Annotated in this window: 55 protein-coding genes; 24 read left to right on the forward strand and 31 right to left on the reverse strand. The window is 56.8% G+C overall.

Annotated features, from left to right (window positions below):
- Window positions 1-21 precede the first annotated feature (21 nt).
- From mdh to C8N30_RS11985, 10 genes are all read left to right on the forward strand, one after another.
- Window positions 22-984: a malate dehydrogenase gene (gene mdh / locus C8N30_RS11935; protein WP_025061203.1), complete on the forward strand. Its 963-nt coding sequence runs from the start codon at window positions 22-24 to the stop codon at window positions 982-984.
- A 238-nt stretch (window positions 985-1,222) separates the two neighbouring features.
- Window positions 1,223-1,606: a succinate dehydrogenase, cytochrome b556 subunit gene (gene sdhC, locus C8N30_RS11940; RefSeq protein WP_025061204.1), complete on the forward strand. Its 384-nt coding sequence runs from the start codon at window positions 1,223-1,225 to the stop codon at window positions 1,604-1,606.
- Window positions 1,607-1,616: 10 nt separating this feature from the next.
- The gene (gene sdhD, locus C8N30_RS11945) at window positions 1,617-1,988 is read left to right on the forward strand and encodes a succinate dehydrogenase, hydrophobic membrane anchor protein (protein ID WP_025061205.1); all 372 of its coding nucleotides are present in this window, start codon (window positions 1,617-1,619) and stop codon (window positions 1,986-1,988) included.
- Window positions 1,989-2,172: 184 nt separating this feature from the next.
- Window positions 2,173-3,978: a succinate dehydrogenase flavoprotein subunit gene (sdhA, locus tag C8N30_RS11950; RefSeq protein ID WP_025061206.1), complete on the forward strand. Its 1,806-nt coding sequence runs from the start codon at window positions 2,173-2,175 to the stop codon at window positions 3,976-3,978.
- 2 nt (window positions 3,979-3,980) lie between these two features.
- Window positions 3,981-4,877 (forward strand): hypothetical protein, encoded by an 897-nt coding sequence (locus C8N30_RS11955; RefSeq protein WP_025061207.1) that lies wholly within the window; start codon window positions 3,981-3,983, stop codon window positions 4,875-4,877.
- A complete protein-coding gene (locus C8N30_RS11960) occupies window positions 4,874-5,197 on the forward strand; it encodes a hypothetical protein (RefSeq protein WP_025061208.1) in 324 nt (107 codons plus the stop codon). Before C8N30_RS11955 ends, C8N30_RS11960 begins: the two co-directional genes overlap by 4 nt.
- Window positions 5,198-5,243: 46 nt before the next feature.
- Complete coding sequence (locus C8N30_RS11965) at window positions 5,244-6,023, forward strand: succinate dehydrogenase iron-sulfur subunit (protein WP_025061209.1); 780 nt, start codon at window positions 5,244-5,246, stop codon at window positions 6,021-6,023.
- A gap of 9 nt (window positions 6,024-6,032) precedes the next feature.
- Complete coding sequence (locus C8N30_RS11970; protein WP_025061210.1) at window positions 6,033-6,809, forward strand: DUF1963 domain-containing protein; 777 nt, start codon at window positions 6,033-6,035, stop codon at window positions 6,807-6,809.
- Between the two features lie 281 nt (window positions 6,810-7,090).
- On the forward strand, window positions 7,091-8,734 hold the full coding sequence (locus C8N30_RS11980) for an FAD-binding dehydrogenase (RefSeq protein WP_025061212.1): 1,644 nt from the start codon (window positions 7,091-7,093) through the stop codon (window positions 8,732-8,734).
- Complete coding sequence (locus C8N30_RS11985; RefSeq protein WP_025061213.1) at window positions 8,731-9,573, forward strand: urea carboxylase-associated family protein; 843 nt, start codon at window positions 8,731-8,733, stop codon at window positions 9,571-9,573. Before C8N30_RS11980 ends, C8N30_RS11985 begins: the two co-directional genes overlap by 4 nt.
- A gap of 42 nt (window positions 9,574-9,615) precedes the next feature.
- On the opposite strand, the gene deoD is transcribed toward C8N30_RS11985, so the two are convergent.
- Window positions 9,616-10,335 carry a purine-nucleoside phosphorylase gene (gene deoD / locus C8N30_RS11990; RefSeq protein ID WP_025061214.1) on the reverse strand — a complete coding sequence of 240 codons (720 nt, stop codon included), beginning with the start codon at window positions 10,333-10,335 and terminating at the stop codon, window positions 9,616-9,618.
- Between the two features lie 138 nt (window positions 10,336-10,473).
- Here deoD and C8N30_RS11995 point away from each other — a divergent pair, with 138 nt between their 5' ends.
- Window positions 10,474-10,827, forward strand: coding sequence for a hypothetical protein (locus tag C8N30_RS11995; protein ID WP_147419691.1), 354 nt, complete (start codon window positions 10,474-10,476; stop codon window positions 10,825-10,827).
- A gap of 57 nt (window positions 10,828-10,884) precedes the next feature.
- Here C8N30_RS11995 and C8N30_RS12000 read toward each other — a convergent pair whose 3' ends face one another.
- A complete protein-coding gene (locus C8N30_RS12000; protein WP_025061216.1) occupies window positions 10,885-11,226 on the reverse strand; it encodes an H-NS histone family protein in 342 nt (113 codons plus the stop codon).
- Between the two features lie 81 nt (window positions 11,227-11,307).
- Window positions 11,308-13,278, reverse strand: a complete 1,971-nt coding sequence (locus tag C8N30_RS12005) for a protein meaA (RefSeq protein WP_025061217.1) — start codon at window positions 13,276-13,278, stop codon at window positions 11,308-11,310.
- Window positions 13,279-13,550: 272 nt separating this feature from the next.
- Here C8N30_RS12005 and C8N30_RS12010 point away from each other — a divergent pair, with 272 nt between their 5' ends.
- The 6 genes from C8N30_RS12010 to C8N30_RS12040 all read left to right on the forward strand — a co-directional run bounded on the left by C8N30_RS12010 (window position 13,551) and on the right by C8N30_RS12040 (window position 20,475).
- Entirely contained in the window at window positions 13,551-14,960 is a 1,410-nt protein-coding gene (locus tag C8N30_RS12010) for a 1-acyl-sn-glycerol-3-phosphate acyltransferase (protein ID WP_025061218.1), read from the forward strand.
- 111 nt (window positions 14,961-15,071) lie between these two features.
- A complete protein-coding gene (gene ccrA / locus C8N30_RS12015; protein WP_025061219.1) occupies window positions 15,072-16,352 on the forward strand; it encodes a crotonyl-CoA carboxylase/reductase in 1,281 nt (426 codons plus the stop codon).
- 370 nt (window positions 16,353-16,722) lie between these two features.
- Window positions 16,723-17,445 (forward strand): helix-turn-helix transcriptional regulator, encoded by a 723-nt coding sequence (locus tag C8N30_RS12025; protein ID WP_037967781.1) that lies wholly within the window; start codon window positions 16,723-16,725, stop codon window positions 17,443-17,445.
- Between the two features lie 118 nt (window positions 17,446-17,563).
- Window positions 17,564-18,199 carry an acyl-homoserine-lactone synthase gene (locus C8N30_RS12030; protein WP_025061222.1) on the forward strand — a complete coding sequence of 212 codons (636 nt, stop codon included), beginning with the start codon at window positions 17,564-17,566 and terminating at the stop codon, window positions 18,197-18,199.
- Between the two features lie 42 nt (window positions 18,200-18,241).
- A complete protein-coding gene (locus C8N30_RS12035) occupies window positions 18,242-19,780 on the forward strand; it encodes an ATP-dependent DNA helicase (RefSeq protein WP_025061223.1) in 1,539 nt (512 codons plus the stop codon).
- The gene (locus C8N30_RS12040) at window positions 19,777-20,475 is read left to right on the forward strand and encodes an SDR family oxidoreductase (protein ID WP_025061224.1); all 699 of its coding nucleotides are present in this window, start codon (window positions 19,777-19,779) and stop codon (window positions 20,473-20,475) included. The genes C8N30_RS12035 and C8N30_RS12040 overlap by 4 nt, the downstream gene beginning before the upstream one ends.
- 21 nt (window positions 20,476-20,496) lie before the next feature.
- On the opposite strand, the gene C8N30_RS12045 is transcribed toward C8N30_RS12040, so the two are convergent.
- The 12 genes from C8N30_RS12045 to C8N30_RS12100 form a co-directional block, all read right to left on the reverse strand.
- Window positions 20,497-21,258: a TIGR02186 family protein gene (locus C8N30_RS12045; RefSeq protein ID WP_037967783.1), complete on the reverse strand. Its 762-nt coding sequence runs from the start codon at window positions 21,256-21,258 to the stop codon at window positions 20,497-20,499.
- Window positions 21,258-22,169, reverse strand: coding sequence for a sulfite exporter TauE/SafE family protein (locus C8N30_RS12050; protein ID WP_025061226.1), 912 nt, complete (start codon window positions 22,167-22,169; stop codon window positions 21,258-21,260). Before C8N30_RS12050 ends, C8N30_RS12045 begins: the two co-directional genes overlap by 1 nt.
- A gap of 75 nt (window positions 22,170-22,244) precedes the next feature.
- Window positions 22,245-23,216 carry an ABC transporter permease gene (locus tag C8N30_RS12055; protein WP_025061227.1) on the reverse strand — a complete coding sequence of 324 codons (972 nt, stop codon included), beginning with the start codon at window positions 23,214-23,216 and terminating at the stop codon, window positions 22,245-22,247.
- Between the two features lie 3 nt (window positions 23,217-23,219).
- The gene (locus C8N30_RS12060; protein ID WP_025061228.1) at window positions 23,220-24,341 is read right to left on the reverse strand and encodes an ABC transporter permease; all 1,122 of its coding nucleotides are present in this window, start codon (window positions 24,339-24,341) and stop codon (window positions 23,220-23,222) included.
- Window positions 24,342-25,940, reverse strand: a complete 1,599-nt coding sequence (locus C8N30_RS12065; RefSeq protein ID WP_025061229.1) for an ABC transporter ATP-binding protein — start codon at window positions 25,938-25,940, stop codon at window positions 24,342-24,344. It lies immediately after the preceding gene.
- A gap of 109 nt (window positions 25,941-26,049) precedes the next feature.
- Window positions 26,050-27,045 (reverse strand): BMP family lipoprotein, encoded by a 996-nt coding sequence (locus C8N30_RS12070; protein WP_025061230.1) that lies wholly within the window; start codon window positions 27,043-27,045, stop codon window positions 26,050-26,052.
- 146 nt (window positions 27,046-27,191) lie between these two features.
- Window positions 27,192-27,608 (reverse strand): GNAT family N-acetyltransferase, encoded by a 417-nt coding sequence (locus C8N30_RS12075; RefSeq protein WP_025061231.1) that lies wholly within the window; start codon window positions 27,606-27,608, stop codon window positions 27,192-27,194.
- Window positions 27,605-28,210, reverse strand: coding sequence for a tRNA (adenosine(37)-N6)-threonylcarbamoyltransferase complex dimerization subunit type 1 TsaB (gene tsaB / locus C8N30_RS12080; protein ID WP_025061232.1), 606 nt, complete (start codon window positions 28,208-28,210; stop codon window positions 27,605-27,607). The genes C8N30_RS12075 and tsaB overlap by 4 nt, the downstream gene beginning before the upstream one ends.
- A gap of 9 nt (window positions 28,211-28,219) precedes the next feature.
- On the reverse strand, window positions 28,220-28,780 hold the full coding sequence (locus C8N30_RS12085; RefSeq protein WP_025061233.1) for a NifU family protein: 561 nt from the start codon (window positions 28,778-28,780) through the stop codon (window positions 28,220-28,222).
- Window positions 28,781-28,883: 103 nt separating this feature from the next.
- Window positions 28,884-29,339 (reverse strand): universal stress protein, encoded by a 456-nt coding sequence (locus C8N30_RS12090; protein ID WP_025061234.1) that lies wholly within the window; start codon window positions 29,337-29,339, stop codon window positions 28,884-28,886.
- 149 nt (window positions 29,340-29,488) lie between these two features.
- Window positions 29,489-30,367 carry a branched-chain amino acid aminotransferase gene (locus tag C8N30_RS12095; RefSeq protein WP_025061235.1) on the reverse strand — a complete coding sequence of 293 codons (879 nt, stop codon included), beginning with the start codon at window positions 30,365-30,367 and terminating at the stop codon, window positions 29,489-29,491.
- A 29-nt stretch (window positions 30,368-30,396) separates the two neighbouring features.
- Window positions 30,397-30,627, reverse strand: a complete 231-nt coding sequence (locus tag C8N30_RS12100) for a hypothetical protein (protein WP_025061236.1) — start codon at window positions 30,625-30,627, stop codon at window positions 30,397-30,399.
- A gap of 179 nt (window positions 30,628-30,806) precedes the next feature.
- Here C8N30_RS12100 and C8N30_RS12105 point away from each other — a divergent pair, with 179 nt between their 5' ends.
- Together C8N30_RS12105 and C8N30_RS12110 are read left to right on the forward strand one after the other, a co-directional pair.
- Entirely contained in the window at window positions 30,807-31,526 is a 720-nt protein-coding gene (locus tag C8N30_RS12105; RefSeq protein ID WP_025061237.1) for a M48 family metallopeptidase, read from the forward strand.
- A 174-nt stretch (window positions 31,527-31,700) separates the two neighbouring features.
- Window positions 31,701-32,060 (forward strand): YigZ family protein, encoded by a 360-nt coding sequence (locus tag C8N30_RS12110; RefSeq protein ID WP_198021466.1) that lies wholly within the window; start codon window positions 31,701-31,703, stop codon window positions 32,058-32,060.
- Window positions 32,061-32,086: 26 nt separating this feature from the next.
- On the opposite strand, the gene C8N30_RS12115 is transcribed toward C8N30_RS12110, so the two are convergent.
- The 6 genes from C8N30_RS12115 to C8N30_RS12140 all read right to left on the reverse strand — a co-directional run bounded on the left by C8N30_RS12115 (window position 32,087) and on the right by C8N30_RS12140 (window position 36,903).
- On the reverse strand, window positions 32,087-32,473 hold the full coding sequence (locus tag C8N30_RS12115; protein WP_025061239.1) for a thiol-disulfide oxidoreductase DCC family protein: 387 nt from the start codon (window positions 32,471-32,473) through the stop codon (window positions 32,087-32,089).
- A 37-nt stretch (window positions 32,474-32,510) separates the two neighbouring features.
- A complete protein-coding gene (locus tag C8N30_RS12120; RefSeq protein WP_232222780.1) occupies window positions 32,511-32,867 on the reverse strand; it encodes a hypothetical protein in 357 nt (118 codons plus the stop codon).
- A 284-nt stretch (window positions 32,868-33,151) separates the two neighbouring features.
- On the reverse strand, window positions 33,152-34,522 hold the full coding sequence (gene rimO, locus C8N30_RS12125) for a 30S ribosomal protein S12 methylthiotransferase RimO (protein WP_025061240.1): 1,371 nt from the start codon (window positions 34,520-34,522) through the stop codon (window positions 33,152-33,154).
- Window positions 34,523-34,886: 364 nt separating this feature from the next.
- Complete coding sequence (locus C8N30_RS12130; protein ID WP_025061241.1) at window positions 34,887-35,411, reverse strand: YHS domain-containing (seleno)protein; 525 nt, start codon at window positions 35,409-35,411, stop codon at window positions 34,887-34,889.
- Window positions 35,412-35,536: 125 nt separating this feature from the next.
- Window positions 35,537-36,322, reverse strand: coding sequence for an SseB family protein (locus C8N30_RS12135; protein WP_025061242.1), 786 nt, complete (start codon window positions 36,320-36,322; stop codon window positions 35,537-35,539).
- Window positions 36,319-36,903, reverse strand: coding sequence for a uracil-DNA glycosylase family protein (locus tag C8N30_RS12140; protein ID WP_025061243.1), 585 nt, complete (start codon window positions 36,901-36,903; stop codon window positions 36,319-36,321). The genes C8N30_RS12135 and C8N30_RS12140 overlap by 4 nt, the downstream gene beginning before the upstream one ends.
- Before the next feature lie 240 nt (window positions 36,904-37,143).
- Here C8N30_RS12140 and C8N30_RS12145 point away from each other — a divergent pair, with 240 nt between their 5' ends.
- Both C8N30_RS12145 and C8N30_RS12150 read left to right on the forward strand, forming a co-directional pair.
- Window positions 37,144-37,803 (forward strand): ABC transporter ATP-binding protein, encoded by a 660-nt coding sequence (locus C8N30_RS12145; RefSeq protein WP_025061244.1) that lies wholly within the window; start codon window positions 37,144-37,146, stop codon window positions 37,801-37,803.
- Complete coding sequence (locus C8N30_RS12150; protein ID WP_025061245.1) at window positions 37,781-39,568, forward strand: capsule biosynthesis protein; 1,788 nt, start codon at window positions 37,781-37,783, stop codon at window positions 39,566-39,568. Before C8N30_RS12145 ends, C8N30_RS12150 begins: the two co-directional genes overlap by 23 nt.
- Before the next feature lie 95 nt (window positions 39,569-39,663).
- Here the strand turns inward: C8N30_RS12150 and mdoH are convergent, their stop codons facing one another.
- From mdoH to C8N30_RS12190, 8 genes are all read right to left on the reverse strand, one after another.
- Complete coding sequence (mdoH, locus tag C8N30_RS12155; protein ID WP_322787450.1) at window positions 39,664-41,571, reverse strand: glucans biosynthesis glucosyltransferase MdoH; 1,908 nt, start codon at window positions 41,569-41,571, stop codon at window positions 39,664-39,666.
- Entirely contained in the window at window positions 41,544-43,070 is a 1,527-nt protein-coding gene (locus C8N30_RS12160; protein WP_025061247.1) for a glucan biosynthesis protein, read from the reverse strand. The genes mdoH and C8N30_RS12160 overlap by 28 nt, the downstream gene beginning before the upstream one ends.
- Window positions 43,070-44,314, reverse strand: a complete 1,245-nt coding sequence (locus C8N30_RS12165) for an OpgC family protein (RefSeq protein ID WP_025061248.1) — start codon at window positions 44,312-44,314, stop codon at window positions 43,070-43,072. The genes C8N30_RS12160 and C8N30_RS12165 overlap by 1 nt, the downstream gene beginning before the upstream one ends.
- A gap of 18 nt (window positions 44,315-44,332) precedes the next feature.
- A complete protein-coding gene (locus C8N30_RS12170) occupies window positions 44,333-45,682 on the reverse strand; it encodes a tetratricopeptide repeat protein (RefSeq protein ID WP_025061249.1) in 1,350 nt (449 codons plus the stop codon).
- A gap of 212 nt (window positions 45,683-45,894) precedes the next feature.
- A complete protein-coding gene (locus tag C8N30_RS12175; RefSeq protein WP_025061250.1) occupies window positions 45,895-47,115 on the reverse strand; it encodes a CaiB/BaiF CoA transferase family protein in 1,221 nt (406 codons plus the stop codon).
- A complete protein-coding gene (locus C8N30_RS12180) occupies window positions 47,102-48,727 on the reverse strand; it encodes a thiamine pyrophosphate-binding protein (protein WP_025061251.1) in 1,626 nt (541 codons plus the stop codon). The genes C8N30_RS12175 and C8N30_RS12180 overlap by 14 nt, the downstream gene beginning before the upstream one ends.
- Before the next feature lie 161 nt (window positions 48,728-48,888).
- On the reverse strand, window positions 48,889-49,485 hold the full coding sequence (locus C8N30_RS12185; protein ID WP_025061252.1) for a GcrA family cell cycle regulator: 597 nt from the start codon (window positions 49,483-49,485) through the stop codon (window positions 48,889-48,891).
- 96 nt (window positions 49,486-49,581) lie between these two features.
- Window positions 49,582-50,490: a DMT family transporter gene (locus C8N30_RS12190; protein WP_025061253.1), complete on the reverse strand. Its 909-nt coding sequence runs from the start codon at window positions 50,488-50,490 to the stop codon at window positions 49,582-49,584.
- 272 nt (window positions 50,491-50,762) lie between these two features.
- Here C8N30_RS12190 and C8N30_RS12195 point away from each other — a divergent pair, with 272 nt between their 5' ends.
- Window positions 50,763-51,938 carry an aspartate aminotransferase family protein gene (locus C8N30_RS12195; RefSeq protein WP_025061254.1) on the forward strand — a complete coding sequence of 392 codons (1,176 nt, stop codon included), beginning with the start codon at window positions 50,763-50,765 and terminating at the stop codon, window positions 51,936-51,938.
- Window positions 51,939-52,011: 73 nt separating this feature from the next.
- On the forward strand, window positions 52,012-52,917 hold the full coding sequence (gene argF / locus C8N30_RS12200) for an ornithine carbamoyltransferase (RefSeq protein ID WP_025061255.1): 906 nt from the start codon (window positions 52,012-52,014) through the stop codon (window positions 52,915-52,917).
- 77 nt (window positions 52,918-52,994) lie between these two features.
- Here the strand turns inward: argF and C8N30_RS12205 are convergent, their stop codons facing one another.
- Window positions 52,995-53,453 (reverse strand): NUDIX hydrolase, encoded by a 459-nt coding sequence (locus C8N30_RS12205; RefSeq protein ID WP_025061256.1) that lies wholly within the window; start codon window positions 53,451-53,453, stop codon window positions 52,995-52,997.
- A gap of 302 nt (window positions 53,454-53,755) precedes the next feature.
- Here C8N30_RS12205 and C8N30_RS12210 point away from each other — a divergent pair, with 302 nt between their 5' ends.
- The gene (locus C8N30_RS12210; protein ID WP_037967786.1) at window positions 53,756-54,082 is read left to right on the forward strand and encodes an NAD(P)-binding domain-containing protein; all 327 of its coding nucleotides are present in this window, start codon (window positions 53,756-53,758) and stop codon (window positions 54,080-54,082) included.
- A 234-nt stretch (window positions 54,083-54,316) separates the two neighbouring features.
- Here C8N30_RS12210 and hrpB read toward each other — a convergent pair whose 3' ends face one another.
- Window positions 54,317-56,740 carry an ATP-dependent helicase HrpB gene (hrpB, locus tag C8N30_RS12215; protein ID WP_025061259.1) on the reverse strand — a complete coding sequence of 808 codons (2,424 nt, stop codon included), beginning with the start codon at window positions 56,738-56,740 and terminating at the stop codon, window positions 54,317-54,319.
- Window positions 56,741-56,788: the final 48 nt, after the last annotated feature.

Below are 56,788 nucleotides of genomic sequence, written 5' to 3' on the forward strand. Positions count from 1 at the left end.
AACCTCATGGAGTACAGCACAATGGCAAGAGCCAAGATTGCACTGATCGGCGCGGGTAACATCGGTGGCACACTTGCCCACCTCGCCGCTGTTAAAGAACTGGGTGACGTAGTGATGTTCGACATCGCGGACGGTCTGCCACAAGGCAAAGCCCTTGATATTGCCGAATCCGGCCCCTCGGCAGGGTTCGACGCTGCCATGTCCGGTACGTCAGACTATGCAGATATCGCAGGCGCGGACGTCTGCATCGTCACCGCAGGTGTTGCGCGAAAGCCAGGCATGAGCCGTGATGATCTTCTGGGAATCAACCTCAAAGTTATGAAATCCGTAGGCGAGGGTATTGCCAAGCATGCGCCGGATGCATTCGTTATCTGTATCACAAACCCGCTCGATGCGATGGTTTGGGCGCTGCGCGAATTTTCTGGTCTGCCACACGAGAAAGTCTGCGGCATGGCAGGTGTGCTCGATTCGGCGCGCTTCCGTCATTTCCTTGCCGAAGAATTTCAGGTTTCCATGCGCGACGTAACTGCATTCGTGCTTGGTGGTCATGGTGACACGATGGTACCGCTTGTGCGTTATTCCACTGTTGCAGGCATCCCTTTGCCCGACATGGTGAAGATGGGTTGGACCACGCAGGAAAAGCTGGATGCTATCGTACAGCGTACACGTGATGGCGGCGCCGAGATCGTTGGCCTTCTCAAAACCGGCTCTGCGTTTTATGCGCCTGCAACATCCGCGATCGAGATGGCCGAGGCCTATCTGAAAGATCAAAAACGTGTTCTGCCCTGCGCCGCATATGTCGATGGCGCTTATGGCCTGAACGGTTTTTACGTAGGCGTGCCTACGGTAATCGGCGCCGGCGGCGTTGAGAAGGTGATCGAGATTTCGATGAGCAAGGAAGAGCAGGCGATGTTCGACAGCTCGGTTTCAGCGGTTAAGGGCTTGGTTGAGGCTTGCAAAGGCATCGACAACTCGCTGACCTAAACGGTCCGGTCAGTCCGGTTCAAAGGCGTGCCTCTTCGGGCGCGCCTTTTTTTGGGGGATTCTGTACTTGGGCTTGATGGCTGTGATCACAGCTGAGAGCGTGTGATCACAAAATTACCAAGCTACGATAGTTTTACTGGAAATTTGCCGAAACACGGCCGTGAATCCCAGTATGCCCCCGTGACAGTGCCGAAAAATACGTTAGTAGTATTGGCAAGTAGCCACAAAGGAGCCTGATATGGCCGATGTGAACCGGGGCAACCGCCCCTTGTCGCCACACCTTTCGATATACCGCCCGCAGTTGACGTCGATGACTTCTATTCTCACGCGGATCACGGGCAACGCGATGTTGATCTCTGCCTTGCTGATCGTCTGGTGGTTTCTTGCCGCTGCGAGCGGTCCTGACGCCTTTGCGACTGCAAACGGGTTTTTGACCAGTTGGTTCGGTGATCTGGTGATGTTTTTCTCTGTGCTGGGGTTGTGGTATCACACGCTGGCCGGTGTACGGCATCTGATCTGGGATAATGCAGTGATGATGGATATTCCAACAGCGGAAAAGTTGGGCTGGGCCTGCATCGGTGGGTCGGTTTTGCTGACGCTGATCACTGTTATCGCGCTTTGAGGAGAGAAATATGGCTTATTTGACTGACCGCAAACGCGCGATGGGGCTTGGTTCTGCCAAGAGCGGCTCGGCGCATCATTGGTCGATGACCATCAGCTCGGTCGCGTTGCTGATCCTGTTGCCGCTGTTTGTGTTTACATTCGGCGCTGCCTTGGGCGGCACATACGAGGAAATCCTCGCCTATTATGCGCGGCCTTTCCCCGCGATTGTGGCGGCGCTTACGGTTCTCGTCACATTCAAGCATTTCAACGATGGTGTGCGCACCTTGCTTGAGGATTATGTGCACGGACTGGCACAAAAAATATCCATCGTCGTTATGACTTGCGTGAGCTACGGCGCTGCCGCAGTTGGCATATTCGCGATTGCGCGTTTGGCCCTTTAGGGCTGCGACAAATGGCGTTGCGGATTGACCTGTCAGAGGCCGCGAGCCATGCTAAGTCTCGATAAAACGCGGGTCGCTCCGCGATAGGGATTACCAGTGGATTTGGCGCATAGTGCGCCGCAGATATAGACAGGGTCGAACGCTGCATGGCGGATGTGACCCCAAGCTTTGAAGAGGGCGCGATATGGCTGCTTATGAGTATGAGACCCATGAATACGACGTTGTTGTAGTAGGAGCGGGAGGCGCGGGCCTTCGCGCAACGCTGGGTATGGCGGAGCAGGGGCTGAAAACGGCCTGTATCTCGAAAGTGTTCCCGACACGCTCGCACACTGTGGCCGCGCAGGGCGGTATCGCTGCATCGCTGAGCAACATGGGGCCAGATAGCTGGCAGTGGCATATGTATGACACGGTCAAGGGGTCGGATTGGCTCGGTGATACGGACGCGATGGAGTATCTGGCGCGCGAAGCACCGAAGGCCGTTTACGAACTGGAGCATTACGGTGTGCCGTTCTCGCGCACCGAAGAGGGAAAGATTTATCAGCGCCCATTCGGGGGTCACACAACCGAATTCGGTGAGGGCCCGCCAGTGCAGCGGACCTGTGCTGCGGCCGACCGGACCGGTCACGCAATATTGCACACGCTCTATGGTCAGAGCCTCAAGCACAACGCGGAATTCTATATCGAATATTTCGCTATTGATTTGGTGATGTCGGATGACGGTGTATGCCAAGGCGTCCTTTGCTGGAAGCTCGATGATGGTACGATGCACCTGTTTTCGGCCAAGATGGTCGTTCTGGCTACGGGCGGTTATGGCCGTGCTTATTTCTCTGCAACTTCCGCGCACACCTGTACCGGTGATGGCGGCGGTATGACGGCGCGGGCTGGTTTGCCGCTTCAGGATATGGAATTCGTGCAGTTCCATCCCACCGGCATTTATGGCGCGGGCTGTTTGATAACCGAAGGCGCACGCGGAGAGGGTGGATATCTCACCAACTCCGAGGGCGAGCGCTTCATGGAGCGCTACGCGCCCACCTACAAAGACCTCGCATCACGTGATGTTGTTTCGCGCTGTATGACGATGGAGATCCGCGAAGGCCGCGGCGTGGGTGAGAAGGGGGATCACATCCACCTGCACCTCAACCACCTTCCGCCGGAAACGCTTGATCTGCGTCTTCCCGGTATCTCTGAATCTGCGCGAATTTTTGCGGGCGTCGATCTGACAAAAGAGCCGATCCCGGTTCTGCCGACTGTCCACTACAACATGGGTGGCATTCCAACCAATTATTGGGGCGAGGTGCTGGCGCCGACTAAAGACAAGCCTGACAATATCTCCCCCGGCCTGATGGCTGTGGGCGAAGCGGGCTGTGCGTCTGTGCACGGGGCGAACCGCCTTGGTTCCAATTCTTTGATTGACCTTGTGGTGTTTGGCCGCGCTGCTGCGATCCGGGCAGCACAGATTGTGGATCCAAAAACACCGGTACCAACGCCGAGCAAACGCTCCATCGAAGCTGCCTTCTCTCGCTTTGACGGGTTGCGCTATGCCAAAGGCCATGTCCCCACAGCCGAGCTGCGCCTTGAAATGCAGCAGACTATGCAGGCCGATGCCGCGGTATTCCGTACGGACAAGACCCTCGCAGAGGGTGAGGAAAAGATGAAAAGTGTCGCGGGTAAGTTGTCGGACATCAAGGTCACCGATACTTCGATGGTATGGAACTCCGATCTGATGGAAACTCTGGAGCTCACGAACCTGATGCCAAATGCGGTGGCCACCATTACCGCGGCGGCAGCGCGTAAAGAAAGTCGTGGCGCCCACGCCCATGAGGATTATCCAAACCGTGACGATGAGAACTGGCGCAAGCACAGCTTGATCTGGTTCAAGGGTAACGAGGCAAGCCTTGGTTTCCGTGGTGTACATCTGAAGCCGCTGACCAGCCACAACGAGGGCGGTATCGACCTCAAGAAAATCGCACCCAAAGCGCGGGTATACTAAGCATGAACGTGGCGGCGCAGACACAGGCATCGTGGCCGCAGGCGGGTTTTTCCCCCGTCTGTGCGCTACAGGTGTTTGGTATGCGCCGCTCGGGCAACCACGCGATAATCGATTGGCTGATGCGTAATTCCCCCGACGGGGCGACCGGTGGCGTTTTCTATAACAACTGCAAGTTTGGCAAAAATCCCGAGCGTGCTTTTGGCTCGCTTGATGTGTATGATGCCAATCGTGAGGTTACACCTCACAAGGATATAACGGATAAGGCGCGCATCATGCAGGCCGGTTCTGCGCCCATGGTGATCGTATCCTACGAGGATCGTATGCCTGAGCCACAAGGGCAGGCTCAAAAAGCCAGTGACGGTTTCAAAAATACCGACTTTTCATATCAGGTGATCATCTACCGCAGCTTTCTGAATTGGTCTGCAAGCCTGCTGGCCAAGCTCAAGAAAAATGCCGGTTACGGAATGACCGACCGCATGCGCATTATGATGCTGGCCCTGAACGGTTATATTGAGGGCCTGGACAAGGTAGCGAGCAAGCGGGAAGTCCGCGCAATCTGCTATGATGAGTGGATGACCTCCGAATGCTACCGGAGCGAAACACTTGCCAGCCTTGGGCTGCCGGTGCGCGATCTGGATCGTGGAAATGTCCGCCGTTACGGGGGTGGTTCCTCGTTTCAAGGCAAGGGCGTGTCAGCGGACAACCTTGGCTCTACTTCACGAGATGCGGAGATGGCAGAAGACCCCGAATACCAGCTTTTGCTATGGACGGCGGCCCATGACCTTCAATTCATGGAGCGGCTGATCCCGCATTTCGAAGCGGATGCCGAACGTCTTGCGACACTTGCCGAAACATCGAAACTGCACATAAAGCTCCCGCCTCGAAAGGCTCATGTATGATACGCGCAATAATGTTTTCGGTGGCCTTGGTTTTAACAGGCTGTACAGAAATCGAGAGTGTCGCAGACCGCACTGGCCGCCAAGCCGCCACTTCTGTTGTCACCGAGGTTATTGCAATCAACTTCCCTCAGGTGCCAAAGCCGCTGATCGAAGCTTTTACGGGCTGCGTGGTTGATAATGCCCAAGCCCTTGAAGTCCGCGAATTGGCGAAAGCATCCGTTGTTGGTGTAGACGAAACAACAGTGGCTACCGTGCGCAATGTGCTGTCACGGCCTGAAACACAAACCTGCCTGCGCAACCGCGCAACAACTGTATTCTAGAATTTCGCGGAGAAATCCGCGCCGACTGACCCAAAGGAACAGCATCATGGTACAACTGACGCTCCCAAAAAACTCCCGCATGACGAGCGGTAAAACATGGCCTAAGCCCCAAGGCGCGACCAACCTCAAGGAATTCCACATCTATCGTTGGAACCCCGATGATGGCAAAAACCCCTCCGTGGACACATATTTTGTGGACATGGATGACTGTGGCCCGATGGTTCTGGATGCGATCATCAAAATCAAGAACGAGATTGACCCAACGCTGACGTTCCGCCGCTCCTGCCGCGAAGGTATTTGCGGATCATGCGCGATGAATATCGACGGCATCAACACACTGGCCTGTACCTATGGCATGGCCGAAGTCAAAGGCGTCGTGAAAATCTATCCTTTGCCGCACATGCCGGTGGTCAAGGATCTGATCCCCGACCTCACGCATTTCTATGCACAGCATGCCTCGATCAAACCATGGTTGGAGACAGAGACACCCGCGCCTGCGAAAGAATGGAAGCAGTCAATCGAGGACCGCTCCAAGCTTGACGGTCTTTATGAGTGCATTATGTGCGCCTGTTGCTCGACCTCCTGCCCAAGTTACTGGTGGAACGGCGATCGCTACCTAGGACCCGCAGCGTTGCTTCATGCTTATCGCTGGATCATCGACAGCCGTGACGAGGGCACAGGCGAGCGACTTGACGAGCTCGAGGACCCCTTCAAGCTCTATCGCTGCCACACGATCATGAACTGCGCCAAGACATGCCCAAAAGGTCTCAACCCTGCGCTGGCAATTGCCCAGATCAAAAAACTGATGATCGAGCGGACCGTTTAAGCACGCCCTATGTTTGGCTGGCTGAAGAAGTTCATGGGCGGCGGGGGCAAGTATGCTCCGCCGCCCTATCTACAGGGACCGCTGTCCGACGCCGAGTTGCGCCGCGCACTCGAGCGGACCAGCGCGCCACTTGTCTTTTCGAAGCCTGCAAACATAGACCCTTTTGCAACGATGTTCGGTACAGTCCGTCTGGCGCAACAGGGCGAGGCATGGCCATCGCATGGTGGAACACCTATGTGGCCACTTTGTCAGATTAATCTTACCCAAGCGCCGCTAATTCCTGAACGTTTGGGGGATTTGTCGTTGATTACGCTATTTATTGCGCCGGATCACGCGACTGCGCCGACCCGCATCATCGACACGCGTAACCCTGATCCCGCCGCTACATGGGCGCTCCGATCCTATCCTACGCTTGGCGGGCTCACGATCCCGAAGGCTCCAACCCACGGGAGTGCACTTTCACCGCGCTTTGGTGAATGGGAAGGATTGCGGTCTGATTACGCGAATTATGATGTGGCGGGCCAAGTCATTGATACGGAGAAAAATGATCCGGGCGCTTACGATTGGTCGGCCACCATCCAAAAGACGAAACTGGGTGGATGGCCAGCAACCGTGCAATCGGAGCCGTGGTGGGACTATACAAAATCACGCGATAACTGGGATTTTGTGATGCAGATCGAGAATGAGCCTGCAGCGGGATGGAGCGGATGGGGGGAAGGTGCCGCCTTTATTGCACGTTCGCGCCAGCGCCCGCATCTGTGGGCCATTGACGTGCAGTTTACCTGATGGTGATCCTTGCTCTACCAATTGTCATAGGTGTTGTTGCCTATCTTGCATGGCGTAACCGTGCGGTACGCGGATGCCGCTGGCGTGCCAATGTTGCAGGGGACAAGGGCAAGTTGCGGATGTACCGCTGTGCTGCTTGCGGGGCTGAGGCGTTTACCGCCCGCAAAGGCCCTCCGGAACAATGCATGAGACATTTGGGGAACGGCGGATTGTGATCCTGTCGGTGCCTATCGACAGGGGGGGACCGATACCTTTAGCGTTTCGGTGGACGGGGGTAAGGCATGGACAATTTTTCACCTGATGTGATTATCATCGGCGCTGGTCTGGCTGGTATGACAGCCGCTCATGAGGCGATATTGCGCGGGCGGCGCGTTCTGATGATAGATCAGGAAGGCGCGCAAAGCCTTGGGGGGCAGGCATTCTGGTCGCTGGGTGGTTTGTTCATGGTCGACAGCCCTGAACAGCGTCGTCTAGGCATCCGTGACAGCGCAGAGCTGGCGTGGAGCGACTGGCAGGGATCGGCGCAGTTCGACCGAGCAGACGATAAAAATCCGCGTTTTTGGGCCGAAAAATTCGTCGAGTTTGCGTCAGGTGACATGCGGGCCTGGTTGTACAGCTTGGGCATGCGCTGGTTTCCTGTCGTCGGCTGGGCCGAGCGGGGCGGGGCGCTGGCGGGCGGTCATGGCAACACAGTACCACGATTTCACATCACGTGGGGGACAGGCACGGGGGTGGTTAAGCCATTTGTTGACTTGATGGTGCGCTATGCTGCGGACGGCAGGCTCAGGCTGGCCTTTCGTCACCGCGCCGCCGGTCTGATTGTCGAGAACGGCGCGGTAAAGGGCGTGAACGGTGACGTTCTCGAAGACACAACCGTAGCCCGCGGTATCTCGACGTCCCGAAAGGTTGTAGGCACGTTTCAATATCGTGCTGAAGCGGTGATTGTTACATCGGGTGGCATTGGCGGCAATCATGCGCTGGTTCGAAAACACTGGCCGGCGCGTTTAGGGAAAGCGCCCAAAACCATGGTTGCAGGCGTGCCTGATTACGTTGATGGCCGCATGCACGGCATCGCTGTAAAATCCGGCGCTGCCCTGATTAACCAAGACCGGATGTGGCACTATTGCGAAGGCTTGCAAAACTATGACCCGATCTGGCCAAACCATGGCATTCGGGTGCTGCCCGGCCCTTCATCGATGTGGTTTGACGCGCGCGGCGACCGGATGGAGGCGCCGTTTATGCCCGGGTTTGATACGCTGGGCACGCTCAAACGTATCTTGAGCGTGGGCGAGCACAGCTGGTTCATCCTCACACAAAAGATCATCGAAAAAGAGTTTGCCCTGTCAGGCTCGGAGCAAAATCCAGATCTCACAAAGGGCGGCTGGCGTGAGGTGTTGTCGGCGCGTCTGGGCAAAGGTGCCACGCCTGCAGTTGAGGCGTTCAAGGAAAAGGGCGCGGACTTCATCGTTGCGAATGATCTGGAAACGCTTGTATCGCGGATGAACGCGCTGACGCCAGATGCGCCTGTAATCCTCGATCATATCCGGGCCCAGATTCAAGCCCGCGATCTGCAACTTGGAAACAGGTTCTGCAAGGATGCCCAAATCACAGCAATCCACGGTGCGCGCAGTTATAAGGGCGACAAGCTTATTCGTACCGCCAAGCCGCATAAAATTCTTGATGCCGCCAACGGTCCGTTGATTGCGGTACGGCTGAATGTCATTACCAGAAAATCGCTGGGTGGCTTACACACTGATATCGAAGGCCGCGTGCTCACCCCCTCGGGTGCGGTGTTAGACGGCCTTTTTGCTGCGGGCGAGGTGAGTGGTTTCGGCGGAGGCGGTTATCATGGTTATAATGCGCTTGAAGGTACATTTTTAGGCGGCTGTCTATTCTCTGGCCGCATTGCAGGGAGAAACGCATGACAATTCCACAAGACGCAGACGCCCGCCGCGCTATACCGCCGGTCATCTGCTATCCGGTCGAGACTTTGCCTGCGCCGGATATGAAGATGCTGGATGCTGCGCGCACGACGCTGGTGAAAACCGGCGAAGTTACCGTGCCTCCGCGTGATGCCGCGACCTTCACCGTACCAGCAGGACATTTTTTTCGCATCACAAGTGTCGAGGGGTCACAGGTCGGCGACCTCAACCTATGGAATGCAAATGATCTGAATGAGCGGTTTTACTCTGGCAAGACCCGCGCGCTTCACGGCACTCATATTACACGCGGCCAGCGGATGTGGTCCAGCTTCCCTGCGCTGCGGCCGATGGCAACGCTGACGCATGACAGCCTCGAATGGTACGGTAAGGACGCTTTCGGCGGTTCGGTGCATGATGTGATCGGCACCCGATGTGATCCCTACACCCATCAGCTTTTGTCTGGAGGCCAATACCATCATTGCTGCCACTCGAACCTGACCCGCGCACTCGCCAGCCATTTGGGGATCACACCATTAGAAGCAGAGCCACATGTACATGACGTTTTAAATGTCTTTATGTGTACAGGTTTCACCCGCGACACCGGCCAGTATTTTATGAAAGCAAGCCCCGTGCGCCCGGGAGACACGCTGGAGTTTTTTGCCGAGATTGATCTGCTGGGCGCGCTTAGTGCGTGTCCGGGGGGCGATTGCAGCACGGTCCATTCTTCCGATCAGGCCGAATGTTACCCGCTGTTGATCGAGATATTCGCCCCTGATCCTGCCACTCTCGAAAACTGGAGGTCTCCATCCGCCAACGGATATGATCGCACCCACGGCGCGTAACCGGCGTTCTAAACGATCGTCTTTAAATCCGGTCCCGCAGAATCAGTCTGCGGGACCATCGCTGAATGCCGCTTCCAGTGCAATTTCGACCATATCGCCAAAGGAACGTTCCCGCTCTTCTGGGGGGAGTGCTTCGCCGGTTTGTAGATGGTCTGACACCGTGAGTATGGCCAACGCGCGGCGGCCATGACGGGCGGCAAGCGTATAAAGCTCCGCCGCTTCCATCTCGACGGCCAATATCCCATGACGCACCATTTGTTCGTCAAGATCCGGTCGCTCCGCGTAGAACACATCCGAGCTATAGATGCCGCCGACATGGGTTTTTGAATTGCGACCCTCCGAGGCTGCGACAGCGGCGCGCAACAGTCCCCAATCGGCACAAGGGGCGTAGTTGAGCTCTTTCAGGATGCCGGAGGAGGGAGAGGTGATGGTGCTGGCTGTCATAGCTATGATGACGTCGCGGATGCCCACATGGGGCTGCATCCCACCGCATGACCCAATACGGATCAGCGTCTGCGCGTTGTAGGTAGATATCAGTTCGTTGGCATATATAGACAGCGAGGGCATGCCCATGCCGGAGCCCTGAATGGTTACGCGGTGGCCGCGCCACATTCCGGTAAACCCGAGCATACCACGGACTTCGTTGACCAACTCTGCCCCCTCCAGAAAAGTCTCGGCTGCCCAGCGCGCGCGGTAGGGATCCCCCGGCATCAGCACAGTTTCAGCAATTTGATCAGGGGTGGCGCCGATGTGAACTGTCATAGATGTTTCTCCGGTTTGTGTTGGCCACAAGATGCCGTTCCGCCGCTGCGGGGGCAAGTTCCAATGGAGGTTTACCTTACTGGCGGGCCGCAGAAAATTATCATCAGGTATGAGGGTAACAAACGCAAAGGAAACGATATGCGAATTATTGGAATGATTGCAGCGGCGGGACTGATGCTGCTGGGTGCCTGCGACGTGAGCCATCCTGTGGCAGTCGTGGGGCCGGGCAATACCGTCTACAAGGGAGCGGCAACTGCGACCTTCCTTGAAGGAGGATGGTTTCAGGCCAGTAATGGACGCTCCACCTGTCAGGGCCGCTACCGGCCCGGTGGTCAGACCGGAACGACAACGTTTCCGGTACGCTGCTCTAACGGTTTGACAGGTGTAGGAACCGCAACATATGAGACCCCGCGTTCTGGTGGAGGCGAGATTGTCATGCAGGACGGGAGCCGCTGGAAATTCATTTTCGGGCGCGCGGCTTTGGCGATCTGAGTATCTGCGCGGGAGTAGCGGCATTTCGCCTCTATTCCCGCGCTAATTGAAATCAGATCAGATTTCCAATGTGGAAGGGTCTGTGCCTTTTTCTACTTCGGCGCGAAACCAATTAGGCTGACGCCCTTTTCCGGTCCATGTTTGGGAACCGTCTGCAGGATTAACATATTTTGGTTTAGACTTTTTAACAGGCTTTTTCGGGGCCTTTTCATTTTTGGCTTTGGCGGGTTTCTCTTCACCCAAGTCATTCAAACTAAACCCATATTCCGCAGCAGCGCGTTCCGCTGCCTTGAGGGCATCGCGCCGATCGCGTGCTTGCGCGGCGCTGAGTGCTTTCTTTACATCCGCCAAAAGCTTTTCCAGCTCTTTGCGGCTCATTGCTTTTAATTCACTATTCATGAGTAGCAGGCTCCTTGTTTGCATGATCGCCCTTACCTCAAGTAGCACAGAATTACAGCCTTATTTTTATGGGCCTGTTCTTTATTCCGCCGCTACAGCCTCGGGATCTGCCAGTGTGACGATGTCTGCCATGATTGTATTAAGCTCGAAATCCTTGGGCGTATAAACCCGCGCGACACCCATTCCGAGCAGGCGTTTTGCGTCTTCGTCGGGAATAATACCGCCCACAATAACCGGAATATGGCCCAACCCCGCATCGCGCATTTGCGCCATCAAATCCTCAACCAGCGGAATATGCGAACCTGACAAAATTGAAAGGCCGACGACATGCGCCGCGTCATTCAATGCGGCGGCGACAATTTCAGATGGTGTCAGGCGAATACCTTCGTATGCAATATCCATTCCGCAATCGCGTGCGCGCACAGCAATCTGCTCCGCGCCATTTGAATGGCCATCAAGGCCCGGTTTGCCGACAAGAAATTTAAGGCGGCGGCCCAGTCGGTCGCTTACCGCATCGACTGACATGCGCAGATCATCGAGGCCTTCTGTCTTATTCGAACGCCCTTTTCCCACGCCTGTCGGACCGCGATATTCGCCGTGAACAGCGCGCATTTGTTCCGCCCATTCGCCTGTCGTCACGCCGACACGTGCGGCAACGATCGAGGCGGGCATAATGTTGCGCCCCTCGGCGGCGGCGGCACGCAGATCTTTGAGCGCGGCATTTACTTCACCCTCGTTGCGCTGGGCACGCCACGCATTCAGGCTTGCGATTTGCTCGGCTTCGACCTTTGGATCAACAGTCATAATTCCGCCGTCGCCTGTCATTAGCGGTGATGGCTCGCCTTTTTGCCACTTGTTTACGCCAACCACGATAGTCTCGCCTGCTTCGATACGTCCAAGGCGTTCGGCGTTGCTGTCGACAAGGCGCGATTTCATATAGTCGATACCGTCGATGGCGCCGCCCATGCTGTCGATATGGGCGAGCTCCGCGCGTGCGCCTGCTTTCAGCTCCTCGACCTTCGCATCGACAGCGGCGTTGCCATCAAAAAGGTCGTCGAATTCTAGCAAATCAGTCTCGTAGGCGAGGATTTGTTGCATGCGCATCGACCACTGCTGGTCCCACGGGCGCGGCAAGCCGAGCGCCTCGTTCCACGCGGGCAGCTGCACAGCACGAGCGCGGGCTTTTTTGCTGAGCGTCACCGCGAGCATTTCGATCAAGATGCGGTAGACATTGTTTTCGGGCTGTTGCTCTGTCAGGCCAAGCGAGTTCACTTGAACCCCATAGCGGAAGCGGCGGTATTTTGGGTCAGTCACACCATAACGGGTCTCACAGATTTCATCCCATAAATCGACAAAAGCACGCATTTTGCACATTTCGGTCACGAAGCGGATACCGGCGTTCACGAAGAAAGAGATGCGACCAACGAGGGCGGGAAAGTCTTCTGCCGCTACGCGCGGGCGCAACTGGTCCAATACGGCAGTGGCTGTGGCCAGAGCAAATGACAGCTCCTGTTCGGGCGTCGCCCCCGCCTCTTGCAGGTGATATGAGCAGACGTTCATCGGGTTCCATTTGGGAACTGATGTATAGCAATACTCGGCCACGTCCGCGATCATCTTCAATGACGGTGCAGGGGGGCAGATATAGGTGCCACGCGACAGGTATTCCTTAATCAGGTCGTTCTGCACGGTGCCTTGCAGCTTGGACACATCCGCGCCCTGCTCCTCTGCTACAGCGATATAAAGCGAGAGTAGCCAAGGCGCTGTCGCGTTGATCGTCATGGAAGTGTTCATCTGTTCGAGCGGAATATTGTCGAACAACGCGCGCATGTCGCCTAGATGGCCGACCGGCACGCCAACCTTGCCTACCTCGCCACGGCTGAGAATATGGTCGCTGTCATATCCGGTCTGCGTGGGCAGATCGAAGGCAACAGACAGGCCTGTTTGCCCCTTGGCAAGGTTGTTGCGGTAAAGCTCGTTCGAGGCTTTTGCGGTGGAGTGACCCGCATAGGTGCGAATGAGCCAAGGGTGGTCTTTCTTTGGAGCATCAGTCATGGCGGGCCTCTCTGAAGGGGTTTGGCAATAATATTACGTTTTGTAGTAGGTATAAGAAACTTTCATGTCGTGTCAATTCGCTGCGTTGCGGCATGTAAGTTATCCGGAGAAGGGGGATCGGCTGACTGCGACCGACTGTGGCACCCTGTCGGGATACGGCGGTGCAGGCGGGCTTTTGCATTTTCTTTGACAGTGTGAATTTGGTCATAGGTGACGGTGTTTCGACGCGTTACATGTTGTTCTTACGGGTTTGCGCTGCAAGGATATCGGAGATGACGCATACAGTGACCCTCCCTCTGTGGCTTTTTGCGCTGATATTGCTGTTCGCAGCGGTAACGGCGCTAAGCCACTTTTTGCTGCCCTCGGTGCGCTGGTTCTTCCGGCGCCGGTTTGAAAAAGCCGTAGACAGGCTCAATGTGCGGCTTAAACGCCCGATACAGCCCTTTAAGCTGGCGCGCAGGCACGACATGATCCAGCGGCTGATTTATGATCCCGAGGTATCACGCGAAATCGCGCTTTATGCTGAAAAGAACAAAGTGCCTGATAACGTTGCATTCCAGAAAGCACGTGAATACGCCCGCGAGATCGTGCCGAGCTTTTCTGCGTTTGCGTACTTCAGTTTTGCGATGCGGCTGGCCAAGGTGGTCGCGGAAAGTGTTTACCGTATCCGCACCGCCGCGCAAAACGACGGCGTATTTGCGGCCATTCCAGAAAATTCCACGCCGGTCTTTGTAATGAACCATCGCAGCAATATGGATTATGTGTTGGTGACCTATCTGGCGTCGAAAACCTCGACCCTGTCTTATGCAGTGGGAGAGTGGGCGCGGGTCTGGCCCCTGTCAGCGCTGATCCGGATGTGGGGGGCATACTTTATCCGCCGCCGCTCGCGCGGATCCCTGTATCGCAAAGTTTTGTCGCGCTACGTGCAAATGGCGACAAACGGCGGCGATACTCAGGCGTTTTATCCCGAAGGCGGGCTGAGCCTGACCGGTAAATTGCAACCGCCAAAGGTGGGATTGCTGAGCTATCTCGTCGACGGGTTTGATCCCGAAGGCGCCCGCGATATCGTTTTTGTGCCTGTGGCAATCAACTATGACCGCGTGTTGGAGGATCGCGTGCTGATGGCCGCACACGAACGTGGTGACCGGCGGTTCGGGGCACGCATATCGGTGGTGGTGGCATTTATAGTGCGTAAGTTTTGGCGCCGGTTGCGGGGGCATGACACGCGCTTTGGAACGGCGGCGGTGGCTTTCGGCGAGCCGATAAGCTTGCGCAGCTATGGAAAAGTCGAGAATGTCGATGCCTTGTCCCAGCTTTTAATGGCACGCATCGAGGCCGTGATGCCGGTGTTGGGTGTACCCCTGGTTGCCACAGTACTGCGCGGGCAGGGGCCACTGACCGCCCCTGCGCTCGAGCAAGCGGTACAGGTGCTGGCGTCGACGCTTCCGGCTAAAAGCGTTGTGATTGACATGAGCGAGATCGCGATGGAAGTGACAGCTGCCTGTATGCACATGGCACAGCACGGCCTGATCGAGCTGCGCAATGGAGTGTGGCATATAATGGCAGGTCAGGAGATCGCGACACAGTTTTATGCCAACTCCATTGCGCATTACCTCCCCGAGGGACCTCATGGGATTGATGCTGCGACTGCAAACGATCTTTCTGCACCTGCTGGGTCATAAAATTACAAAATTGACACCCTAGTGGTTGCAATGTTGCGCAGCGCTGCGTAATCAGGGCGCAGTCGCCGCGATTCCGCACTGCGGCACAGATTATTCCCGCAGGAGGGCGACATGGCACCGGATACGACGATCGCGCATTACGAAGCACCTGAAAAGGACCTTTACGATATGGGTGAGATGCCGCCCATGGGCTATGTCCCGAAGAAAATGCATGGCTGGGTAATCCGCCGCGAACGCCACGGCGAACCTGACAAGGCTATGCTAAAGGAGGTTGTCGATGTCCCCACGCTGGACAGTCAGGACGTTCTGATCCTCGTGATGGCGGCGGGTGTGAACTACAACGGCGTTTGGTCGGCGCTGGGTCAGCCGATGTCGACGTTTGATGTGCACAAGCAGGAATACTGCATTGTCGGATCCGACGCCGCGGGCATCGTCTGGGCAGTGGGTGACAAGGTCACGCGCTGGAAGGTCGGTGACGAGGTCGTAGTGCATTGCAATCAGGATGACGGCGACGACGAGGAGTGTAATGGCGGGGACCCGATGTATTCGCCGACCCAGCGCATTTGGGGTTACGAGACGGCCGACGGCTCTTTTTCGCAGTTCGCGCGCGTCCAAAGCCAGCAGTTGATGCCGCGACCAAAGCACCTGACATGGGAAGAAAGCGCCTGTTATACGCTGACCCTCGCCACAGCCTATCGCATGCTGTTCGGACATGAACCGCATGACCTCAAGCCCGGACAGAACGTTTTGGTCTGGGGGGCCTCGGGTGGTCTGGGTTCTTATGCGATCCAGTTGATCAATACAGCCGGTGCGAACGCCATCGGAGTCATCAGTGACGAGAGCAAGCGCCAGTTTGTCATGGATCTGGGTGCTAAGGGTGTGATCAACCGCAAGGATTTCAACTGCTGGGGGCAAATGCCAACCGTCAATACGGACGAGTATAATGCTTGGCTCAAAGAAGCGCGTAAATTCGGCAAGGCGATCTGGGACATCACCGGCAAAGGCGTGAGCGTTGACATGGTGTTCGAGCATCCGGGCGAAAGCACGTTTCCTGTATCCTCACTGGTGGTGAAGAAGGGCGGGATGGTTGTGATTTGTGCGGGCACGACCGGCTTCAACTGTACATTCGACGTGCGCTATATGTGGATGCACCAGAAGCGCTTGCAGGGATCTCACTTTGCCCACCTCAAGCAGGCGTCAGCAGCCAACAAGCTGATGCTAGAGCGGCGTTTGGATCCTTGTATGTCGGAAGTATTCTCATGGAACGATCTGCCGCTGGCGCATATGAAAATGATGCGCAACGAACATAAACCCGGCAACATGGCCGTATTGGTACAGGCGCCCAAAACCGGACTACGGACTTTTGAGGATGCTCTCGACGCGGGCAAGTAAGTACAGCCTGCGGTCATTGAATTAACCCAACGCCCCGCGAATCGTTTGTTCGGTTCGCGGGGCGTTTACGTTTCTGAAACGGGATTAATGCGATCAATGCCTTATGATTGTCCCTCTCGCTATATCTGGGGAGTTGGAATATGCGAATTGTGGCATCGTTTTGGCACATGTTATGATTGTATTAACGAACCGTTAACCATCTAGGAGGGACAATCGGTGAGAAGTGATTGGATTTTAGACGTTCTCGCCGATTTGCGCAGTTTTGCCGAAGCTAACGATCTGCCGAAGTTGGCGGAGCAGCTTGATGATACTGCGCTGATTGCTACGGCTGAGTTCGCCTCAAAAGATGCGAGGTCCGCAGAGCGGCGTGATGTTGGACAAACGGAACAAATTAGAGGGCATATTGTCCGCATTGGAACAGGCGGTAACGCTTGACGGAATGCAGATCGTCTCGGACGAATTACGCAACTATTACGCCGTGGATCACTTGGTGTATCATTGGGTGGACTCGAGCGGTGATCAATATGGCTGTGGCACCTATTCACCAGAGTGGCAGCAAAAGTATCTCGAAGAAAACTATCTCCGAATAGATCCTGTTGTGCAGGGCTGCTTCCAGAGGTTTCATCCAGTCGATTGGAAACAACTCGACTGGTCAAGCAAGGCCGCCCGCGAATTTCTCAAGGTTTCTGCTGAGTACGGGGTAGGCAATCAGGGGTTTTCTATACCCATCCGTGGACCAAACGGCCAATTTGCGATGTTTACGGTCAATCACTCTTGTGATGATGATATCTGGGAGAGCTTCACCGTCGAGCATAGACGCGACCTCATCCTGATCGCGCATTATTTCAATGAAAAAGCGCTGGAGTTTGAGCCGGGCCGCCAACCCGGTCAGCAACAACCCCTGTCGCCACGCGAAATCGACGCGATGACCCTTCTGGCCATTGGATATAGCCGTGCCCAAGTGGCCAACTCCCTGTCGATTTCCGAGCATACCTTGCGCGTTTATATTGAAAGCGCGCGTTTCAAACTGGGCGCGTTGAACACCACGCATGCAGTCGCCCGTGCGCTCAGCCGCGGTCTTATCGTAATCTAGATGCGGATTGTGGCGCGTTGCGTATCTGCGCCGATGATCGCACGCCGCGATTGAACGGCGTTAACCAAACGGCAGCTAAGGCTTGTGACATCATTATGATGCTACGGGGAGCCTTCGAATGCTGCGTTATCTTTATGCTGATCAACTCGACCAACATCCACGCCTGGCAGACGAGATGTTTAGACATCGCGCAGCTCAGTTTCATACGCGCCTCGGCTGGGATGTGAATGTCGATGCGCAGGGGCACGAACGAGATGAATATGACGCGCTCAATCCGCTTTATGTGATTTGGGAGACGCCCGAGGGCGGACACGGCGGCTCGACGCGGTTCTTACCGACAACTGGCCCAGTGATGGTTAACGACCACTTTAGCCATCTGGCATCCGCACCTATCTGTAGTCCACTCATCTGGGAATGTACCCGGTTTTGCATGGCGCCCGGGCAAGGCGCACATGTCGCTGCGGCGCTGATGCTGGGCGGTGGGGAATTGATGAACGGGTTTGGGGTGCGCCATTTCGTCGGTGTTTTTGATGCGCGCATGGTTCGGATTTACAATCGCGTAGGGTCTTCACCGGAGGTGTTGGGCAGCATCGGCACAGGACGCGAGCAAATAAGCGTTGGTTTGTGGACGTTCGAGGCACAAGCGCAAGCGCGTGTAGCGCAGCGCGCAGGGATATCGCCCGCTCTGAGCCGTGCGTGGTTCGCCGACGCTTTTGGTGACGCTCCTATGACGGAATTTGCAGCAAGCGCCTGAACGGCTCTGGCCCCTGCGCGCCAGCACGCCTAATGTGCCCGCATGAGCACAGAACTTATCTATTCCGACGATCAGGCTGCCGCATTTGATGCGGTTGGTGCAATGCTGAAGACAGCGGGCATCAGCCTTGAAGATGATCTGCTGATGCCGCCGAAGGGAAGCAAGCATCAGGTGATGGCGGTGACCGGAAAGGCCGGATCTGGTAAGACGCTCCTGCTTGCGGAGCTCTACAAGGCGCTAGAAAACGCCGGTGTCGATGTGGTTTCCGGAGATTACGAGAGCAAAAAGCGCAAAGACAAGCGCACACTGGCCATCCTCGCACCGACTAATAAAGCAGCGAGCGTTCTACGTCTGCGCGGGGTTCCCGCCACCACCATCCACCGCATCCTTTATACCCCAGTTTATGACCCCGAATACGAGCGTATCGCCGAATGGCTGGCCGGAAACGGGGAGCGTCCTGTGGATGTTGAAGGTTTAACCGAAATTGCCCTTGATCGTGCCTATGCGTTTTTTCAAGGCAATAAGTCCATTCCCGGCGCGCTGGCGGCTGCGGGTCTGCGGGGCAGTGATTTTATTACCGGCTGGAAACGACGCGAAGAGCCCCTCGATATCGGATTTGTTGATGAATCCTCAATGCTGGACGACCGGCAATTCGAAGATCTAAAGGAAATTTTTCCGACGCTTTTGCTGTTCGGCGATCCGGCGCAGCTGGCTCCCGTAGGCCAATCGGGTACGATGGTGTTCGAGAAGCTGCCCCAAAAACGCGTGATGAACCTCAACCGGATTTTCCGGCAGGAGGCAGACAACCCGATCCTTGATCTTGCCCATGCCCTTGCCGATCCGCAGATTGATTTTCAACAGTTCGAGCGAATGGTCGAGGATGCGTCCAAGCGCGACGAGCGTGTGGTTTGGGGGCAGCGCGTCCAGGTTGATCTGATGGCACGCAGTCCCGTGCTGGTCTGGCGCAATGCAACGCGGATCAGGTTGATCAACGCATTTCGTCGCGTACATGGCGCGCCCGAGGATGCACTAGCAGAAGGGGAGCCGTTGATATGTGACGGAATTGAGCTGCCGCTAAAGCACCGCAAAAAGAGGCTTGATCTGGAGGCGCGCGGTCTCATCAAGGGGGCACAGGTCGTCTACTTGGGGGCTGGGCGGAAACCGGGGTTTTCGCGCTTGCATGTGATGGGCGCAGAAGACCCGCAGGTAAGTGCAGCAAGCATTGTGAAAATTGAAAAGCCGGACGAAGAAGAACCGTTCATCCCGTTTGCGGCACGCATGGGCGCCACGTTCCTGCACGGCGCAGCGGTAACGATCCACAAAGCCCAAGGTAGCCAGTGGGACACGGTACAGGTGTTCGCGCCCGATTTGTTTGTGGCGGCGCGCATGGGACGTGTAGAGGCGGGCCAACCATTGTGGAAGCGCCTTGCCTATGTTGCGATTACCCGTGCGCAAAACCGGTTGATCTGGGTGGTACGGAACCGGTTGTCGACGCCCACCTATGCCCTGACGGTCGATGATCTAAAGGCTGTCCCAGCGGCAGCGCTTACCCTTGATGCACCCGAGGAGGAATTCGGATGAAGTCGATTCTGATTACAGGGGCCAGTTCCGGGATCGGACGGGCCACGGCAGAGATGTTTTTACAAAACGGTTGGCGCGTAGGGCTGGTTGCCCGCCGCGCCGAGATGCTGGAAGAGCTTGCTCATGGATATGCGCACGCGGTTGCCCTGCCTGCCGATGTGACCGATGCGGTAAAGATGGCAGAGGCATTTGACGATTTCGGCACGGTAGATGTGCTGTTCAACAATGCGGGCATGTTCGGCCCGTCTGCGCCGATCGACGAGATCGCCCTAGAGGATTGGGCGCAAGTGCTGGGCGTCAATCTCAATGGTATGTTCATCGCGGCGCGGCTGGCCTTTGGCGCGATGCGCAAGCAGGGGCAGGGCGGGCGGATCATCAACAACGGGTCAATTTCGGCGCATACGCCGCGGGAAAATTCGGTCTGCTATACAACGACCAAACACGCGATTACAGGGTTGACCAAATCACTGGCACTGGACGGAAGGCCCTTTGACATCACGGCGGGCCAGATCGATATCGGCAATGCCGAAAGCGCGATCGTGACAGACCTCAAGGCTGGCAATCCGGCCATGCACACAATGGAAGTAGGCCACGCGGCTGCATCGGTGCTGCATATGGCGCAGCTACCGCTGACGGTAAATGTGCCGTTTATGACTGTTATGGCGACAAAAATGCCCTATCTGGGCCGTGGCTGAGCAGGGCGTAAAAAGGGTGCGTTAACGGCGGAATACACTAAAGATCGCAGATGCGCCCCAGCCCGCAAAGATTGCAATAGCAAGCGATAGCAGACCGTAGAGAAAAGCCTGTTCGCGGCTCAGGGTGAAGAGCCACCGTTCCATGCCGACCTTGCGCACGTAAATGCTTGTCTCGTATTGTGCGATCACTGCACCGCCACGGGTCAGGAAGATCCGCGTCTGGTAGTCGCCTTCAGTCAACGCTGCGGGCAGGGCGATAGAGGTCCGGAAGAGCGTCTGGTCGTCCACGCTTACGGTACCCTCGTTGAGCTGGTACTGGTTGGACCGTGATTTGATCCGGATAAGTGCTTGGGTAAAGGTCTCACTGTTGGCGATGTTCGCAGGCGCCCCGACGGAGCGGATGGCGCGCGGTATCGAAATGCGATGACGGACATCCTCGGTCTCGCTTAGTGACAGGCCCAGCAGGCTGCTGGTCGAGATGGCATAAAAACCCGGCGCGCTGTCGATCTCGACGGCGTCCGTGTTCACCCAGATACCGAACTTCTTTTCTTTGCGCCTCACGGTTACAGGTTCTGACGGGCCTGATACGGTCACTATAACCTGCATGCGCGGCTCGTCAGGGATGGGGGCATCGCGCTTGATTGCGCCAAATATCAGAATTTCGGAGCCGTCGAAATTAGTATTGATAGACACGGTATCGCTGCTCAGGCCCAGCACGATCTCTTCTGCTTGGGCGCAGATCCCGGACATGCACAGTACGGCGGATAAAATCAGGCCGCGCATCAGTGGCCCCCTGCCGCAATTGAATAAAGCTCGGAGGGTTGCAGGAGCAATTCCAGCGCCAGCTTGCCACACACGGCGAGGACCATGATCGCAAGAAGAATGCGCAATTGTTCGGCCTTCATTTTGACTCCGATACGGGTACCGATCTGCGCGCCAATTACCCCGCCCACCAGCAGTAGAACTGCCAGAACAATGTCGACTGTATAATTTGTTGTGGCGTGAAGCATCGTGGTAAAGGCGGTCACGAAAATAATCTGGAACAGCGATGTCCCCACCACGACCTTTGTCGGCATGCCGAGCAGATAAATCATTGCTGGCACCATGATAAAGCCGCCCCCGACACCCATAATCGCGGCCAGAATACCCACCAATACGCCGACGATCAGCGGTGGAATTACAGAGATGTACAGCCCTGACACGCGAAACCGCATCTTAAGCGGTAGGCCATGGATCCAGTTGTGTTTCTTGCGCTTGGGCGCCTTGCCCTTTTTAACGTTGCGAATGGCATTGAGGCTCTCAAAGAACATCAGTCCGCCTATAACGCCAAGGAACAGCACGTAGCAAAGCTTGACGAGCAGATCGACCTGCCCTTGTGCCTTGAGATAGTTGAACACCATCACGCCAAGCGCCGCACCGGCGAGACCGCCAATCAACAGCACGGTGCCCATCCTGAGATCGACTGTCTTACGCTTGAAATGCGCAAGGACCCCCGAGAAGGAGGAGGCTACAATCTGGTTTGCCTCGGTCGCAACTGCCACGGCAGGTGGTATGCCGATGAAAAACAGCAGCGGCGTCATTAAAAATCCGCCGCCCACGCCAAACATTCCCGACAAAATGCCGACAATTCCGCCCAATCCCAACAAAAGGAACGCGTTAACCGATACTTCGGCAATGGGCAGGTAAATTTGCATAATCGTCCTTAGGCTGCGGTGCTTTCAAAATCAATGATCTAACATAGAGGACTTATAAATCGGGGTCATCTGGCCTTATCTTTCTTTGACATAAGGCTCCCCTCCCGCGCGGGGCGGAATGGCTTTGCCCACAAAACCTGCGAGGATGATCACGGTCATGACATAGGGAAGGGCGGCAAGGAGCTGACCCTGTACTTTCATACCGATGACCTGTTCAATGATGTCGGGGCGCGTTTCGAGCGCGCCAAATAGACCGAAAAGCAAGGTTGCATAAAGCGCGTGCCATGGCCGCCATTTGGCAAAAATAAGCGCGGCGAGGGCGATGAAGCCGCGCCCTGCCGACATATCCTTTACGAAGCCGGCCTGAAGTGCAGTGCTTAGATAAGCCCCTGCGATGCCGCACAAGATGCCACAGATCCCAACAGCGGCAAAACGCAGCCCGACAACGGAGACACCGGCGGTATCGACCGCTGCGGGGTTTTCGCCAACAGCCCGCAAGCGCAGACCGAAGCGCGTCCGGAACAACAGCCACCATGTGAACGGGACGGCAGCAAAGGCGATATAAACAAGGATCGAATGGCCCGAGATCAGCTCGTAATAAAGCGGACCAAGTATCGGCACATTTTGCAGCGAGTCGGCAAACGGCAGGGTGATCGGCTCGAACCGGCCCTTCCCGATGAGCGAGGGTGTCCGCCCCCCCTGTTTGAACCACGCTTGGGCGATTAAAACAGTCAGGCCTGCCGCGAGAAAATTAATCGCAACACCCGAGATAAGCTGGTTTCCCCTAAAGGTAATCGAAGCGATACCGTGGATTGCGCTGAGAGCCAGCGATGCACCTATACCCGCCAGAAGGCCGATCCAGACGTTGCCGGTCATCGCAGCAATTGCTGCAGAGAAAAACGCAGCGGCAAGCATTTTACCTTCGAGCCCGATATCAAAAATTCCCGCACGCTCTGAATACAGGCCCGCAAGACAGGCCAGAAGTAGGGGCGTGGCAAGCCGCACGGTGGAATCCAGCAGTTGGATCAGAGTGAGATACATATCCATAGCTCAGACCTCCTTGCGTTCAGGCTTGGGCTCGCTGCGGCGCAGTCGGGCAGCAAGAAAGATCCGCTCGAGTGGCATGCGTACCATATTATCGAGCGCTCCGGTGAACAGGATCACCAGGGCCTGGATCACCACGATCAACTCGCGTGGGATTGAAGTCCAGAGTGCAAGCTCAGCACCACCCTGATAGAGAAACCCGAACAGGATTGCCGCGATGAAAACCCCCAATGGATGCGAGCGCCCCATCAGTGCTACAGCGATACCGATAAATCCTGCCCCCTCGACGGAATTTAGTACCAGACGCTCGGCTTCGCCCATCACATTGTTAATGGCCATCATTCCGGCGAGCGCACCAGAAATTACCATAGTGACCATAATGATTTTGACCGGTGGCATTCCCGCATATCTCGCGGCGGATTCAGAATTTCCAAAGCTGCGGATCTCGTAGCCCAGCCTCGTGCGCCAGATCAGGAACCATAAAAATACGCAAGCAGCGACCGCCACCAAAAGCGAGACATTCGCGGGCGCGGCGCGGGAAAACTCTATCCCGATCGGAGCCAACATATCATGCAAGGTGGGCAGGTGGACTGTCTCGGGAAACCGCTCCGTGGCGGGGTCCATGGATCCTTTTGGGCGGAGCATGTTCACAAGAACATAGTTAAGCAGCGAGGCGGCGATGAAATTGAACATGATCGTCGTGATTACGATGTGGCTGCCACGCTTGGCCTGAAGATAGGCGGGGATGGCAGCCCATGCCGCCCCGAAGAGACCTGCTGCAACGGCTGCCCCCACCAACGCCAGAGACCAGTGTGGCCACGGAATATAGAGGCAGGCAAGTGCGACACCAAGGCCTCCCAGCGCAGCCTGACCCTCGCCGCCTATGTTGAACAGACGAGCGTGAAACGCGATGGAAACCGCCAACCCCGTGAACATGAAGTTAGTCGCGTAATACAGGGTGTAGCCCCAACCATAAGTCGAGCCGAGGGCTCCTGTGACCATCATTTTAACAGCCGCTACAGGGTCCTCACCTATGGCAAGGATAACCAGCGCCGATAATACAGCGGCGAGAAAAAGCGATATGAGCGGCACGAGGATCACCTCTGCCCACTTTGGCATCAAATCCATCTATTTCGCCTCCCCGTCGCCCGCATGTGCAAGGTTATGCTCTATCTCCGCCACGCTGTGGGGCGCATCGGTATCGGTAATCCCCGCCATCAGCAGGCCCAACTCTTTTTCGTTTGTGTGCGCGGGTAACCGTTCGCCCATAATATTACCGTCGAACATTACGGCGATCCGATCACTCAGGGCCATGATCTCGTCCAGCTCGACACTGACCAGCAGCACGGCCTTGCCCTTGTCACGCAGGGCAATGATCTGCTGGTGGATAAATTCGATTGCGCCGATATCAACGCCGCGTGTGGGTTGTCCTATGAGAAGGAGATCCGGATTCCGTTCGATCTCGCGGGCCAGTACGATCTTTTGCTGGTTGCCGCCGGAGAAGTTTTTAGCGCTGAGCTTGGGATCTGGCGGGCGCACGTCGAACCGCGCCATTTTACCTTCCGTGTCCTCGCGGATGGCCGCATTATTCATCAAGATACCCGAGCGGTAGGCCGGATCATGGTGATAGCCGAATGCTACGTTTTCCCATGCAGAGAATTCCATGATCAGCCCCTCGCGTTGGCGGTCTTCGGGAACATGGGCTATGCCGCGGGCGCGGCGCGACTGTCCATCCGAATATTTACCTGTGAGGTCCAGCGGCTGGCCGTTGACGATGACACTGCCCGTACCATCGGCATAGCCACCCAAGACCTCCAGCAGCTCAGACTGGCCGTTGCCTGCGACACCTGCGATGCCCAGCACTTCGCCCGCGCGGACCTGCAGACTGATCCCCTTAAGACGCTCTACGCCTTTGTCGTCGTGTACGCGCAGATCTTTCACGTCCAGCACCACCTCTTTGGGTTGGGCAGGGGTTTTGTCGACACGCAGCAGTACTTTACGACCCACCATCAGCTCGGCTAGTTCTGCAGGGGATGTCTCCGAGGTTTTGACTGTCGCCGTCATCTCGCCGCGGCGCATTACGCTGACGGTGTCGGTTGTGTCCATAATCTCGCGCAATTTATGGGTGATCAGAATGATCGTTTTCCCTTCAGCGCGCAGGCGGCTCAAGATGCGGAACAACTGGTCGGCTTCTGCAGGTGTCAGCACCCCTGTAGGCTCGTCCAGAATAAGAATATCGGCCTGACGGTACAGCGCCTTGAGGATCTCGACGCGCTGTTGCATGCCTACGCCAATGTCCTGAATGAGAGCGTCCGGCTCAACGTTCAGGCCATAATCGGCGGCAAGTTCCAACAACGTGCGCCGCGCCTTGGCGATAGAGGGTTTGAGCCATCGACCATCCTCGGCTCCCAGAATGATATTTTCGAGCACCGTGAAATTCTCGACCAGCTTAAAATGCTGGAACACCATCCCGATTCCTGCCGCAATCGCGGCCTGACTGTCGGGGATCTGGGTTTTCTTGCCCTTGATGAAAATTTCGCCTCGGTCCGCTTTGTAGAACCCGTAGAGGATCGACATCAGGGTGGATTTTCCTGCGCCATTCTCTCCGATAATGCCGTGAATTGTACCCGGCATTACGCGTATTGAAATATCCTTGTTGGCCTGCACGGGACCAAAAGCTTTGGAAATGCCTTTGAGTTCGATCGCGGGGGCGGAATTTGCGGTCATGCGGGTGCATCCTTCACGCCTGAACACAGCTTTTGCTGCCAACAGGGAGTTTTAATAGAATGGGGCCGCGCTGAATTGTCAACGCGGCCCCGTCTTCTTGTGGAGCGCTTTAGAATGTCAGCGCTGGGCAGCTGTCATCGGACATGTAGTCATGAACCATCAGCTCACCGGAAGTGATTTTTGCCGCAGCATCATCGACCATGGCCTGCATATCAGCGCTCACCAGATCGGCGTTGTTCTCGTCGATCGCATAGCCGACACCGCCATTTGCGATGCCCATGACATTAAATCCTTTTTCCATACCAGGACCGTCGGTAAATGCCTCATATACAGCGTTGTCGACGCGTTTGAGCATCGACGTCAGAACCTTGCCGGGGTGTAGATAGTTCTGGTTTGAGTCCACTCCGATCGACAGGATGGATTCGTCAGCGGCAGTTTGCAAAACGCCAACACCTGTGCCGCCTGCTGCGGCGAATACGACATCCGAACCCTGGCTGATCTGCGCCTTTGTCAGCTCCGAGCCTTTTACAGGATCATTCCACGCGGCGGGTGTTGTGCCTGTCATATTCGCGACCACGTTGATGTCCGCGTTTACCGCTTTTGCGCCTTGGGCGTAGCCGCAAGCAAATTTACGAATGAGCGGGATGTCCATGCCTCCGATAAAGCTGACAGTGCCGGTTTTCGACGCTTGGGCAGCCAGCATGCCAACGAGGTAGGATCCTTCATGTTCGTTAAATACGACGGAACGGACGTTTGGCTGCTCTACGACCATGTCGATGATCACGAAATCGGTCTCGGGATAGTCTTGTGCGACCTGACCCAACGCATCACCAAACGCAAAACCCGTCATAACAATTGGGTTGGAACCAGCTTCAGCAAAGCGACGCAGTGCCTGCTCGCGCTGAGCTTCTGACTGAAGCTCGATCTCGCGGAATGTCTCGCCTGTCTCTTCTGCCCAACGCTGCGCGCCAGCGAATGCTGCCTCGTTAAATGATTTGTCGAACTTGCCACCCAGATCAAAGATCAGGGCAGGCTCTGCTAATGCGGCACCGGCACTAAGGGCGGTAGCAGCAGCAGCGCCAAGGAATTTGGTCATGAGGGTCATAGGTCTCTCCCAGTTTTATATCATTGGGGCGGCGGCACTTCCGGCCCGCGCCCAGAACCGTGCGAGGCACGGTGCTGGCCAAATAGTCGGCGGGGACGCGTGTGGGGTCAACCTGATTCGGGCTTGGCCGTGCCTTGGGGCGGGCGTTAACCTTGCGTAAGTGGGCGGTTCATTATCAATGCATCTACCGAAGGTGAATCCTTGCGCGAATAATAGGCTTTTCGCAGGCCGCAATTGGCGAAGCCATGCTTTTCATAGAGATTTATGGCTGCATAATTATCTGCTGAAACTTCGAGAAACGCAGTGTCGGCAGATGTCTGCGCGGCGTTGATCCACTGCGCCATCAAATCCCGTGCGATACCGCGCCGCTGGTACGCAGGACTGACCGCAAGGGTCAATAATTCTGATTCTCCCGCCACCGTGCGCGTGAGGGCAAAACCGCCCATTACGGTAAAGGCCGCGATGTAAGGCTGCGCGAGCAGCGAGGTCAGTTCCGCTAAGCTCCATCCACGCTCCTTCACAAAGGCCGCATGATGGATCAGGGACATCTCGGTTGGAGTCACGGAATGATCTGCGGTGGTGTATCGCGTGCCGGAGCGGCATCGGCCGCACGCAGATAAAGCGGGGCGGGCGGCTGCTGGTGCTCCGTCAAACGCGTGGCGGCGATGCGGGCGATGGCCTCTGCTACGCTATGCTTCGGGGCAATGCCGAAAGCACCGATAACAGGCAGGTTTTCGGGCAGTTCTGCAAGCGGGATAAGAACAGGCGCAGGCAGATGCTCAGTGTGAAAGCCCTGCGCGAACACCATGTCGCGACGCGCGTCAACGGTACACAGACACGGTCCCTGCGCACCAAGGTGCAGGGCATCGAATGCATTTACGCCTACCGCAGGAATGCCAAGGCCCAATCCAAGACCGCGCGCAGCCGATACTGCGATGCGGATGCCAGTAAAGTTTCCCGGGCCAACGCCCACACCGATCGCACCGAGCTGGCCCATACGGAGGCCGGATTGCGCCAAAAGCTCTTGAGCGAGAACAAGCAGTCTTTCTGCCTGACCTTTTGCCATAGGCTCGACCGCGCTTGCGATAACATTGTCACCACAAACAATCGCCGCCGCACAATGTGCAGCGGCGGTATCGAACGCGAGGATTAACGGTTTTGTCACGCCGCCGCCTTAGGCAACAGGGCGTACTTCGGTCACTTCGGGGATATAGTGACGGAGCAGGTTTTCGATGCCCATTTTCAACGTGAGTGTCGAGGAGGGGCAGCCGGCGCAAGCGCCCTGCATATGCAAGTATACAACCCCACGGTCAAATCCGTGAAACGTGATGTCACCACCATCTTGTGCAACAGCAGGCCGCACACGGCTATCAAGCAATTCTTTGATCTGGCCTACGATTACGCCGTCCTCTCCGGTATGCTCGGCATGGCCGGAGGTGGCTTTGTGGTCTGCGCCCATTACAGGCTGGCCGGACTGGAAATGCTCCATGATCGCACCGAGCAAGCTTGGCTTGAGGTGGTCCCACTCCATTTCATCGGATTTTGTGATTGTTACGAAATCAATGCCAAAGAAAACGCCCGTTACGCCATCGACCGCGAACAGGCGCGTGGCCAGTGGAGAAGTCGTGGCTGTCTCGGCGGTCGGGAAATCTGCGGTGCCCATGTCCAGCACGTTCTGGCCAGGCAGGAACTTGAGCGTTGCGGGGTTCGGGGTGGATTCTGTTTGGATAAACATGGTGCGATCTCTCCATCGGGGTTACCCAAGATATGCGGATGCGGCGCCGGGATGTCAAGGGATTGGAACGATTCTAAACTGGGTTGGGGTGGCTAAAAGGGCCTCAGGTTATCGCCTCGAGCCTCTCCTTGCTCAGATCCCCCGGCACGATTGTAATTGGTACCGGTAAGCTGCCCGAATTTCGGCTTAGTTGCGTGACCAGCGGGCCAGGCCCTTTGCCATCTGTACCTGCGCCGAGAACCAGAACGCCAATATCCTTGTTTTCCTTGATCCGCGCCATAATTTCATCGAACGGCTGGCCTTCCCGAATGACAAGTTCCGGCTCTACACCTTGACGGTCACGCATCCATTTTGCGAAAACCTCGAAGTGGACCTCTATCCGCTCGCGTGCTTCCTCGCGCATGATATCACCTACACCGATCCAGTGATTGAACTCTTCGGGTGGAATAACGGCCAAAACCTCGACTCCACCACCGGTTTTGGAGGCGCGCATCGCGGCAAAGCGCATTGCGCTCAGGCATTCGCGGCTGTCATCGAGGACCACAAGAAACTTGCGCATGATATTCTCCCTGTTGCGGGGGAGATCATGGCGTGTGGCTGCGTGGCTTGCAATTGACTTTTATAGGTCCAGTAGGGTCAAGGGGCTTAGCATGGGCGTTTTCAACAACGCATTGGCATTTTCCGCAGGCAAATGTTGTGCTGCTTCCATTAGGCCTTTTGGGATGCGGCCCAATCCCAATACATTTCCCGCACACGTTGGGTAATCGGATTGCCATTACCGCCAACCTGATATTTTGTATCGTCAAAAGCCGAGATTGGGGTGACTTTCATCATATTTCCCGTAAGGAAAACCTCGTCCGCGCTATGGAAATCGTCAAAGCTCAGCACGCTTTCGTGAACGCGCAATCCATCGGCGCGCATGTTATCCATATGGCGTGCGCGGGTTATACCGGCAAGGAAGGTGCCGTTTGGCACAGGTGTAAACACCTCGCCGTCGCGGACCATAAACACATTGGCCGAGGCCGTCTCGGCCACATTGCCGATGGCGTCTGCGACTAGCGCATTATTGAAACCTTTGCTGCGCGCTTCGGCCATCATGCGGGCGTTGTTGGGGTAAAGGCAGCCAGCTTTCGCGTTTACTACGTTATCCTCAAGAACAGGACGGCGGAAACGCGTGCGCGTTAGAGTTGCGGCAGATTCTGGCGGTGCCATGGGGATCTGTTCGAGGGAGATGGCAAAGCCGGTGGCATCCTTGAGCGGAACAATACCCAACTCGTCACCCGCCAGCGCCCAATACATTGGTCGGATATAGACGGCAGCATCCTTCGGGTAGGATGCCAGACCATCGCGCACCATCGCCACCATATCTTCGGTCTTAACGGTCGGAGTTATCATCAGCGCCTCTGCGGAGCGGTTAATGCGGGCGCAATGAGCCTCCAGATCGGGTGCCAGACCGTCGAACATGCGCGCGCCGTCAAACACCGTTGTACCCAGCCACGCGCCGTGATCGGCAGCCTTCATCACACTCAGATCACCATCATGCCATGTGCCCTCAAAATACGTTCGGATGTTTGTGCCAGTGGCCATAGTGTCTGTCCTGTAGATCCGTGCGTGCCTCAGGGCGCGCTGTGATAGATGCCTTCTGGCAGGTTGAGTGCGGCTGCCAGATCCCGCAACTGGTTCGGCGACAGCGTAATTTTGCGTACGCTGTCGGTCTCCGCATCCCATTGCTCGAGGGTAATCATAGTGTCAAATGCGCTCAGCGTCACATCCTCGCGCAGGGGAGTTATCCCCTCGTCTACAAGGGTGATTACGGTTGCGTCAAATTCATGCTCAATGGTAAACATGGAACAGTTCTAACGGATCGGCGCCGACGTGCAAGTATTGCTCTACAAGGGGAGGGGCGTATTTGTGCGGGTAATCCGCTGACACTTGTGTGATCGGGCTGGCCCTAATGGCAAGGCGTGCTAAAATGGACTTATACTCGCATTTCGCACTCCCTGCTATTTCCTAGAAGGACCTTTTGATGTTTACGCGCGCTTTAGCTGCCTTGGGTCTGATCGCGGGCCTGTCCGCCTGTGAGGTCGTGCCTGTATATCCATCGGGATCTTCCCCTGCAGGCGCGCCATCCCCGAGTCAGACACTATCCCCCGGCGCCCGTGAAAACGCGCGCAGTTTTGTCCGCGTGGTAAGTACCGTCGAACCTGTAGCCGAGCGGGAGTGTCGTGCCCGCACCCAGAATGTGAATTGCGATTTCAATATTGTCGTTGACGATAAGCCGGGCGAACCCGCAAATGCCTATCAGACCGTGGATCGCCAAGGCCGCCCGATTATCGCTTTCACGCTGGCCTTGATCGATGACGCACGCAACGACGACGAGCTGGCTTTTGTCATGGGACACGAGGCTGCGCACCACATCGCGGGCCATATCAATCGACAGCAGCAAAATGCGGTTGCAGGCGCTGTGATTTTTGCCGGACTTGCAACGCTCAGTGGTGGCGATGCCAGCGCTGTCCGCTCCGCGCAGGAGCTGGGCGCACAGGTCGGCGCGCGGAGTTATTCCAAAGAGTTCGAGCTGGAAGCCGATGCGCTGGGTACGATCATTACAAAAACTGCAGGCTATGACCCATTGCGCGGGGCCGAATTCTTCACCCGCATTCCCGATCCCGGTGACAAGTTTTTGGGGACCCACCCCCCCAATGCGTCCCGTCTAGAGACTGTACGCAGGACCGCGGCAGGGTTATAACCCGCTTCGGGCCTTTCCTATGAGGGTTTGAACTAGAGCGGTTAATAGGGTCGGTGTTCCGAGTGCATTTTTCAGGAGCGGAGCAAAGCTGAGAGCTGTGGCACAAACCCATCTGGTCTTTATCCGCAGACCTGTGCATGTGAACGAAGGATTAATCCGGTAGGGCGGTACTTTATGTTGAAAAAACTTGGGATTATCCTGACAGATAAAGGCAGCAAATATGCTGTGTCTGGTTGTCCTGTTTCCGATACCGAGGAAATTGAGGCCGCTCTCAAAACGCTGAAATCTGAAAAAGCTTATGCAAAAGCCACGCATAACACCTGGGGCGCGTTATTGGACAAGGATACGCCTCTTAAATCAGATGATGGCGAGAGTGGTGCGGGGATGGTCATCCTTCGAATGCTGGAGCGCGAAGGCCTGACCGGACATCTGATTGTAGTTACGCGCTGGTATGGTGGCAAACATTTAGGCGGTGACAGATTCCGTCACGTTCAATCTTGCGTGCGCTCCTATCTAGAAACGCTTTGCAAATAGGTCGTGAACAATTTCAGCTATTGCCGTCAAATATTATCTTTGGCCCTTCGATTTTGGCGTGCCACATGCAATCGGTACAAAAGCGGAGCAAGAACATAATCATAAAGTGCGCAAGCAGCACCGTGGATCACTGGCAAATTTGCCAGACGGGCAAGCCAGCGCATCTGGGGTATTTCGCGCCAAAGCAAAATGAATGCAGGAATCCCCGAAGTGATCACACCACTTTTTCGTACGTGCAGCCGTTTTGCCGCGTCTTGTTGCGTTATGCCCCAGTCGGCCAACCTGTCGGCATCAGCCAGATCGTCATAAGAAATCGGTAATGCCTGTTTTGCACTTATGCGGGCGTACTGGTTAACTTCCCGGCTGCAAATCGGGCAGTCGCCATTATAGAGGACTTCGGTTTTATCTGTCATGCTATATAAATAGTATCACGGGGCGACGCGACCAGCCCTAGCGCGGCTTATTCCCGTCAATCCACCGCGACATGAGGCCACGGTCCTTGAAGCACTCTGGCGGTACTTGAGTGCGTTTGAGCCGCGCAATGCGTTCGGCAAAGCCTACCTGCTTGGAGGAAGGATAATCATTGAACGCTGAAGGTGCGGGTTTGTGCGCATCGATCCATTTGGAAAGCCGGGCACGGTCCTGAATAATGCCAACCGGCAATTTCGACTTTGTTTTTTCTGCGAGTGATAGCGCGTAATCGATCTGCTTTTGTGTGGCAGGAACGGGCGTGGGCAGAGGTAGCTCGGCCTGCACCGCAAGCGGTGCCGTGTCAAAGAGATCTGGAAATGTTGTTTGATACGACATGGGATGCTCCCTGTTCTTTTTCTAACTATAACATAGAACATAGGGGGAACATATCAAGGGTTAGTTAACGGAACATCCATAAGCGCATTGTTCGCAGGCCGGTCAGCCCCGGCCACGCCATTTGAAATTCGGAAAAAAGCAGAGGTATTTGTGCACGTCCGCAGCGCATGCGCGCAGGTGACGGCGTATTACCGGTGTTATAACCACTTGAGATAAAGGCGGGCGCGAAGCTCCGTATTCGTGGGCGGAACTGATGAGGGGCAAGGCATAGTTTCAGCCAGTTTTCAAACAACCCGCCCCCACAGATCATATTCGCCTGCTTCCTCGACCTCGACGGTTACGATATCGCCCACTGACAGGTTCTCGAAGCCCTCGTCGATAAACAGGTTCCCGTCGATTTCCGGCGCGTCTGCTTTGGTGCGGCAGGTCGCGGCATCTGCGTCGATTTCATCGATAATCACATCCATGCGCTTACCGACCTTGGCATGTAGTTTCGCTTCGGAGATTGCCTGCGCCTTTTCCATAAACCGGTTCCAGCGGTCTTGCTTGACCTCTGCATCTACATGGTCGGGCAATGCGTTTGAGCGCGCGCCAGCGACGTTTTCGTATTGGAAACATCCCACGCGATCGAGTTGCGCCTCGTCCATCCAGTCCAGCAGAGTCTGGAACTCTGCCTCCGTCTCGCCCGGGTAGCCGACGATAAAGGTAGAGCGTAGCGTAATGTCAGGGCAAACATCGCGCCATGCTGCGATCTCGTCGAGAGTCTTGGACGCGGCAGCAGGCCGTGCCATCCGTTTAAGTACGTCCGGATGCGCGTGCTGAAAAGGAATATCGAGGTACGGGAGTACAAGACCATCTGCCATCAGCGGGATCAGCTGTCGCACATGGGGGTAGGGATAGACGTAGTGCAGGCGCACCCATGCGCCCAGTGATCCCAGATCACGGGCCAGATCGGTGATATGTGCACGATGCCCGCGGTCCTCCGCATGTTTGATGTCGACACCATAAGCCGACGTATCTTGGGAGATGACCAGCAGCTCCTTCACGCCATTCTCGACCAGTTTCTCGGCTTCGCGCAGGACTGCGTGCGCTGGACGGCTTTGCAATTTTCCACGCATGTCTGGAATGATGCAAAATTTGCACTTGTGATTACAGCCCTCAGATATCTTCAGGTAGCTGAAATGCCGTGGCGTGAGCGAGACACCGGAAGCGGGCAGTAGATCGATAAATGGATCTGGAGACGGAGGCACGGCAAGGTGCACGGCGTCCAGAACCTGCTCGTATTGGTGCGGGCCCGTCACTGCGAGGATACGGGGGTGATGCTCGCGGATGTAATCAGGCTCGGCGCCCAAGCACCCTGTGACGATCACGCGTCCGTTTTCAGTGAGAGCTTCGCCAATGGCATCAAGGCTCTCGGCCTTGGCGCTGTCCAGAAAGCCACAAGTGTTCACAATGACCGCATCCGCACCTGCATAATCGGGGGAAATCGCATAGCCTTCGGCCCGCAGACGGGTCAGAATCCGTTCGCTATCGACCAAAGCTTTGGGGCAGCCAAGGCTGACCATACCAATGGTGGGCTGGCCAGTGCGCTTTGGCTCGGAGAACTTTGCGCGGGGGGCCAGATCTGGGCGGAGGTTTGGTGGGTTTGTGCTCATGCCAGCGCTATAATCTACACAAGCGGTATCGGCAATTGCTCAGAATTAACTGATGGGCGATCCCGCAGTCAGCAGGCAGGCCCTGCGCCTCATCCGAGCATGCTTTCGGGACATCGATAATATCTACATAAGGTGCAGCATGGAGGTTTTTGCCCAGCCCACAAGACCGGATGCAGCGTGGATAAATCAGGTCGGTCGACGCACCGTGCCTTGGCCAACACCTACAGCTTTTGAACAAACTCGGGATCATGTATCCTGTTCTGTTCAGGCAGTTGGACAAAGCCTCCCCCCCCGCCAGCAACCAGAACGCCCGATGTAATATTGCGGGTTCTGGCGGAAAGGAGGGGAGGCTATTGCGCGCCAATTAGCCTTGCGGCGCAGCTGAGGACCACTGTGGAATGGTAGCGTCCGAGGCAGGCTGTGGATCAAGGCTGGGCCAGTTGCCGGTGGATAGGTTGATGTTTGCAGGGATGTCCTCTTCCCAGAACCCCACTACATTTTTGGTAATGTTCAGATAGAGCTTGTCATCGATTATGCGCCAAAGTGTCGGGTTACCGGGGACCTTGCCCCCCTTTGCTACGCCATAAGCGCAATGGCCGTCATATTGAGGCACGTATTTGGCGGGGTTTGCTGTGAATGCATCGCGATTTTCCTCGGAGGAGAAAGCAAAGGTTGCTCCGTTATGTTCAGCGGTGATCGATTTGTTCCCCTCTACGGGCGCGGGTTGTGTCTGCCCAACAGGATTTTGTGGCAGCGAGAAATAAGCGACAACGTCATAGCCCGAGACGGCAAAGCCGGTCTCGTCGATGAATTGCTCGCCTGCAAATGCCTGGTTGGCAAAACTGAGCGCGGTTGCAGCAGCGGCAATAGAGAGGACAAAGCGGTTCATGGTAGTCTCCAGTTGAGGGATTTCTCCCTGAACCTAGGAGGCAGTTTATACCTTTGCATCTCGCATTTACGTGACCTCTCGCACGCGTGAAGCCAGCATAAGCGCAGCGTGAAAATACTGCTGGATTATTTCAAAATAGGCGGTGCGCCTGCGTCTGCGCCCGGCATGCGCGGAGTTTTTTGTAATGTTTCCATCTGCGGCAAATCAAACCGCAGCCCGACTTTCATCAACTTTGTGACAGCCGCATCGCCGTGGTTGAAGAAACCCACATCCATCGCGCCCGCCTCGATGCCTGAGAATGTAAGCGCTTCGGAGGCTGCGCGCACTAACGCATCGCGCGCCCGTGGGATCGCGTCGATAAACGCCAGCAAATGACCGCGCCCGCCACCCTCATAGGAAACGCCGACAAGCCAAGCATTGGCCGCCATCCCTGTAGCTGTGGCGAGTTTGGCATCGATGGCCTCGATGAGGGATTCGGGCAGTCCCTTGGGGGGAAGCACGCTCTCGATCTTTGCCTCGACCTGTGCGGCCGTATGCGTCAACGTCTCGCGCAGCCACGCCACGGCAGTATCGGGCAACAAGATTGCAGAAGGTGCTACCTCGATATTGAGGGCAATGCCGAGAGGCTGTCCCTCCAGCATCGCCGCCACATTGCGCCCTGACAGCGCGACATAGGCGCCCGCTTCGCCGGCGTATTGCGCAAGGCGTTGGGCTCGGTCAAAGGCCAGCAAATATTGCGCGCCTTCCGTTTCAAGGACGCGCGGGTTGATCTGATCTCCGTCGGGTTCGTTTTCCAGCAGCAGATAAAGTTCTGCATCTGCCATCCTTTCATAGAATCGCAGGCGCATCCTGTCATCATCAGGGGCGGCCATCATCGCGGCATGCGCGGCGTCGAGCGGAGTATCGGTCATGTCATCACCTGTGAAATGGCGGCCTGCAAACGGGGGATTACTTCCTCCTCGAACCACGGATTTTTCTTGAGCCAACCCGTATTGCGCCATGAGGGATGTGGCAAGGCATAGGTGCCTTTTGGGTGGCTATCCCAGTCGCGCACAGCCTGGGTAACAGTTTTAAAGTCTGGAAGATGATAGCGCATGGCATGGCCGCCAATAAGAACGGTCAATCGCACATCGGGTACTGTCGCAAGTGCGTCGCGGCGCCACGTCTTTGCGCATACAGGCGGCGGCGGCAGATCACTTCCTTTGGCATCATAACCCGGAAAGCAGAAGGCCATGGGGATGATTGCCACGCGGCTGCGGTCATAAAACGCCTTTTCGTCAAGCCCGAGCCATTGGCGCAGCCGCACCCCTGACGCATCCCAGAAAGGCGTGTTTGCCCTGTGCACTTTCATCCCAGGCGCTTGTGACGCAATCAACAGCCGTGCCTCTGGCTGAAACCAGATCACAGGATTGGGCCGATGGGCCGTGGCGGTTCTGGCAAAGCGGTCGGCGCAAAGGGTACAGGCAGCAATCTCAGGGCGAATATCAGTCATGCCCCCTTAGGTAAGGCCGCGCAGCAGGTTGCCAAGTGGTAAGTATCAGGTATGGCAAAAGCAGTACTTCGCCGTCAAAAGACCGGGCGGGCCTGTTGGGATATGGCGGGTCAGGTGTCGTTGTACATTTGTTTCCAAATCGGACATAATATGGTCAAAATCTCTCGATAGAGGAATTGGTAACCTCCGCAAGAGAGGACATACTTCACCCCGCAAGCCGAACCGGAGAGCAGGCGCGCCATGCTGGAATTTCGTAACGTTTCCAAGTCCTATTGGACAGGTACACAGCACAAGGTCATTCTTGACCAGGTGTCGTTCCGCGTCGAGCTTGGCAAATCGATGGGCATTCTTGCGCCCAACGGCACGGGTAAAACCACCCTGATCAATATGATGGCAGGGCTGGAAAAACCGGACGAAGGCGAGATTTACCGCGGCTGCAATATTTCCTTTCCATTGGGTTTTATGGGGGGGGTTGTTGGCAAAGTGTCCGCGATGGAGAACTCGCGCTATATCGCGCGGCTTTACGGGCTAGATCCCGACTACGTCGAAAGCTTTTGCCGCTGGTTGTGCGGCTTGGGAGAGTATTTTGACCAGCCTCTGGGCACCTATTCTGCAGGCATGCGTGCAAGGTTTTCCTTTGCGCTGATGCTGGCACTGGATTTTGATATGTATCTGATCGATGAGGGAATGCCTTCCACGACAGATGTAGAATTTAACCGCAAGGCAGGAGAGATCCTGCAAGAACGCCTGCGCACCACGACCATCGTGATCGTGTCGCATCAGGCGGAAACGCTTGAAAAATTCGCGCGAACTGCCGCGGTCCTGATGGACGGGCAACTGAACGTATTTGACAGCTTGGAAGAAGCGAAGCAGTTGTATGATTACCAAACCAAAAGCTAGAAAATTCCGCATAAAGCGTAGTCCAAGCGCAGGTCTCGAAGGTGCTGCGCCACAGCCATCTAAGCCAGTGCGGACGGTGGAACCTGCGCGTGCTGATGCAAGTGTAGCCATTCCCCCCGCGCCTTCTGCTGATCCGGCTGCGTCAGCGGCGCCTTCGCGTCCTACCGTGCCCTCAGAACCACAGCACGAAGCGCGCCCCGAGACGCCCGCGTCTGCTGCAAAAACTGCCGCCCCAACCATGGCACGAACAGGCGACGTATCTTCTGCTGATCAGGTGAGCGGCGAACAGGATATGGATGCCATCCGTCAAGAGGGTTTAACCGGTCGCCAGCTGCGCATGGCGCGGCGTGTGGCGCAAAAACACGGGTTGCCCGCGACCTCGGATTTTGACGCTGTGCGTCTGCTGCGCGCTAAAGGCATCGATCCGTTCCAACGCTCGAATATGCTGGAACTGGTCGTCCCCCAAGCGGGCGGATCCCAGCATGAAGGCGGTCCAGGAAACGCACTGAACGACCTGCCTGCGGTCGCAGGTGGCGCAGGGGCGGGCCGTGTGCAGTTGCCGCAAACTGTGCCGACCGGCCGCAACACGCTCCCTTCGACCGAAATCAGCCCGATGGAGCGGCGCACCCGCGAAATCTCCGACATTCAAAAAGACATTTCGCGCCGCCGCCGCAAAAAGATGGGTTTGCTCATTGTGCGGCTTGCCTTTTTTGTAGTGCTGCCAACATTCTTTGCAGGCTACTATTTCTACAAAGTGGCAACGCCGATGTATGCGACGGACAGTCAGTTCCTGATCATCCAGAACGAAGGCGGCGGTGGACCCAGCCCGTTTGGCGGTCTTCTACCGACACAATTCGCCAACTCTGCCGATAGTATCGCGACACAGGCCTATCTTCAGTCGAAGGACGCGATGTTACGCCTCAATGACGATGCGGGTTTCAAGGACCATTTTACCGATGGTTCCATTGACCCGATCCAGCGGCTGACCGATGACCCGACTAACGAAGAAGCCTACAAGCTGTATAAGAAGAACGTCAAAATCGGCTATGACCCGACCGAAGGCGTGATCCGCATGGAAGTGATTGCTGCCGATCCGCAGATCGCCACCAGTTTCTCGGAGCGGTTGCTTGTTTATGCGGAGGAGCGGGTGAACAACCTTAGTCAAGCCAAGCGTGACAGCGGAATGACAGATGCCGAAATTGGCTTTGACAAGGCACAGCAGGCACGCCGCGACGCCCAGCAGCGTCTGATCGAGCTTCAGGTCGAGAACGGTGTGGATCCAGAGGCCGTCATCGCGGCGATCCGCACCCAAATCACCAACTACGAGACGCTACTGATCGAAAAACAGCTGGAGCTGGCCGCATTATTGGACAACGCACGTCCAAACACCGCAAAAGTCGACGGCGCACAAGGTGATGTACGCAGGCTCGAAGCGGCACTGGCGCAACTCAATAACCGGATGAACAACGCCACCGAAGGCACTAACTCACTTGCACAGCAGGCGGTCAGCCTCCAGCTCGCGCAGGCGGATCTGGTGAACGCCGACACCAACCTTCAACTGGCCCAAACCGGTCTCGAACAGGCACGTACAGAAGCGACACGTCAGGTGCGCTACCTGACGATTGCCGTGCGCCCTGTCGCGAGCGAGGAGCCAAGCTATCCTCGCAAGTTCGAGAATACCATTTTGGCGTTCCTGATCTTTGGTGGCATTTACCTGATGCTTTCGCTTACCGCGTCGATCCTGCGCGAACAGGTTACCTCATAGCGTCAGGCCGCCCGCACCGGCGGAAAGAAAAACGCCCGCCAGAGAGATCCGGCGGGCGTTTCCTATTGGCAGCGAAGATAACCCGAGCAGGTTGGCTACTCCGCCGGAACGTCCTTAACTCCAAGCGCGCGTTCAAGCCGCGCCCGCTCCAGCATGGCACGCCGCACTATGGCCGGTTCGCGTAGGGTATAGGGGCTGTCGAGGCGGAATGTTGCGGGAGCGCGTTTTGATATGGTCATGCCTGAAAGGGCCGACAGCGGCACCGCCATCACAAGGCTCGCTACGATAGGCACCAGCCAGAGTGACACGAGGCCCGCGATCAAGCCGCTCAGAAGTACCACACCCAGTACCATCTCCACCCAGTGAAACTTGATCAGCGTCCACCAACTGTGCTGGCGCGCTTCCCGCGACTGCGGTGCCCATGCTTCTGTGCTGCTCGTTAGCGCCCGCAAAACGGCTTTTGTCTGCTGTATCATCATGATGGGCGCATAGGCGATGGACAGCGCCACCTCCACAAGGAAGCTACCCAAGAACGGACCTGCGCCTCCAAAAACACGTGCCGCGCGCGGAGTTGCTGCTATGATGCCTGCACCTGCGATCTTGGGCGTGAGAAGCATTGCGTACATGATTACTAGAAAAACGGCGCTGTCGATATGGCTCATGGCGGGGGGCCAGTCTGGAAACAGCGGGTTTGCCTCATTAAAATAACGGATGACGTTGGTCTCGGCGTCCTTCCCGAGCAATGCCCATATCACGAGAAGAAAGAACCACATCGGGCTAAGAAGATAGGCAACTGCCCCGTGAAAAAGGTGAAAGCGCGACACGGGGTGCAGACCTTTTGTCCCGAGCAGGCGCAGGTGTTGCAGATTGCCGCGACACCAACGGCGGTCACGGATTACATAATCTATCAACGTGGCCGGTGTTTCCTCAAAGCTGCCTGTCACACGCGGCAGAAAACGCACGCCCCATCCTGCACGGCGCAGCAGCCCTGCCTCAACAAAGTCATGGCTCAGGATCAGCTGGTCGCTTCCGCTGCGTCCGCGCAGATGAGGCAGCATGGCACACGTGGCAAATGCCTTTGTGCGGATGATTGCATTATGGCCATAGTAGTTCCCTTCAGAACGCGCCCACGTCGCAAGACCTTCAGCCAACAGCCAGCCGTAAGCGATGTTCGAAAACTGCTGGAGGCGTGCAAAAACAGTCTGCGCGCCGATCAGCATGGGAAATGTCTGTATCAGACCCGCGCGGCTGTCCGAGGATAATTCCGACGATAGACGGTCAATCGCACGACCGCTCATGAGGCTGTCAGCATCGAGGACGACCATCCCCTCGTAGGGAGCGCCCCACCCTCGAACCCATTCAGCGATATTGCCGATTTTTTTATCTGTGTTGTCGGTACGGCGGCGGTAATGCACCGCAAAGCCCTCTGGCGCGGTGCTCCGTAGATCTTCAAACGCCTGCCACTCTTGAGCTGCAATCGCCTCGTTGCGGGTGTCAGAGAGGATGAACAGCGTATAGTTATGCGGTCCGGCGCGGCTGGCCAGATCATGCAGCATCGCAACCGCATTGCCGAATACGTTCTGCGGTACCTCATTATAGATCGGCACCAGTAAGGCGACATTGATGCCTGTAACCGCATCACGAGGGCGCGCGTCAGCATTCTCTCGCGCCAAAAGACCGGCAATGGCAACACCTACGGTACTGACCGAGAGGCTCACCCATATAAATGTCGCGCCAATCATGCTCAGTAAGGCCCACTCCATACCGCTCATACCGCCATTGGCGAGCCATCCGTACAAACCGAACATCAACAAAGCTGTCCCGATCAAAGCAGGCCAGAACGTCGCCGCCCGCCATGCCGGACCTGTCGAAGGTTGGTCGGTGAAAGCACGTTCGGGTGCTGTTGAAAACGCCTGCTCGCGGGCCTCCAGCGGGGTACGGTCGGGCATTGCAGAAGTCATTTTTGCGTCAAGCATCAGGTTTTTGTCCAACGGTAGAGCCATACTTCGCTCAAAGGGGCATCGCCAATTCTGAGCTGTACGCGGAATTCAGATGAATCCGCACCCTCTGGCATAAAAGTAAACGCCAGTCGTGGACCATTGGTTTCAGGATTTCTTTGCAAGATGCCCGGAGTCGTCGTGCCTGTGCTGCTGCGTAGGGTCACTTCTACCATGCTCAGGTCTTCGGGCAGGGCTTCGCCCTGATCAAAATCAATTACCATCACCAGGCCGCCCTCGGGGCGCCCGCCGATGGCCGTGCCGGTTACACGCAGCAATTCGGGCGGGTTCGGTGCAGGATCGGCACCCCATTGCAGGTTGTAGCGCAGCAATTGCTCCGCCCCTTGCGCAATAGGTGCTGTCGGGCGCCAATAGGCGACGATGTTGTCATAAATCTCGAGATCGGCGGGGATCTCGACGAGTGTAACCGCGCCTTCGCCCCAGTCACCGCGCGGCGTGATCCAGACCGACGGGCGCATATGGTAAAGCGCTTCCAGATCATTGTAATCACTAAATTCGCGCTTGCGTTGCATCAGGCCAAAGCCTTTCGGGCTCTGATCACCGAAGGCGCTGATCTGCAGGGTAGTCGGGTTGGCCAAAGGCCGCCAGATTACTTCGCCCCAACCATTGTGGATCAGCAATCCGTCGCTGTCATGAACGTTCGGGCGGAAATCGGAGAAGCGCGCGCGGTCTTTTGCATCGAACAGGAACATGGATGTCAAAGGGGCGATGCCCACGTGGGACAGTTCGGTACGGGCAAAAATGGTCGCCTCCACTTCCATATCAAGCACCTTGCCGTGGGTGATCTCGAAGCGGAAAGCGCCGGTACAGCTTGGGCTGTCCATCAGCGCGTGGATGGTGACAGATTTGTCCGAAGGTTCGGGCGTTTCGATCCAGAATGCAGTAAATTCAGGAAATTCCTCGCCCATCGGGTCGCCGGTTTTCAGGGCCAGACCGCGGGCAGACAGGCCGTAAATCTCACCCGTGCCGATGCCGCGGAAATAGCTGGCGCCCTGAAAAACGTTGTATTCTGTATAGATTCCGGAGTTGAGCAGGTCGGCGCGCAGGCGCAATCCCGAATAGCCCATGTTTTCGTTCAAAGGCAGATCGGGAAATTTGTCCGTGCTGTCGAACACGGCCATGTCGAACAGGAGCGGGCTCGCTGCGCTGTCCTCGATGATATTGATTTCGATGCCCTGCGGATAATACAGACCGGGAGGGAAAACATCCAGACGCTGCGGACGGGCAGTATTTTCCCACAGTGCGTTGCGTGTATCGAACCATATTTTACGATACTGGTCATAGCTGATGTCCTGCCATTCCTTGGGGATGGCGGGACGGGGGGCATAGTCAACAGCGGCCAGTGCACGGGCGCGGTTTGGTACTGTCTGGGCGTTGAACGGCACCGGTGATGGCCCCACCTGTAATGGCGCATCAGCAGCAAAAGCACGGGTTGGCAGCGCGGCCAGAGCGGCCAACATTTTGAGAACTTCACGGCGCAACATTAGGATTTCCGCTTCCATGGTTGGGATTTGAACCAGCCGGCACCGTAAGCTGTGGCTATCAGCACCAGTATTCCGACAAAATTGATGAGTAGTGTGTTGCCCGTGCTCCGGCTGGTCAGATCCATGGCAAGGCCCATGACCTGAGCCAGAAACATTGACATGATGAAAACCGCCAGCGATTGCTGCCCCACCTTAATGATAAAGGCAAGTATCACGCCCCATGTCCGCGCTGCCAGTCCCGTCCCGCGTACAAGCAAATTGTCGCCGTTGTGACCGGCGATGACCCATGCAAGATAGGCGAGTGCCAAAAAGTGGGTGTAGCGGAATAGTCCGAAATCAGATTTGTCGATCAGCGGCGCGATCGCTTCGCGGGCCTCGCGGATGATGTTTCCGCTTTCTGTGACGAAGAACCAGTTGAGGCGAATGGAACGTACGGCAATTTCGCTCAGCGCGAGATTTGCAACCACAACCGCTGTCGCAACGGAAATCAACGCAATATGCACAGGCGGCTTTGGGATCCAGCCGCGCATCAGCGCGAAGCCGGTGAAGAAGATAAGTTGCCAACCAAACGGGTTGAAAAACCACTGCCTGTTTGACCACGGCTCTGCCGGCAATGACAATTGCGCACTCCCCCAAAGCGATCTTTGGGCACCGACCCACACGACGATCATAAAGACAAACACCAGTCCTGTGTTGACACGCTGTAATGCAATCACCAGCGGCATCATGGCGAGCACCACCATATACATCGGCAGAATGTCAAAATAATTAGGCACATAGGTAAGCGTCAATAGGCCCAGCAGCGGAACCGAAGGGTCCTCAAAGAACGCCCAAAGGTTCAGCGACGCAATATACCGTTTGTCGTATCCGCCGATGTAATCGACACCTGCAAGAAATGTCGCGAGGGCGATAAACAGGGCAATATGCGCCCAATATATCTGCCAGACGCGAAACGCGACCCGTGCAGTACCTACAAGCCAGCCAAGGCGCACAAATGTGCCGCCAAATGCTATTGCAGATGCCATGCCGGAGCAGAAAACAAACATCTCGGTTGCGTCCGAAAAACCCCAGCGTGCGGGAATCCATGAGATCAGAAAGTTGCCCGGTGTGTGGGACATGAGGATGATAAACATGGCAATGCCGCGAAAGAAATCAAGCCGCAGATCCCTCACAGGAGGTGTTGCTGCCCTAACAGCAGCGGAGGGCGAGGAAGATATCGGGACATTGGTCGCAAGGGTCGTCATATGTGATGTAGTTCCGGTTTATTGCGCCGCGACACCTCGGGCGAAGTTGATTTTTTCAAGACGGGTAATCGCGAATCGGTCAAGAGTTCCACCACGGATTCTTTGCCTGTCCCGCAAGATTGCTGCAGTTGCATCATATCGTCCCGCCCGCAAGCCCGCGTCGATAGTTATCCGCTCGAATACATCACGTTGTGCGTGGCTGCCACCGATGGTTTGCATCAGAGGCCGTGCTGCCGCTAGGTTAACAAAAGCAGTATCATAGCGCCCCTCGGAAAACGCATTCAGTCCTGAAAGTGCCGCCTGTCCGGGTGCGGCAACACGGGCGGGCATTTCACCGGTTTTTAGGGTGTCACAGGCAAAACGGGCGGTCATTGCTGCGCGTGCATCTGCGCGCTCCGCACCCGCGAGGGCCAGCAAATAATGCAGATCGGCGAACACCAGACAGCCGTCCTCGACCCGGTTTTCAGAAAAATCAGCAAGTTCTTCCCAGCGTGGCCCGATATCCATGCCTTCCAGCTCAAGCCGCGACAGCAGCGATGCAGCGTTCGAGATGTCGCGGTAATCGTCTGTTTTGTCGGCACGGATTTGCGCATCATAAAGGCCGAGCGCGATGTCCAGTTCGCCGCGTTCCATGTGCAGCAGCGCCTTGTGCCACCAGACATGATAGCGGAAATTGTTAGAGCCGGACCATGCGGCGGTGTTTTTCTCGATGAGGGCGATGCCGCAATCGGGGCGCGCCATCATATCGTGCACATGCGCCACAGCATGCAGGCCCCATGCGTCATCGGTCGTGTAGGTCAAACCCTCACGGCCGACAGCTTCGGCGCGCGCATATTCTCCAGTTTCCTCAAGGGTAAATGCATGGCAGCCCAGCAGATACCCGCGTGCCGCATGATCCGGCCCGTGCGCCGCAAGGATCCGTTCGACCGACCGGCGCATACCGGCGCTATCGCCTAACATAAAGCGGATGCCATGACTTAACTTGGCGGAGAGAGTATCGTGGGGCAGGGCAAGTAGCACAGTTTCGACAGCGCCAATCGCAGCCGTAGGCTTACCTGCCAGCCAAAGGTCGAGCGCTTCAATCCAGCCTGCTTCTCTGGATGTAATGTGAGTACTGTTGGCAGCCGTCTTTGCAGCAGCGAGCGCATCGTGGGCAGGTGCGATCACCTCTGCGCGGCCCGTCATGAGGCAGAACAAGCCGCGTGCTGCGTGACCCATCGCAAACTCAGGCTCTACCTCCATTAACTTGCCCAGATGCACAGGCGTCTGTTGGCCGTGCGACAGAAGGCCGTGTATGACCCCGTTCCAGTGCGCGACAGAGGTCGAAGAGGAGAGGGTCACAGGGCAAGAGCACATGTCGGACTGGATCATTGAAAAGACACCTTCGGGTTGGAGTGCTGCGCCCGTATCCCGAGCGCGCTTCACTTCTTTTAGCCCAAATAAGCTTTTCAGTCAGAGCCTCGAGGTCTGTCACACGTCAACGTGAAGCTTTCCACAAGTTTCGTGAACAGATCAAAATTTGCAGCAGATATTTGCCTGTGCATCGGCAAAGTTTCGCCAAATTTCAGGCAGTTGCCGCATTATTTTGCAGCATCAGGTCCTAGCCATGTTGCAAACACGTCGTCCGTATCCTGACCGAAACGTGGGGGGGGGCGTGTGTATTTCACCGGTGTCAGCGAGAACTTTAACGGATTTCCCAGCAATTGGACCGTTCCACCCTTCACGCCTGTAGCGGGCATCTGCCGCACGGTGCCACGTGCCTGTGCCTGATCCGACGTCAGGGCCTCCTCAATCGTGTTGATCGGTCCTGCGGGTACTTTTACTTTGCGCAAAGCTTCGAGAATATCGACCTTCGCCCATTTTTTGAGTGCAGGTTTGATATGGGCCATCAGGGCCTCGCGATTCTCGATCCTGCCCAGATTGGTGAGGAATGCAGGATCCGTAGCCACATCCTGCAGGCCGAGCACATCACAGAACCGCACGAACTGGGCGTCATTGCCCACGGCCAGTAAAAAGTGGCCATCGGCCACTTCGAAGGCGTCATAGGGTACGATATTTGGATGCGCGTTCCCGCGTCTTTGGGGCAACTCGCCGGAGGTGAGAAAATTAAGGCCCTCGTTGATCAGCCATGCCATCTGGGCGTCAATCAGTGCCAGCTCGACGTGCTGTCCTTCGCCGGTTTTGTCGCGGTGGCGCAGGGCTGTCAGGATGCCAATAGTTGCATACATCCCGCACATCACATCTGCGATGCCGACGCCAACCTTTGTGGGTACACCTTCAGGGTCGCCGGTGATCGACATGATCCCACCGAAACCCTGGGCCATCAGATCATAGCCCGGTTTTTCGCGGTTTGGCCCCGTCTGGCCGTAGCCGGATATCGAGCAGTAAACGAGGCCGGGATGTGCGGCACAGAGGGTTTTATGGTCGAGACCGTATTTCACCAATCCGTCAGGTTTGAAATTCTCCACTACGATGTCGGCGCGCGCGGCAAGGCGGCGGATAATATCCTGCCCTTCCACTGTAGCGATGTCGACGGCGATGGATTGTTTGTTCCGGTTGGAGGACATGAAATATGCCGACAGGTCGGAGCGGCTGCCATCCTCGTTCATAGCATAGTTTGGACCCCAACCGCGGGTATCGTCCCCACCGGTCTTAGGGTTCTCGACCTTGATAACTGTTGCGCCCATATCGCCCAGCATCTGCGTCGCGGTAGGGCCTGCAAGAATACGCGTTAGATCAAGGATAAACACCCCGTCCAATGCGCCAACTGTTTGTGGTGTGTCTGTTTTAGATCCGTCCATCATAAGCCCCTCGATCAATAATGCAGGCAATTACGGTAAAGGTTTCGGCGGTCTGTGCGGCTGCAAGTGCTGCCTCAAGCTCGTCGCGGCTACTCACTGTATGTCCTGCTCCGCCAAACGCCTGACCCATCGCAGCAAAATCATGTTTTCCGAAATCGACCGCAGCATTGCGCAACTGGCGTTGGCGTTGCTTCAATTCGATCAGGGCAAGGGAGGCATCTACGAACACCACAAAGACAGGTGTGATTCCCAATTCCTTGGCGGTCGAAAGCTCGCCCGCGATCATCAGAAATCCGGCATCGCCGGAGAAAGATACAACCGTGCGATCAGGCGCGCAAAGTGCTGTGCCCATGGCAAGTGGGAGCGCGCAGCCCATGGTGCACAGGGCAGAGGATTGCAGCAACCCGCGTGGCTGCGTGCAGGTCCACATCTGGCTGAGTAAAATCCGGTGCGCGCCACTGTCGGCGGTGGCGATCGTATCTGCAGGCAGGTTTTGGCGACAGGTGTCGATGATCGCCGCTGGTCCCCATGTCTCGCTGCGCGGAAATGCTGCTGCGAGCGCGGATTTGACCGCAGCAATTTCGCCATTTGCCCATGTCTTTGCCACAGGTTGGATTCCTTCGCCCATTGCTGTCAGGGTCGCTGCACAATCTGCAATGATGCTCAGGCTGGCCTGATGCATATAATGGTGGTTCGGCTCCGCGGTGATATCAATCACGTTCTGGACACGCGGATCCCAAATGTCGCGCCATCCCGGGCGCATCTCGATAGGATCATAGCCGACACAAAGTATGAGATCGGATTGTTTGATAAAAGGCACCAGATACGTGTCTGCCAAAGGCGACAGACCGGCCCCGCCAAGCGCCAGCATGTGATTTTCGTCCAAAAGCCCTTTGGCCTTGTAGGTGGTGATCACGGGAATATCAAAACGAGTGGCAAACTCGGTTATTGTCGGACCTGCCAGTGCGTTCATCGCATCCACACCCACAATCAACACGGGCCTTTGTGCAGACCCGAGCCAGTCGCGGGCGGTTTGCAATTGCGCACCGGTTGGTGCAGTCGGGGCAGGGGTTGCGCGTGCCGCCGGTGCCTGTGCCGAAACAATCGCATCCGCGACAGAAATCGGCACGTCGATGTGCACCGGACCGGGCCTGCCCTCAAGGGCGATGCCAACAGCCTTGTCCGCGATCACATGTGCTGCTCCAGCGCTAAGCTGGAAACTGGCCTTTGTAATCGGGCGCAGGACGGCCTGCTGGTCGAGGACCTGATGGGTGTAAGTCTGTGCCTCGTCCGCATCCACACATCCCGACAGCACAATCAGTGGCACGCGGTCCTGAAGGGCATTTGCGATGGCGTTCACGCCATTCAGGACACCGGGCCCGATTGTGGCGACCATAATGCCGGGCGCGCCGGTTTGATGCCAAGCAGCCTCAGCCATAAATCCGGCAGCATTCTCGTGCTTGCACAGCACAAAGGTAATGCCGGCAGCCTCCAGCGCGTCAACAATCGTTAGGACTTCACCGCCTGGCATGCCAAAGGCGTGACGACATCCCGCATCGTACAGACGGCGGGCAATAGCATCGGCCGCGCGGATGGTTTGGGTTTTGGACATGAGCTGACCTTGTGCAATATCTACTGCCGCATAAAGCACGGCGGTGATGCCCATCGCAACTCAAGACTGCGTTGGAAGTGTTTCACACTGCTTGCTCGAAAACGGCCCGAATTTTGCGGATATCACGCAGGAAAAACCCCGCGCAATATCACTTCTACTGATTAACGACGGCGATCTCGCCGCGCGCTCATCGGCTGAAACGCAACGCCGACATGGGCCTCGCAATAGGGTTTCCCCTGCTTAACAGGAAGGCCGCAAAACCAGAAATCCTCGGTTGCAGGATCGCCTACGGGCCATTTGCATGTCCGCTCGGTCAGCTCCATCAAGCTTAGCTTTTTGGCCTTTTTCTCAATCTCGTTAACCTTGGCGAGGGCCTCTGGGCTGATCTCGTTGGCGGAAGGCTGAGGCGGCAATGGCTGGCCAGCCGGAATGATCTGGTTGCGCGGAGGGCGCACTGCGTTGGGGGAAATCGCGGGCTCTGTCTTCAAATCCGGCTTGGAGGAATTTGCATCCACCTCCGGCTCCGCGGGAGGCGCGGCTTTAGCTTTGGCGGGCACTTTGGGCGCGGATTTTACCTTTGGTTCTGTTTTGGCGGGGGCGGCACCGGCAGTTGTCCGGTTGGACAGGCCCAGACGGTGCACTTTTCCGATCACAGCGTTGCGGGTCACGCCACCCAACTCTTTTGCGATCTGGCTTGCGGACTGGCCTTCGCCCCACATTTTCTTCAAAATCTCGACGCGGTCATCGGTCCATGACATGCAAGTTTCCCTAGTGTAAGAAAGCGGCCCTCAGGGGGGACCGCTTTGTAAAATTCAGTCTCCTATAGTAATGGCTATGGCGGCAGGTGCAAGGCGTCACACCGCTGTGTGTGGTCGCGGTGCCGGCTTTTTGATGCGCGCCTCGCGCAGGGCCAGCCAAATTGCCCCTGTTATAATGATGAATGCGCCCAAAACCGTCACGGTGTCCGGCGTGACACGGAAAAAGATCAAATCGTAAAAAGCAGCGAATATCAGTGTCCCATAGCTGAACGGCGCGACAAAACTGGCGTCCGCGCGTGCCATCGCGTTTACAAAACAGGTCTGTGCCACCGCCATGCACAGGCCGATACCTGCCAGCAGCGCCCATTGCGCGCCCGTTGGCGGCTGCCACACAGGAAGCATCGCTACGGTCGCGATGCACAGCCCTATCATATTGTTGACCAGCAATATCTGGAACGGGTTTTCGCGCCCTGCCAGCTTTTTGATGAAGATAAGCTCCATGCCCATGATCATCGCTGCGCCAAGCGCCAGTAGCGCGGCAGGCTGGAAGCTGTCGGGCGTGGGGCGCAACAGGACCAGCGCTCCGATCATGGCCAAAACTGCCGCCGACCAGCGCACGCGGCCCACCTTTTCGCCCAGCATCGGGATTGCCAGCATCATGGCGAACACGGGATTCAAGAAAGATATCGCGGTAGCATCGGCAAGCGGTATGAACGCCACAGCCGCAAACATCAGCGTTACTCCCGCCCAGCCAAAACTGGTACGCGCAATGTGCAGCTTCCAGTGTGGTCTCATTAATTTTGGGCGCAGCAGCAGTGCGGCGGCACTCAGTCCCGCGAAAGCAAATAAAAACCGTCCGTGACTGATTTGTAGGGCATGCAAGGGCGGACCAAATCCCCCAGTTCCAAGGCTTTTTGCCATCAGTGTCGTTGCTGCAATAAACGCAGTTGCAATCAGAACGAGCGTCGCAGCAAGCGCATTGTTTTGGGAGACAGGTGCATACATGCAGCCGCTATGGTGTATATCCGGTGCCCGGACAAGCGTTACAATCCTCTTGCGAAGGCGACGCAATGGCGCGAATGTCCACGGATGAAACTGGGCATACTCAGCACCCTCCGACGACACTCCTGCTGACCCGATACGGGCGAGCCTGTCATTTCGCAGGCCTGTATCCTGCGACCCCGCGCCAAACCCACTTGACCCGCCGCATTGCCCATGGCCTTTTGGGTTTTCGCGGTCTGTTTGCCACACACGTCTTCCTTGAAAGGATGAACACGATGATTTCCTCTGTCCTGCCGACCTATTCACGCGCCCCGCTCAGCTTTGTCAAAGGCGAGGGTGCCTGGCTCATCGAGGCGGATGGCCGACGGTTTCTGGATCTGGGCGCAGGCATCGCGGTGAATGCGCTTGGCCATGCGAACCCTGCACTGGTCGAAGCCCTCACCGCGCAGGCGGGCGCGTTGTGGCACACTTCCAACCTATACCAGATCCCGCAACAACAGGCGCTGGCGGACAAATTGGTAGAACATACATTTGCCGATACCGTGTTTTTCACTAACTCGGGTACGGAATCCTGTGAGCTGGCTGTGAAAATGGCCCGCAAATATTTCTACGATAAGGGAGAACCAGATCGCGTCGAGATCATCACCTTTTCTGGCTCGTTCCACGGTCGCTCTTCTGCAGGGATCGCCGCCGCTGGGTCCGAAAAAATGGTGAAGGGCTTTGGTCCGCTGTTGCCGGGGTTCGTGCATCTGGAATTCGGCGACCATGAGGCGCTGACCGCCGCGATCACGGATAAGACTTGTGCCATCATGGTCGAACCTGTGCAGGGCGAGGGGGGCATTCGCCCGCTGCCTGATGCTTGCTTGAAAGGACTTCGCGATCTTTGCGACACCCATGGCATCCTGATGATCCTCGACGAGGTGCAGTGCGGCGTGGGCCGGACCGGCAAACTGTTTGCGCACGAATGGTCAGGCGCGACACCAGATATCATGATGGTCGCCAAAGGTATCGGTGGCGGGTTTCCCTTGGGTGCGGTCCTCGCAACCGAGGATGCGGCATCTGGTATGACCGCAGGCACGCATGGCTCGACATACGGCGGCAATCCTTTGGGCTGTGCCGTGGGGTGCGCAGTGATCGATATCATCGCCGACCCTGCATTCCTGTCCGAGGTAAACCGCAAGTCCGGCCTATTGCGCCAGAAACTAGAAGGGCTGATCGCATCACACCCGGATGTATTCGAGAGCGTGCGCGGCTCTGGTCTGATGCTGGGTCTGAAATGCAAGGTAGCCCCCAGCGACGTGGTGAATGCAGGCTACGCAAACGAGGTTATCGCCGTTCCGGCAGCCGATAACGTCGTGCGTTTGCTACCGCCGCTCAACATCACAGACGAAGAAATCTCTGAAGCAGTGGCACGACTGGACCGCGCCGCAACCAGTCTTGGCGGCGCTTGACCTTTCTTATTCCGATAAATTCGAATTCGGGGGCATCGCCCCCGATCCCGACCTCTATTACAAAGACATATCCATGAATCATTTTCTCGACATCCATCAAACCGACCGCACCCAGTTGCGCACCATCATCGACAGTGCGGCATCGATGAAATCTGCCCGACTTGGCCGCCCGCGTGGTGCGCTGGACGCAGACCAGCCGCTCAAGGATCACATGGTCGCACTGATTTTCGAGAAACCCTCGACCCGCACCCGCGTCTCGTTCGATGTGGGCGTGCGCCAGATGGGGGGACAGACGCTGGTGCTGTCAGGGGCGGATATGCAATTGGGCCATGGTGAGACAATCGCCGATACCGCGCGTGTTCTGTCGCGTTATGTGGACCTCATCATGATCCGTACATTCGAGGAACAAACCCTGCATGAGATGGCCGAATATGCCTCTGTGCCGGTGATCAATGGACTAACCAACCGCAGTCATCCGTGCCAGATCATGGCCGATATCATGACGTTCGAAGAGCATAACGGCCCGATCAAGGGCAAACGCGTCGTATGGTCGGGTGACGGCAACAACGTCTTTGCCAGCTTCGCGCACGCGGCAAAACAGTTCGATTTCGATCTGGTCTTCACTGGCCCCGAAACCCTCGATCCCGAGCGCGCCCTTGACGGTCTGTATACCAAGATCCGCAATCCGGATGAAGCCGTGAAGGGCGCCGATCTGGTGGTCACGGACACGTGGGTTTCCATGCATGATCCTCAGTCTGCGCGCGAGCGGCGGCACAACCAGCTTCGCGGCTATCAGGTGAATAGCGCATTGATGTCCAAGGCCAAGCCGGACGCGCTCTTTATGCATTGCCTGCCTGCCCACCGTGATGATGAAGCAACCAGCGAAGTCATGGACGGCAAGCATTCGGTAATCTTTGACGAGGCAGAAAACCGCCTTCATGCGCAAAAAGCTATTATGCGCTGGTGCTTGGGGAAATAGCACCGTTTCCCGCCCCGGTGCGTCTTTTCTGCTCCGGGGCTTCATGCATACTCTGGATTATCCCCAATGTGCCGTTGCTATAAGGCGCGTAAGATATTCTGTAACTCGGGCTCGGCGACCATTTGCGCGGCGTCATCGGGTGTCACCCATCTGCGCGTCCGCTCATCCATCTCGGGGTAGGTATCCGCAAGCGTTTCCACGCGGGCCAGATAGACAGTCGCCTCAACTGGCAGCGCGCCGCCATCGCTCAGGCGCTTGTCATAGCTGTAGGTACCTAACGGCTCTGGCGTAATGTCGGCTTGACGTACACCCGCCTCTTCCCACGCTTCCTGAAGGGCCGAAGCAGGCCCATCAAGGCCCTCGATGGGCCACCCTTTCGGCAAGATCCAGCGTTTTGTATCACGGCTGGTGATCACCAGCACCTCGATACCCGTATCGGTCTGCCGATAACACAGCGCGGCCACTTGCGAACGCCGCACAGTTTTGAACGTTTGCCCAAAGGCGCCCGCCCACGATTTCCGGAACACATGTTTCATTTGAAGTCTGCCCGCGTCTGCTATTGTTATTATTATTTGCAGCTTTATGCATGAAAGATTGCAAATTTGCAAACATTAGTGCCGAGTGGCTGCTCATTGCATAAGATTCGTAAAATGGTCACGTTTTGTCTGTGACGCATTTGACCCGCAGCACTTACCCGCTTTTACATCGAACAAAGACAGCCCATGACACAGACATGTGCTGATATTGGCGTGTACGGATTGGGGGCGATGGGCAGCGCGCTCGCGCTCAACCTTGCCGTCCACGGGTTTACGGTGGCCGTCACCAATCGCGAGGTGGAATGGATCACCCGTTCCATCGAAACTGCTGGCCGCTGGCTCAAAATCTGCTGCCTGCGGTCACGCTTGACGCATTTGTGGCGGCACTCGGAACACCGCGCACCATCCTGTTCATGATACCGTCAAGCGTACCTATGGATGCGATGATCGAAGCCGCGCTGCCTTCGCCGGAAGGAGGCGATACGATCATCGACGATGGTAATGCAGACTTCAACGATACCCGACGCAGGTCGGTGCAGATTGCCGGTAGCGGACTGCATTTTGTAGGGATGGGCGTCTCGGGAGGTGAGACAGGTGCGCGGGCTGCATTATCCACGCTGGCTTGCTAAATAACTTTGCGCGGGCGCTCAGTGATGATTTACCTAACAAAAATCTTGTCTTTTCGCCTGATATTGCCGCGATGCTGGCCCACGTTATTGCGGCGTGCGATTGTCGCGGGCGTCTCCCTTGGTGTGGCATTGGCCGCACTCTCGGCGGCATTGGCATGGTGCGCATGGTTTTGCGCGGATCGACCGCGAGGGCCGCTTTGACGCCGACGTGCTCGATCCGGAGCGCGACCAGACTTAGGTGCCGCGGGGTTTTGCCTTCAGCGTCGGATCAGACTGGCGCGGATCATCGGGCCATGGATGGCGCGGATACTGGCTGCGCATATCCTTCTGCACATCCGCATAGGAGCCGTCCCAGAATCCGATCAGATCCATGGTGACCTGCACAGGGCGCTGGGCGGGGGACAGTAGCGTCACCTGCAAGGGTTGGCCCGCCACAGACGGATGGCGTGTAACGCCGAACATTTCCTGCAAGCGGACGGCGATCTGGGGCGTGTCACCGTCATAATCAATCGCGATACGGCGGCCCAGCGGGGTCACGAAATGCCCCGGCGCGGCACGGTCCAGTTGCTGCTGCTGGTCCCAATCGAGACGCGACTTGAGCGCGGGCAGCATATCAAAGCGCTTCCAGTCTGCGGTACTGCGGGTGGTGCCCAGATGCGGCAACAGCCAGTCCTCCAGTGTCGCCAGCAGATGCGTTTCGGAAAAGTCGGGGAAGCCCGGCTGGCCGGCCATCAGCGCGGCACGACGCAAAAAACGTGCAGCAGATTTGTCAGGCCGTAGGCCCAGTTGCACCACACCCTCCAGCATTGCAGCGGCCACTGCCTCTTGCGGGGCATCGCTCCAGCTACGGTCATCCAGCACCAGCGTTCCGAGCCGCTCCTGTCGCCGTGTCTCGACCCGCCCCTCGCGGCGTGACCAATGGCAGTGATCATGCCATGCGATCTGATCCGCAAACGTGGTGCGCAGGGCTGCGTCCGACAGGGCGGTTCCTTGCCTGATACGCGCCTCGCGCGGATCACCGTCCAGATCTGTGGCGACGATGAGGCGCTCTCCCGCCAGCGGATCCCCCCCCTCGATTACCGCTCCCTTGCCTCCTGACAAAACGAACCGCGCCGCGGCACCCTTGCGGCGCAGACCGATCCGGTCAGGATAGGCGAGGGCGGCAAGGGTGCCGATGTCCTCAGTGCCTGTATGATTTGTGGACCGCGCAAGGCGCTTTGCCTCGATCCTGATGCGCGCAAGGGTTGCGTGATGCACCTCACCGGCTACGCGCCCGCCTTCGACGGCGCGTACCCTGTGTATGAGGTCGAGCGGGCCACCGCGCAGTGGATCGCGCTCCGACAATATCGCGGCCAGTATAGCGGCATTGCGTCCGCCCAGCGTTACCATGTGCGCCAGCCGCGGATGCAACGGCAGCTTTGCCAGCTTGCGCCCGTGCGGTGTGATCCGGTGCTGTACATCAAGCGCGCCGAGCATATGCAAAAGTGACTTGGCCTCACCCAGCCTTCCCGCATGGGGCGGCGTAACAAATTCCAGCTCCTCTGCCTGCGCGCCCCATAGCGCCAGTTCCAGTGCAAAGGCGCTCAAATCGCCGCTCTCAATCTCGGCAGGGGGATACGCGGCCAGTGCGCCATCCTCGCCCTTTGTCCACAATTTATAGGCTACCCCTTCGCTCATCCGTCCGGCGCGGCCTGCGCGCTGGGTGGCCTCTGCTTGGGTGACGCGGGTGGTGACAAGGCGTGACATGCCTGAATTGGGATTAAACTCTGCGCGGCGTGACCTGCCGCCATCCACGACGATGCGAATGCCCTCGATGGTCAGCGATGTCTCTGCGATGGAAGTGGCGAGCACGATTTTCCGACCCGAAGGCGCAGGATTGATCGCGGAGCGCTGTGCTTTGAAATCCATTGCACCGAATAGAGGCGCGATGACGCAATCCTTGGGAACCTGTCGTTCCAGCAGGTTTTGCACGCGGCGGATCTCTCCCTCGCCCGGAAGGAACACCAGAGCCGAGCCTTCCGACTGCGCCAATGCATGCAAGACCAGATCGGCCACTGTCTGCTCGTAGCGGGTGGTTTTGGGCAGCGGTTTATCGAGCCAGCGAGGGGTCACCGCAAAACTGCGGCCCTGCGAGGTTACAATCGGCGCATTCATGAGGGCGGCAATGGGGCCTGCATCCAACGTGGCAGACATGGCGATCAGCAGGAGATCGTCGCGCAAAGCGCCTGCAATTTCCAGACACAGCGCGAGCCCCAGATCGGCGTTGAGGGAGCGTTCGTGGAATTCATCGAAGATCACCGCACCCACGCCGGGCAGTTCTGGGTTATCCTGCATCATCCGTGTCAGGATCCCTTCGGTGACAACTTCGATGCGGGTGGCCTTCGAGACTTCGGAGGCGCCGCGCACGCGGTAACCCACAGTCTGGCCCGTCTTCTCGCCCAGCGTTTGGGCCATCCGTTCGGCGGCGGCGCGTGCTGCGAGGCGGCGCGGCTCCAGCATGAGAATGCGCCCCGTGGTCAGCCCCGCCTCCAGCATCGCGAGGGGCACGCGCGTGGTCTTGCCTGCACCGGGAGGTGCCTGAAGGACCAGACGCTGACGGGTCCGTAGCGCGTCGAGCACGTCGGGCATGACTTCATCAATTGGCAGGTGCATTTCCATGGCTCCCTTATCCGTGCTGCCGCAGTGCGGGGCAAGGCTGGACATTCG

The sequence above is a fragment of the Sulfitobacter guttiformis genome, assembly GCF_003610455.1.
GTDB lineage: Bacteria > Pseudomonadota > Alphaproteobacteria > Rhodobacterales > Rhodobacteraceae > Sulfitobacter > Sulfitobacter guttiformis.

What these genes read in the sequence shown, in the direction of transcription:
- C8N30_RS11980 (WP_025061212.1), top strand. Translation starts at nt 7,091, where the DNA reads ATGGACAATTTTTCACCTGATGTGATTATCATCGGCGCTGGTCTGGCT.
- C8N30_RS12070 (WP_025061230.1), bottom strand. Translation starts at nt 27,045, where the DNA reads ATGACCCTCATGACCAAATTCCTTGGCGCTGCTGCTGCTACCGCCCTT.
- mdh (WP_025061203.1), top strand. Translation starts at nt 22, where the DNA reads ATGGCAAGAGCCAAGATTGCACTGATCGGCGCGGGTAACATCGGTGGC.
- C8N30_RS11995 (WP_147419691.1), top strand. Translation starts at nt 10,474, where the DNA reads ATGCGAATTATTGGAATGATTGCAGCGGCGGGACTGATGCTGCTGGGT.
- C8N30_RS12150 (WP_025061245.1), top strand. Translation starts at nt 37,781, where the DNA reads ATGATTACCAAACCAAAAGCTAGAAAATTCCGCATAAAGCGTAGTCCA.
- C8N30_RS12000 (WP_025061216.1), bottom strand. Translation starts at nt 11,226, where the DNA reads ATGAATAGTGAATTAAAAGCAATGAGCCGCAAAGAGCTGGAAAAGCTT.
- C8N30_RS12195 (WP_025061254.1), top strand. Translation starts at nt 50,763, where the DNA reads ATGATTTCCTCTGTCCTGCCGACCTATTCACGCGCCCCGCTCAGCTTT.
- sdhD (WP_025061205.1), top strand. Translation starts at nt 1,617, where the DNA reads ATGGCTTATTTGACTGACCGCAAACGCGCGATGGGGCTTGGTTCTGCC.
- C8N30_RS12145 (WP_025061244.1), top strand. Translation starts at nt 37,144, where the DNA reads ATGCTGGAATTTCGTAACGTTTCCAAGTCCTATTGGACAGGTACACAG.
- ccrA (WP_025061219.1), top strand. Translation starts at nt 15,072, where the DNA reads ATGGCACCGGATACGACGATCGCGCATTACGAAGCACCTGAAAAGGAC.
- C8N30_RS12005 (WP_025061217.1), bottom strand. Translation starts at nt 13,278, where the DNA reads ATGACTGATGCTCCAAAGAAAGACCACCCTTGGCTCATTCGCACCTAT.
- C8N30_RS12180 (WP_025061251.1), bottom strand. Translation starts at nt 48,727, where the DNA reads ATGTCCAAAACCCAAACCATCCGCGCGGCCGATGCTATTGCCCGCCGT.
- C8N30_RS11955 (WP_025061207.1), top strand. Translation starts at nt 3,981, where the DNA reads ATGAACGTGGCGGCGCAGACACAGGCATCGTGGCCGCAGGCGGGTTTT.
- C8N30_RS12010 (WP_025061218.1), top strand. Translation starts at nt 13,551, where the DNA reads ATGACGCATACAGTGACCCTCCCTCTGTGGCTTTTTGCGCTGATATTG.
- C8N30_RS12185 (WP_025061252.1), bottom strand. Translation starts at nt 49,485, where the DNA reads ATGTCATGGACCGATGACCGCGTCGAGATTTTGAAGAAAATGTGGGGC.
- C8N30_RS12045 (WP_037967783.1), bottom strand. Translation starts at nt 21,258, where the DNA reads ATGCGCGGCCTGATTTTATCCGCCGTACTGTGCATGTCCGGGATCTGC.
- rimO (WP_025061240.1), bottom strand. Translation starts at nt 34,522, where the DNA reads ATGAGCACAAACCCACCAAACCTCCGCCCAGATCTGGCCCCCCGCGCA.
- C8N30_RS12135 (WP_025061242.1), bottom strand. Translation starts at nt 36,322, where the DNA reads ATGACCGATACTCCGCTCGACGCCGCGCATGCCGCGATGATGGCCGCC.
- C8N30_RS12065 (WP_025061229.1), bottom strand. Translation starts at nt 25,940, where the DNA reads ATGACCGCAAATTCCGCCCCCGCGATCGAACTCAAAGGCATTTCCAAA.
- C8N30_RS11985 (WP_025061213.1), top strand. Translation starts at nt 8,731, where the DNA reads ATGACAATTCCACAAGACGCAGACGCCCGCCGCGCTATACCGCCGGTC.
- argF (WP_025061255.1), top strand. Translation starts at nt 52,012, where the DNA reads ATGAATCATTTTCTCGACATCCATCAAACCGACCGCACCCAGTTGCGC.
- C8N30_RS12030 (WP_025061222.1), top strand. Translation starts at nt 17,564, where the DNA reads ATGCTGCGTTATCTTTATGCTGATCAACTCGACCAACATCCACGCCTG.
- C8N30_RS12040 (WP_025061224.1), top strand. Translation starts at nt 19,777, where the DNA reads ATGAAGTCGATTCTGATTACAGGGGCCAGTTCCGGGATCGGACGGGCC.
- deoD (WP_025061214.1), bottom strand. Translation starts at nt 10,335, where the DNA reads ATGACAGTTCACATCGGCGCCACCCCTGATCAAATTGCTGAAACTGTG.
- C8N30_RS12085 (WP_025061233.1), bottom strand. Translation starts at nt 28,780, where the DNA reads ATGTTTATCCAAACAGAATCCACCCCGAACCCCGCAACGCTCAAGTTC.
- C8N30_RS12140 (WP_025061243.1), bottom strand. Translation starts at nt 36,903, where the DNA reads ATGACTGATATTCGCCCTGAGATTGCTGCCTGTACCCTTTGCGCCGAC.
- sdhA (WP_025061206.1), top strand. Translation starts at nt 2,173, where the DNA reads ATGGCTGCTTATGAGTATGAGACCCATGAATACGACGTTGTTGTAGTA.
- C8N30_RS12110 (WP_198021466.1), top strand. Translation starts at nt 31,701, where the DNA reads ATGTTGAAAAAACTTGGGATTATCCTGACAGATAAAGGCAGCAAATAT.
- C8N30_RS12175 (WP_025061250.1), bottom strand. Translation starts at nt 47,115, where the DNA reads ATGGACGGATCTAAAACAGACACACCACAAACAGTTGGCGCATTGGAC.
- C8N30_RS11970 (WP_025061210.1), top strand. Translation starts at nt 6,033, where the DNA reads ATGTTTGGCTGGCTGAAGAAGTTCATGGGCGGCGGGGGCAAGTATGCT.
- C8N30_RS12055 (WP_025061227.1), bottom strand. Translation starts at nt 23,216, where the DNA reads ATGGATATGTATCTCACTCTGATCCAACTGCTGGATTCCACCGTGCGG.
- mdoH (WP_322787450.1), bottom strand. Translation starts at nt 41,571, where the DNA reads ATGGCTCTACCGTTGGACAAAAACCTGATGCTTGACGCAAAAATGACT.
- C8N30_RS12050 (WP_025061226.1), bottom strand. Translation starts at nt 22,169, where the DNA reads ATGCAAATTTACCTGCCCATTGCCGAAGTATCGGTTAACGCGTTCCTT.
- C8N30_RS12060 (WP_025061228.1), bottom strand. Translation starts at nt 24,341, where the DNA reads ATGGATTTGATGCCAAAGTGGGCAGAGGTGATCCTCGTGCCGCTCATA.
- C8N30_RS11965 (WP_025061209.1), top strand. Translation starts at nt 5,244, where the DNA reads ATGGTACAACTGACGCTCCCAAAAAACTCCCGCATGACGAGCGGTAAA.
- C8N30_RS12130 (WP_025061241.1), bottom strand. Translation starts at nt 35,411, where the DNA reads ATGAACCGCTTTGTCCTCTCTATTGCCGCTGCTGCAACCGCGCTCAGT.
- C8N30_RS12210 (WP_037967786.1), top strand. Translation starts at nt 53,756, where the DNA reads ATGGATCACCCGTTCCATCGAAACTGCTGGCCGCTGGCTCAAAATCTG.
- C8N30_RS12095 (WP_025061235.1), bottom strand. Translation starts at nt 30,367, where the DNA reads ATGGCCACTGGCACAAACATCCGAACGTATTTTGAGGGCACATGGCAT.
- C8N30_RS12025 (WP_037967781.1), top strand. Translation starts at nt 16,723, where the DNA reads ATGTTGGACAAACGGAACAAATTAGAGGGCATATTGTCCGCATTGGAA.
- hrpB (WP_025061259.1), bottom strand. Translation starts at nt 56,740, where the DNA reads ATGGAAATGCACCTGCCAATTGATGAAGTCATGCCCGACGTGCTCGAC.
- C8N30_RS12160 (WP_025061247.1), bottom strand. Translation starts at nt 43,070, where the DNA reads ATGTTGCGCCGTGAAGTTCTCAAAATGTTGGCCGCTCTGGCCGCGCTG.
- C8N30_RS12035 (WP_025061223.1), top strand. Translation starts at nt 18,242, where the DNA reads ATGAGCACAGAACTTATCTATTCCGACGATCAGGCTGCCGCATTTGAT.
- C8N30_RS12115 (WP_025061239.1), bottom strand. Translation starts at nt 32,473, where the DNA reads ATGACAGATAAAACCGAAGTCCTCTATAATGGCGACTGCCCGATTTGC.
- C8N30_RS12090 (WP_025061234.1), bottom strand. Translation starts at nt 29,339, where the DNA reads ATGCGCAAGTTTCTTGTGGTCCTCGATGACAGCCGCGAATGCCTGAGC.
- C8N30_RS12205 (WP_025061256.1), bottom strand. Translation starts at nt 53,453, where the DNA reads ATGAAACATGTGTTCCGGAAATCGTGGGCGGGCGCCTTTGGGCAAACG.
- C8N30_RS12100 (WP_025061236.1), bottom strand. Translation starts at nt 30,627, where the DNA reads ATGTTTACCATTGAGCATGAATTTGACGCAACCGTAATCACCCTTGTA.
- C8N30_RS11960 (WP_025061208.1), top strand. Translation starts at nt 4,874, where the DNA reads ATGATACGCGCAATAATGTTTTCGGTGGCCTTGGTTTTAACAGGCTGT.
- C8N30_RS12165 (WP_025061248.1), bottom strand. Translation starts at nt 44,314, where the DNA reads ATGACGACCCTTGCGACCAATGTCCCGATATCTTCCTCGCCCTCCGCT.
- C8N30_RS12120 (WP_232222780.1), bottom strand. Translation starts at nt 32,867, where the DNA reads ATGTCGTATCAAACAACATTTCCAGATCTCTTTGACACGGCACCGCTT.
- C8N30_RS12105 (WP_025061237.1), top strand. Translation starts at nt 30,807, where the DNA reads ATGTTTACGCGCGCTTTAGCTGCCTTGGGTCTGATCGCGGGCCTGTCC.
- sdhC (WP_025061204.1), top strand. Translation starts at nt 1,223, where the DNA reads ATGGCCGATGTGAACCGGGGCAACCGCCCCTTGTCGCCACACCTTTCG.
- C8N30_RS12190 (WP_025061253.1), bottom strand. Translation starts at nt 50,490, where the DNA reads ATGTATGCACCTGTCTCCCAAAACAATGCGCTTGCTGCGACGCTCGTT.